This window comes from Amycolatopsis sp. NPDC102389, assembly GCF_044765885.1.
Lineage (GTDB): Bacteria > Actinomycetota > Actinomycetes > Mycobacteriales > Pseudonocardiaceae > Amycolatopsis.
This window is the reverse complement of record NZ_JBIWKX010000014.1, coordinates 112,347-153,241: the sequence shown is the minus strand read 5'-3', so window position 1 is coordinate 153,241 and position 40,895 is coordinate 112,347. Positions and strand designations below refer to the sequence as shown.

The following is a 40,895-nucleotide window of genomic DNA, read 5'->3' as shown; positions in this document are numbered from 1 at the left end:
CACCCTCAACCGAGCAGTACGCTACCAACCACTCAACACCAAACTGTCCGACAAGTCCTGAAACACATCTGTCCGTGAGGTCCTGAAACAGCACAGAGGGTTAGAACCCTCATTGCCACTCACGACCCCCTTGTGAAACCGAGCATACTACCCAAATCGAACACTTGCGACCCGAAGAGTGTCCTTTGTGGACACTCGGGGCAGGGTCGGCTCTCGCCGGCGAGTCCGGAGCCAGCCGCGCAGGCCGCTGCTCACGACCTTCTTTCGGCTACCTGTCGATGAAGGGGGGCGACAAAAATCACGGCACGCACCACTTGCCGTCGCGCTTCTTCAGCGGGAACGGCGTGTCCTTCTGGCCGCCCGCACCTTCGACGTGAACGGTCACGGAGGCGGAGTCGCCGCTGACCGACGGCGGGTCCGGGACGGTCGCGGTGACCTGCCCCGCCGCCGCCCACTTCCGGCCGAGCTCGGCCAGATCGGCCGAGGACTGCTGGACGCAGGTGAGCTTCCCGAACGCCGTCGCGTCGTGATTGGCGATGGCCGCGGCGATCGCCTTGCCGGCGACCTCGACCGCGGCCACGTCCGGATCCACCGGCACCGGACGGGACGAACCCGGCCGCGGCTCGGGCATGACGCTGCTCGACGCGGCCGGGTCGGAGCCGGACGGGGCCACCAGGAGCAGCCCCACCACGGCTCCGGCCACGACCGCGCCGCAAACCACCGCGACGGCGGTCAGCTTGTGGCTCACCGTCACGGACAGGTCACTTCTTGTCGGCCTTGATGTCCTTGAGACACCACAGGTCCGATTCCTTGGCCGCCGTGATGGTGCCTTCCGCCATCTTGGTGCCCTGGGTCGCGCGGTAGCGCCCGGTCGCCCGGTCACCGCTTTCCTTGGCGGGCTCGGTGATCTCGAGCTTGATGGGGTCGAGCGGCTTGCCCTCGTCCTTGGTGTTCTCGCTGCGGCAGATCAGGTCGAGGAACGTCTTCTTGTCACCCGCGCTGTAAGAGCTCGCGGCGCTTTCGAAGACCTCCTGCGGCGTGGCCTTGCCGCCGGGAGCCGGACCGGAACTCCTGGTCGACGACGTGCTCGGCGAGCTGGACCTGGTACGGGTCGAGCTCGGCTTCTGCGACGAAGACGGGGCCTCCGACGGGGCGGCGCTGCTGGAGGGCGGCGCCGCGGTCGGGTTGTCGTCACCGGAGTTCAGCGCGATGACGAGGGCGGTGACACCACCGCCGACCAGCACGACCGCGCCGATCGCGATGCCGACGATCAGGCCGGTCTTCTTTTTCTTGGGTGGCTCTCCGCCGCCGTATCCGCCTTCCTGCGGGTACGCGTTGAAGCCGCCCTGCTGCCCGTACGGATCCGGCTGGCCGAACTGCTGCGTGCCACCGGGGTATCCCTGCTGGGGCTGAGGACCGCTCTGCGGGTAGCCACCCTGCTGCTGGCCGTACGGGTCCTGTTGTCCGTACTGGCCGCCACCGGGGTATCCCTGTTGCGGCTGGGGGCCGCTCTGCGGGTACCCGCCCTGCTGGCCGTACGGATCCTGTCCGTAGCCGCCGGGCTGCTGCGGCGGGTAAGTCATGGCTGGTGCCCCCTAGCTGTTCTGCGAAAATGCTCAACATGACCTGCGGGTCCGCCTCCCCGGCGAACGTCGCCCGATGCTAGCCACCGAGCCGGATCGCCGCTCGATTAGGGCCGAACTGAGACCGGAAACCCGTTTGCACCCGGACGGAGCCGGGTATTCCGTCGCAGGTCAGGCCAGGTGGACGGAATGTGACCAGTAGAGTGCCGGACCCGGCACCGGGATGGCCCCTTGCGCGGCGCGAAGGTACGTGCTGGCGGGTCGTCCGGAACGCGACGCGCCGATCTTGTGATGCGGAAAGGCCTTTTATTGTCGGTGATCGCCGGTACCGTGGAATGAAAAGCACTCCGAGGAGGTGCCCGATGCATCATGACCTTCCCGGAGGTCGGCGCGAGGAGGCCGACCCTTCAGAAACGACCGGAGCTGGAACCACGTCCGACGAGCAGGCACGTCAGATTCGCTTCCTCGAGGAGGAAGTCGCCCTGCTGCGCCGGAAGCTCACCGATTCCCCACGCCAGAACCGAGTGCTGGAGCAGCGGCTCGCCGAGGCGTCGGAACGAGTGAGCCAACTCACGGAACGCAACACGAAACTGGTCGAGACGCTCCGCGAGGCGCGTGGCCAGTTGCTCGCGTTGCGGGAGGAGGTCGACAGGCTGGCCCAGCCTCCGAGCGGTTACGGCGTGTTCGTCACCGCGTACGAGGACAACACGGTGGACGTGTTCACCGCGGGCCGCAAAATGCGGGTTTCGGTCTCACCCGCGGTCGAGGTCTCGTCGTTGCAGCGCGGACAGGCGCTGCGGCTCAACGAGGCGCTGACCGTTGTAGAGGGCGGTGACTTCGAGCGGATCGGCGAGGTCTGCGCGCTGCGCGAGGTGCTGGCCCCGGACGTCGAGGGCGGCAGCCCCCGTGCGCTCGTGGTCGGGCACGCGGACGAGGAGCGGGTCGTCCTGCTCTCCGATCCGCTGGCCGAACAGCCCCTCAAGCCGGGCGATTCCCTGCTGGTGGACTCGAAGGCCGGTTACGCCTACGAGCGCGTGCCGAAGGCGGAGGTCGAGGATCTCGTGCTGGAGGAGGTGCCCGACGTCCGGTACGAGGACATCGGTGGCCTCACCCGGCAGATCGAGCAGATCCGCGACGCCGTCGAGCTTCCCTTCCTGCACGCCGATCTGTACCAGGAGTACCAGCTGCGCCCGCCGAAGGGCGTGCTGCTCTACGGGCCTCCTGGCTGCGGTAAGACCCTCATCGCCAAGGCGGTGGCCAACTCGCTCGCTAAGAAGGTCGCGGAAGCCCGCGGCGACAAGGCGGACGGGAAGTCCTACTTCCTGAACATCAAGGGTCCGGAACTGCTGAACAAGTTCGTCGGGGAGACCGAGCGGCATATCCGCCTGATCTTCCAGCGGGCTCGGGAAAAGGCCTCCGAGGGCACCCCGGTGATCGTGTTCTTCGACGAGATGGACTCGATCTTCCGCACCCGCGGTTCGGGCGTGTCCTCCGACGTGGAGACCACGATCGTCCCGCAGCTGCTTTCGGAGATCGACGGTGTCGAGGGCCTGGAGAACGTCATCGTCATCGGCGCCTCCAACCGCGAGGACATGATCGACCCGGCGATCCTGCGGCCGGGCCGGCTCGACGTCAAGATCAAGATCGAGCGTCCGGACGCCGAAGGCGCGAAGGACATCTTCTCGAAGTACCTGTCCGATGGCCTGCCGATCCACGCGGACGACCTCGCCGAGTTCGGCGGGGACCGCAGGGCGACGTTCGACGCGATGATCCAGCACACCGTCGAGCGGATGTACGAGGAGACGGACGAGAATCGGTTCCTCGAGGTCACCTACGCCAACGGTGACAAGGAAGTCCTGTACTTCCGCGACTTCAACTCGGGCGCGATGATCCAGAACATCGTGGACCGGGCGAAGAAGTCGGCGATCAAGTCGGTGCTGGAGACCCAGCAGCCCGGCTTGCGTGTGCAGCACCTGCTGGACGCGATCGTCGACGAGTTCGCGGAGAACGAGGACCTGCCCAACACCACCAACCCGGACGACTGGGCCCGGATCTCCGGCAAGAAGGGCGAGCGGATCGTGTACATCCGCACGCTCGTCACCGGCAAGAACCAGGATTCGGGGCGGGCGATCGACACCGCCACGAACACCGGTCAGTACCTGTAGGGCAAGCCGAAAGGGCCCTTCGCCGCAGGCAATGCGGCGAAGGGCCCTTTCGCGTCACGCGGGTACGGGCTCCTGGACTTTCTTGCGTACGCTCAGCCGCCCGTGGGCGGCCAGGATCCCCAGGACGACGAGCAGCGCGCCGACGGGCTGGTTCCACGCCAGGGGTTCGTCGAGGACGAGGACGCCGAGCAGGACGCCGACGACAGGTGTGAGGTAGGTCACCGCCGACGCGTTCGACGCGCCCCATGCCGCGATGATCGACGCGTTCCAGGCGTAGGCCAGCCCGGTTCCGAACGCGCCGAGCGCGATCATGCTGAGCACGATCGGCGTGTCGAGACGTACCGGCGTCGTCGCGATGAACGGCGCCAGCGCCAGCATCACGACGGCGCCGCAGCAGACCTGCCCGAGCGCGATGGTCGGCGCGTCGAGATTCCGCCAGGAGATGAACCGTCGCACGTAGACGAACGAGATCCCGTAGCAGGTCGTCGCGCCCAGGCACGCCAGCTGCGCGGTCAGCTCGTGGGAGACGTCGATCCCTTGCCAGACCCCGACGATGGTGAGCACGCCCAGGAATCCGAGGACCAGGCCGGTCGTGCGGGCCTTCGTGAAGCGTTCCGAGGGCAGGGCCGCGGCGGCGATGAGCATGGTGATCAGCGGTGTCGTCGCGTTGAAGATGCTGGCGAGCCCGGAGGAGATGTACTGCTCGGCCCAGGAGAACAACAGGAACGGGATGACGCACAGCAGCACGGAGACGACCGCGAGATGGCCCCAGAGCGCCGGGTCGCGGGGGAGTGGCTTACGACGCCAGGTGGCGATGACGATGAGCGCCACCGCGCCGAGGCAGACGCGGGAGAGCGCCACCTGGGCGGGCGACAGGCCGGTGAGACCGACCTTGATGAACAGAAAACTCGCACCCCATACGATCGCGAGCGCCGCGAACCGGATCGCGATACTGAAACGTCCCAATTGTCCTTCTCCTGAGTCCTCAAGTCAGGGCTCAGTGAATCCCGGAATCTCTTGGCGCTCCAGCGGTTTTCGGACGATGTGTCCGACGACTCCCGCGTGGCGGTCACCCGAACCGTCTGTATAACGGCCTATACTTCCGGGCTGTGAGCGAATCCTCCGGGCGCCCGCGCGCGCCGATCACCGAAGCCGATGTCCTTGCCTGGCTGGAGACGACGGCCGCCGCCGTCCGGTCGGGCGACGTGAGCGCCCCCGAACTGATCGAGCTGCTGGGTGAGTTGCGCCGCGCTTCGGCGGCTTGCGCCGACGCCTCCGATTGGGCACTGCTCGCCGCGAGGGAAGAGGGTGCCAGCCTTCGTCAGATCGCGCCCGTGTTCGGCAAGGGTTACGTTCGGGCTCCGGCCGCCCGCCTCGAAAAGCTTCACCGGCAGGCGCAGAATTCGAGCCAGTGGCTCGCGATCCTCCGCCACAAGAACGAAGGAGCCCGGTGACAGACTCGGAAATCCCCGTCGGCGACCGGATCGCCGTCGGGCTCGCGGCACTCGGCAGGCCCGCGTACATCAACCTCGGCCCGGCCGAAGCGCTGCCGCCCGGACGCGGGTTCGAGGCGATGCGCGCGGCGACCTACGGCGTGCTGGACGACGCGTACAGCGCCGGCGTCCGCTGGATCGACGTCGCCCGTTCGTATGGTTCTTCGGAGGAATTCCTGGCCGGATGGCTCGCCGATCGCGGCCACGCGGACGTGACGGTGTCGAGCAAATGGGGCTATCGCTACGTAGGGGAGTGGAAGCTCGACGCGGAGGTGCACGAGGTCAAGGAGCACACCGCGGCGCGGTTCGCCGAACAGTGGGCGGAAACCGTTGACCTGCTGGGGAAGACGGTCTCGCTGTACCAGGTCCACTCGCTCACTGTGGACAGTCCACTGTTCACCGACGACCGGCTGATCGGCGCGCTCGCCGAACTCGCCGCCGGCGGTGTCCCGGTGGGGTTCTCCACGTCCGGGCCCGCCCAGGCGGACGCGGTCCGGCGGGCGTTCGAGCTGGAGGTGGCCGGAATCCCGGTCTTCAGCGCCGTGCAGTCGACGTGGAACCTGCTCGAGCCCTCGGCCGGCCCGGCGCTCGCGGAAGCGCACGCCGCCGGGAAACGGGTGCTGGTCAAGGAAACGGTCGCGAACGGACGGCTGGTGGTCGAACCGCCGTCACCGCTCGCGCGGATCGCGGCGGAGCACGGGACGGGCCCGGACGCGGTGGCCATCGCGGCGGTGCTGGCGCAAGACTGGCGGCCGGTCGCGGTCATCGGCCCGTCGAGTACGGCGCAGCTGCGGGAGAATCTCGTTGCCGCGAAGACGAAGCTGACCGACGGCGAACTCGCGGAACTCGCGACGCTCGCCGAGGATCCGGTCGCCTACTGGCGGCACAGGTCCTGCCTCGGCTGGCGGTGAAGGGCTGGACTAGTCTCGCGGCAAACGTCAGGCGGGACATCGGGGAGGACTCGAGAGTGCGTCATCGGCAGGTGCTCGCGGTGGCGACGGTCGCGCTGTTCGGTCTGTCGGGATGCGCCGACCGTCCCAACGACCTCGACACCTACTACGACGACCCGACACCGACGCCGGCTGCCGAGCCCGCGCAGCCTTCGGTGAAACCGCAGGCCAACCCGGTTCCGCCGCCGTCGACCCGGGCCCCGGTGCCCGCGGCGGTTTCCGCCGCGTTGCTGACCGACGAGGACGTCGCCGAGGAAGAGGTCGTTCCCGGTGAGAGTAAGGTGTCCGGCTGTCTGACCGGTCTCACCCGTGACACGAGCCGGTCGGCGACGTGGTCGTATCCGAGCGGCTCGACGCTGGAACATCAGGTCACCGAGTACTCCGGCCGAGGCGCTTCGGACGTCGTCACCCAGGCGGACTGCGAAGGCAAGAAACTCACCCTGACGAAGCAAACCGGCATCGAGGTCCAGCGCGCCTGGTGCGAGGGCACGACGTGCACGGTGTTGCTCGCCAAGGGGAAGCTCGTCTCCGCCCTCAGCGTGACCGCCGGTACCGAAGCACGGGCGACGGACGCGGCGAAGCGGTTGTTGCCGATCGTCGCGCAGCGTCTCCGTACGGCCTAAGCGTTCTCCCGCCGGAACCACTCCAGCGCACCGAGACGGCCGTCCGGCACGAAAGCGCTCGAAGGATCGTCGAGCCACGAACGTAATTCGTCGAGCGTCAGCCACCGTCCTTCGACGACTTCGGACGGCTGATGCACGAACGGACCGTCCCACCGTGCCTCGAAGGCGAAGTTGTGGCAGCGGATCGTGCCCTGGTCGTAGACATGGGTGAAAAGCGGCCGTAGTTCCACTCCGTGAACACCCAGTTCTTCGGCCAGTTCCCGGCGCGCGCACTCCTCGGGTGTCTCGCCCGCCGCGACGACGCCGCCCGCCCAGCAGTCCCATGTGGAGGGATACACGTCCTTCGTGGGAGTACGCAGGTGCACGTAGACGGAGCTTCCATCACTCGAACGGACCAACACCACGCCCGCCGCGTGCCAGAGACCTTCGGCGCGGACCCGGGAGCGCTTGGCCGCTCCCACCGCGGTTCCGCCGAGGTCATAGAGCGCAACGAGTTCGTCACTGCCTGACATGGGGGGCATCGTCGCACGCCCTCGACCCCGTAGGGTGGTGGGTATGCGGCGGATCATGGGAACCGAAGTCGAGTACGGCATCGCGGTGCCGGGCGACGCGACGGCGAACCCGGTACTCACCTCGACCCAGGTCGTGCTGGCCTACGCGGCCGCGGCGGACATCCCGCGGGCAAGGCGGGCACGATGGGACTACGAGGTGGAATCGCCCCTGCGCGACGCCCGTGGGTTCGATCTGACCGGCCCGAGTGGCCCGGGGCACGATCCGGACGTCGAGGACCTCGGCGCGGCGAACGTCATCCTGACCAACGGGGCGCGGCTGTACGTCGACCACGCTCACCCGGAGTACTCGGCGCCCGAGGTGACGAACGCGCGCGACGCGGTCATCTGGGACAAGGCGGGCGAACGGGTCATGGAGGAGGCGGCGCGCAAGGCGGCCACCGTCCCCGGACAGCCGCCGTTGCAGCTGTACAAGAACAACGTCGACGGCAAGGGCGCGAGCTACGGCACGCACGAGAACTACCTGATGCAGCGGTCGACGCCGTTCACCGCGGTGATCGCGGGGCTGACGCCGTTCTTCGCGTCCCGTCAGGTGATCACGGGGTCCGGCCGGGTCGGCGTCGGGCAGCAGAGCGAGGAAGCGGGCTTCCAGCTCTCGCAGCGGTCCGACTACATCGAGGTCGAGGTCGGCCTGGAGACGACGCTCAAGCGCGGGATCATCAACACCCGCGACGAGCCGCACGCCGACGCGGACAAGTACCGCCGTCTCCACGTCATCATCGGCGACGCGAACCTGGCCGAGTACTCGACGTACCTCAAGGTCGGCACGACGGCGCTGGTGCTGGACCTGATCGAGTCGGGCATCCGGTTCGACGACCTGAAACTGGACGAGCCGGTGCGGGCGGTGCACCAGATCAGCCACGACCCCACGCTGAAGGCGAAGGTGTCGCTGGCCAACGGGCGCAAGTACACCGGGCTGGACCTCCAGTTCGCCTACCACGAGATCGCGTCGGCGAACCTGGAGCGCACCGGCGCGGACGAGGCCTCCAAGGAGGTCCTGCGGGTCTGGGGCGAGATCCTCGACGCGCTGGCCCGGGACCCCCAGGAATGCGCGGACAGGCTGGACTGGCCGGCGAAGCTGCGGTTGCTCGAGGGCTACCGCGCGCGGGATCAGCTGGCCTGGGGCGCGCCGCGGTTGCGGCTGGTCGACCTGCAGTACTCGGATGTCCGGTTGGACAAGGGCCTGTACAACAGGCTCGTCACCAGGGGCTCGATGAAGCGCCTGGTGACCGAGGAGGAGGTGCTGGAGGCGGTCACCACCCCGCCTTCGGACACCAGGGCCTATTTCCGGGGCCGCACGCTGGAGAAGTACGCCAACTCCATCGCCGCGGCGTCGTGGGATTCGGTCATCTTCGACGTCGGCAGGGAATCGCTGGTGCGGATCCCGACGTTGGAGCCGTTGCGGGGCACGAAGGCCCACGTGGGGAAGTTGCTGGACGACTCCGCGACCGCCGAGGAGCTGGTGGAGGCGCTCACCGGTTCGGACTAGCGGGATTTCCTTTCATCGGGGTTAAGCGATCACGGATCCCACGGAATGTCGGGACCGCTGGGTAGGCTAGGAAACATCGGCCACACCGGGAGGCGAGATGGCTCAGGAAAAGATCGAAAAGCACGGCGGAGGCGACTCGGACGAAGAGTTCGAGGACGGCGGTCCGGCGGGCCAGGAGCGGCGCGAGAAGCTCGGTGAGGACGTCGACACGATCCTCGACGAGATCGACGACGTGCTCGAGGAGAACGCCGAGGACTTCGTCCGCGCGTACGTGCAAAAGGGTGGCGAGTAGCTCGTTTTCCGGCGGCCCCTGGCCGGGGCCGCCTGTGCGGAGCCGGCGGATCACACAGATTGGAACTTTGAGCACGTATGGAACACACCTCGGGTAAGTCGGCGCTGCCCGCCGCGTACTTCTCGTCGGCGACCTCGTCGTTCTCGGACTTCCTTCGGGCGCAGGCGCCCGAGCTGCTCCCGGAGCGGCGGGTCGCGACGGGCGCGGGCGGCCTGGACGCGCCGCACGGTACGACGATCGTCGCGGTCAAGTTCGCGGGCGGGGTGCTGATCGCCGGTGACCGGCGGGCGACGTCGGGGAACCTGATCGCCTCGCGCGACATGGAGAAGGTCCACGTCACCGACGAGTACTCGGCGGTGGGCATCGCGGGCTCGGCCGGGCTGGCGATCGAGATGGTGCGGCTGTACGCGGTCGAACTGGCGCACTACGAGAAGATCGAGGGTGTTTCGCTCTCGCTCGACGGCAAGACGAACAAGCTCGCCGGACTGGTGAAGTCCAACCTCGAGATGGCGATGGCCGGGCTGGCCGTGCTGCCGTTGTTCGTCGGGTACGACCTCGACGCCGAGGACGCGAAGCACGCGGGCCGCATCGTCTCCTACGACGCGACGGGCGGGCGCTACGAGGAGAACGCGGGCTACCACGCCATCGGCTCCGGTTCGCTGTTCGCCAAGGGCTCGCTGAAGAAGCTGTACGACCCGGACGCGGACGCCGAAGCCGCGATCCGGACGGCGGTGGAGGCGTTGTACGACGCGGCGGACGACGACACCGCGACCGGCGGGCCGGATCTGGTGCGCCGGATCTTCCCGACGATCGTGACGGTCACCGCGGAACAGGGTGCGGTGGCGTTGCCGCTCGAGCAGACGACAGCGGTGGCCGAGGCCGTCGTGGCCGCACGAGCCGAGCGCGGGCGCTAGCCGTCCTTCCCCGTCCCTTCCCGATGAGAGCCCGAAAGAGCGGAGCACCACAGTGACGATGCCGTTGTACGCCTCTCCCGAGCAGTTGATGCGGGAGCGTTCCGAGATCGCGCGCAAGGGCATCGCGCGTGGCCGGAGCGTGGTCGTGCTCAAGTACCGCGGTGGCGTGCTGTTCGTGGCCGAGAACCCCTCGGCGACGTTGCACAAGGTGTCGGAGATCTACGACCGGATCGGTTTCGCGGCCGTGGGCCGCTACAGCGAGTTCGAGAACCTCCGCGTCGCCGGCATCCGGCACGCGGACCTGAAGGGCTACCAGTACGACCGGCGGGACGTCAGCGCGCGTGCGCTGGCGAACGCGTACGCCGCGACGCTGGGCAGCATCTTCACCGAGCAGCTGAAGCCGTTCGAGGTGGAGGTCTGCGTCGCCGAGGTCGGCGCGACCGCCGCCGAGGACCAGCTGTACCGGTTGACCTACGACGGTTCGATCTTCGACGAGCCGAAGTTCGTCGTGATGGGCGGTCAGGCCGACACCCTCACGACGAAGCTCAAGGAGAGCTTCGAGTCGGACATGGAGCTGGAAGCGGCGCTCGGCGTCGCGGTGAAGGCGTTGCGCGCCAACACCCCCACGCCCGCGAACGGCGATTCGGACCCGGTGAAGCTCGAGGTCGCCGTCCTGGAGCGGGAGCGGCGCGGCCGCAAATTCCGCCGGGTCGCCGGTGCGGCGCTGGAGGCACTGCTGCCCGCCGAGCCGGAAGAGCCGGAGAAGGACGACGCCGAGGGCGACAAGCCCGACGGTGAGTCCAAGAAGGACTGAGCCTCTCTGTAAGCCGTGAAGGCCTCCTTCCCTACCTTGAGAGTAGGGAAGGAGGCCTTCACGGACTTGTCAGCCGAGATCAGGAGGGACCGGTGCCCCACCACTGGCTGCGGCCGCCGGCGATGAAGCTCCACAGCTGGAGCCGCGTGCCGTTGCTGGCCGAGTTGCCTTCCGCGGTCAGGTAGCGGCCGCTGCTCGGGCTCTGGAAGCGGACGTAACCCTCGGGGTTGACGCTGCCGCCCCACCACTGGTTCTTGGCGCCGGCGATGAAGTCCCAGAGCTGGACGATGGTGCCGTTTTTGTTGATGCTGTTGAGGTCCGCGTCCAGGTAGCGGCCGCTGGCCACGTTCTGGAAGCGGGTGTAGCCCTCGGGGTTGTCGGTGATGTAGAACGCCTGGTGGTCGGCGTCCATGTTGCAGTCCCAGAGCTGCATCTTGGTGCCGTTGCGGTTGATGGTGTTCAGGTCCGCGTCCCAGCACTTGTTCGCGTCGAGGCCCGACGGGATGAGGAACATGTCCGCGTCGGCCACGCCGGCGGCCTGCGTGCGCGCGCCGGTGGAGGTGCGCTTGACCGGGATGAGCTTGATGCCGTGCACGGTGACGGTCTTGAACCCGTCGCCGGTGGGCTTCGGGGCCGCGGTCGCGGCGGGGGCGGCGACCAGAGTCAGGACACCCGCGGCGGCGGCGATGATTCCCGCCAGACGCTTCATTTTCGTCATTTTCTTTCCCCTTTGCGGAAAGCGTTTTCTCCCAGTGAGATGAAGGGGAACGGCAGAAGACGACGGACCGCGACGAAACGCGGACCGTGGGCCCAGCCGGTGAATCCCCCTCATGGAAGGCTCCGCGTAAACCCCCGAGAAGCGGACCTTCTCCGAACATCATTCAGGTCTGAACCACGGCCGTCGAGGAGATTTCCGATAGCGGCAATAAGGCAGTTCAGCGATGTAACGGAATGGCGCGGCTCGCGATCACACGGCGACGACTTCGACCTAGGCGAGGACATCCGTGCGTATCGAGCTGACGTTGCAGGACCTGACGCGCGTCCGGCTCGCGCCCGAAGCCGATCCCTTGGCAGAGCTGGTTTCGAGCCTGCAGATCCTTCAGCGGCGCGACGCGGGCTCCGCGGTGTTCAACCGGTGGCGGCACCGGGTCCGGCTGGGATTGACCGAGTCGGCTTCGGTGCTGCTGTGGTTGTGCCGCCCGTATGCGCCGATCCCGGCGTTCCTCGTTCCGGCCGTGGACGAAAGTGGTTTGGAGGCGGGCCTCGCGGAAGTGGCGCGCACCGACTCGGTGGGATTGAAATCGGCGTTGCGGGATTTCCCGGGGAACCGGCAGCTGCCGTCGTGGGCGGCGGGATTGCCGGACGGGGACACGGCCGGGCTGCCGAAGCTCGTCCAAGCGATGCAGGATTACTTCGAGCTGTCGCTCGCGCCGGGCTGGGAGCCGGCGAGTGCCCAGGTCGACGCGGACCGGGGGATGCGGGCGCAGCTGTTCCTGCGCGACGGGGTGGACGCGATGCTCACGAGCCTGCGGCCGCTGGTGCGCTGGTCGTCGCCGGTGCTGGAGGTCGGCGACGGGATTGTCGGCTCCTTCGGCGCGGACGGCGCCGGGCTGGTCGTCTCACCGACGTACTTCGCGGTCTGCCCGGTGATCGTCCCGGCGGCGGGACGATCACCGGTCCGGTTGCTCTACCCGTCCGTGCGGCAGGCGGCACCGTCGACCGGATACGGCCGCGACGTGCGGAGATCGCCGGACACCGCGCTCGCCGACCTCCTCGGCCCGACCCGGGCGGCGACGCTGGCGGGACTGGCGGTCGGGTGCAGCACGTCGGAACTGGCCGCCAGGCTGGGCGTGACCCCGTCGGCGGCCAGCAAACATGCCGCCGTGTTGCGGCGCGCGGGGCTCATCACCACCGAACGTGACCGCAACGCCGTGCTGCACTCCCTGACGCCGCTGGGCACCGCCCTGTTGGGTAGCTAGAGCCGATAGATCGTGAGCGCGCTGGGCCGTGACCGGAAGCGGAAGTCGTTGCCGAGCGGGCCGACCTCGCCGTCGGTGGCGACCCGGCGGTTGCCGTCGAGCAGCCGGACGTGCAGCTCCGGGACGTCGAGTTCCTGGTAGACGTGGCTGGCGTTGAGGCTGTTCGTGATCGTGGCGAGGATGAACCGCGCCCGCGAATACGGCACGTCGGCGCGCAGGTAGCGCACGTCGAGAAGGCCGGTGTCGAGGGCCGGGCGGCGCGAGGGCGCGAACCCCTTCGGCGAGTAGGTGCCGTTGCCGACGAACAGCAGCCAGATACTGGTGTGCTTGCCGTTGAGGGTCACTTCCAGCGGCTTCGCGCGGCGCAGCGTTCGGGCGAGCGCGATCGCCGCCGACGGCCACTTCGGATGCCGCTTCTGCAGCCTTTCCCGGATCCGGACCATTTCCGGGTAGCCGCCGAGGCTGGCGGTGTTGACGAAATAGCGGTGGTCGTCGCCGCCGTTGATCTCGACCTCGCCGAGGTCGACGCCGACGGCGTTGCCCGCTTCGGTCGCGGCGTCCGCGTCGGGCATCGAACGCATGCCGACGTCGCGGGCGAAATGGTTGAGGGTGCCCGCCGGGATGAGCGCGAGCGGCAGGTCGTGGTCGGCCGCGACGGCGGCCACCGCGGCGACGGTCCCGTCGCCACCGGCGACACCGAGCGCGCGCACGGTGTTGTCGCGGGCGGCGATCTCGTCGCAGAGCTGATCGCGCAGGTCCCGTTTCGCGTCCGGGTACAGGATGGTGGCCTTGGGCCAGGCGAAACGGGCTTCCTCGGTCGGGTCCTGGCCGTCGATCCCGGAATGCGGGTTGACCAGGACGAGCATGTCCTCGCCGTCGCGCATCTCCGGCGCTTCCGCGGTGTGCGCGGTACGGCCGGGGACGTCGTCGTTCAGCGGCCACCAGTGCCGCGTCAGCAGCCCGGCGCCGACGCCGATGCCGATCCCCACGCCGACGTCACTGGGCCAGTGGACGCCCGTGTGGACCCGGGAATAGGCGACGGCGGCGGCCAACGGCACGAGGGCGGCGCCCGTCTTGGGTGATTCCATCGCGACGGCCGTGACGAAGGCGGCCGCCGAAGCCGAGTGTCCGGATGGGAACGACGAGGAGGTCGGCCGCCGGACGAGGCGCCGGTGCATCGGCACCTCCTCGGCCGCGGGGCGGCGGCGGGGGAACAGCGGCTTGCCGATCAGGTTCGCCGCCGCGCTCGCGCCGGCGATGGCGGCCACGCCGCGGAGCGCGCCCCGGCGAGCCGGGCCCTTCTTCGCCGCGAGAGCGATCGCGACACACCACCAAAGCTTGGACTTGTCCGCACTTTTGGAGAGCGAGGTGATCACGTCGTCGGCCCTGGTCCTCGGCAGGGCCGCACTCCGTGCCATCAGCCGTCGATCGGTCCGTCCGACCTTGCGGAAAGGGCGTTTGAGCTGCTTTAACACGGGTTCCCCACTTCCGGGCCGGAACGTCATGCGCGTGATACCCGATCGGGACTTCCCGCACACCTTTCACCGAATGCAACGTACCGACCGCGTGTCGCCGCCCGAACGGCGCACCGTCAGTGGGTCCTCACCGCCTACTCTGGTGGGATGCAGCGGCGGATCTTTGGCATCGAGACCGAGTACGGGGTCACGTGCACCTTTCACGGGCAACGCAGGCTCTCCCCTGACGAAGTGGCGCGTTACCTGTTCCGGCGTGTCGTGTCCTGGGGACGTTCGTCGAACGTCTTCCTGTCGAACGGCTCGCGGCTCTACCTCGACGTGGGCTCCCACCCTGAGTACGCGACGGCCGAATGCGACGACCTCGTGCAGCTCGTCACGCACGACAAGGCCGGTGAGCGCATCCTCGAGGACCTCCTGGTCGACGCCGAGCGGCGGCTGGCGGACGAGGGCATCGGCGGCGACATCTTCCTGTTCAAGAACAACACCGACTCGGCGGGCAACTCCTACGGCTGCCACGAGAACTACCTGGTGACCCGTGCGGGGGAGTTCTCCCGGATCGCCGACGTGCTCCTGCCGTTCCTGGTGACCCGGCAGCTGATCTGTGGCGCGGGCAAGGTGCTGCAGACGCCGCGCGGCGCGGTGTACTGCCTGTCCCAGCGGGCGGAACACATCTGGGAAGGCGTCTCCAGCGCCACCACGCGTTCGCGGCCGATCATCAACACCCGCGACGAGCCGCACGCCGACGCGGAGCGCTACCGGCGCCTCCACGTGATCGTCGGCGATTCGAACATGGCCGAGCCGACCACGATGCTCAAGGCAGGCTCGGCGAACCTGGTGCTGGAGATGATCGAGGCGGGCGTGCAGTTCCGCGACTTCACGCTCGACAACCCGATAAGGGCCATCCGCGAGATCAGCCACGACCTCACCGGCCGCCGCCAGGTGCGGCTCGCCGGTGGCCGCGAGGCGTCCGCGTTGGACATCCAGCGCGAGTACCACGCCCGCGCCGTCCAGCACGTCAAGGAGACGGGTTCGTCGCCGCAGTCCGAGCGCGTCGTCGAGCTGTGGGGCCGGGCGCTGGAAGCGGTCGAGCAGCAGGACTTCAGCAAGATCGACACCGAGATCGACTGGGCGATCAAGCACCGGCTGGTCGAGCGCTACCGCAACAAGCACGACCTCGACCTGTCGAGCCCGCGGATCGCTCAGCTCGACCTGGCGTACCACGACATCCGGCGCGGCCGCGGCATCTTCGACCTGCTGCAGCGGAAGGGGCTCGTGCGGCGGGTCACCGACGACGGCGAGATCGAGCTGGCCAAGGACACCCCGCCGCAGACGACGCGGGCGAAGCTGCGCGGTGACTTCATCGCCGCCGCGCAGGCCGCCGGGCGTGACTTCACGGTGGACTGGGTGCACCTCAAGCTGAACGACCAGGCGCAGCGGACCGTGCTGTGCAAGGACCCGTTCCGCTCGGTGGACGAACGCGTCGAAAGGCTCATCTCCTCGCTCTGATCGACACCCGGCTCAGAACCGGCCGACACGCGGTTGTCACTCCAGGTACCGTGTACGTCGCTGTGGGTTCTGAGCCGGGGAGGGCGAGGATGGACGACGAGCGGTGGGCATTCGAGGAAGAGCTGGAAGAGGACGACGATCCACCGAAGTCGTCCTTCACCGCGCCGGTCCCCGAGGAAGACCGGATCAGCGGGCAAGACCAGAACGGTGTCGTCACCGTGGTCGTCTCACCTGACGCGGATGTTCTCGCCGTGGCCCTCACACCTGAGTGGAAACGGTCAGTCGACCCGCGCGGGCTTCCCGGCGCCGTGACAGCGGCTGGGAACGCCGCCACCATCGCGGCCTTGGGCAGGCAGGTGGATGAGGTTGTCCGGAACCCGCCCGCCATGCCGACGTTCGGCGCGACACCTGCGTCCGTCGCGGACGAGTCGCCTCTCGGCACACAAGACATGCTTCGCCTCGTGGAAGCCGCGACCGCCGAGTTGGAACGGTTCACTCAGCGGGCCGCCGAGGTCGTCGACCGCCCGATCACCGCGGAGAGTGGCGGTGGCCATGTCCGCGGCTCGGTGACCAACGGGCAGATCGTCGACGTGGAAATCGACCAGTCCTGGGTGACGCAGGTGCGGACGGGTGAGATCGAGAGCGAAGTCCTCGACGTGCTCCGTCAGCTTCGGAGGGCCTGCGTGCCTCCAGGTCTCTCCGACGGCCCGCAAGGCCCCGCGATCGCCGAGATCATGGGGCTGCTCTTCGACCCGCACCGGATGGCCCGTCGCGTCGGTCTCGAACCATCCGTCAGTGAGGAGCAACCGTAATGGCGGACGCTTACGACATCGCGCTGGCGCTGGACGCGCTTCGTTCGGACGCGGACTTGTGGGACGCCGCCGCGGACGATCTGGCCTCGCCGCGTACCGCGATCGATTCTCTCGGGCTGACACCGTACGACGTCATGTCCTACGCGGCCGCGAAAGGGCTCGACAAGCAATACAACCAGGCCAGAGCCCTCATCCAAGACATGATCGACCAGGCCGGCGACAACTTCCGCGCACTGTCCACCTCCTTGCGAGCGGCGGCCGATCGGTATGCCCACGACGAGGACCGGCACGTGCTCGACATCGATCGCGCCGGTCGCGGCTAGCCAGACTTCCGAGGGGAATCCACCATGACGGCTGCTGGAGCCAATCCGGTCATCGATCAGTCGATGGAAAAACTTCGTGAAATCGAAGGCAAGATCCGTGAGTTGTTCGACAAAGTGAACGATGTGATGAGCTGGGTGCCCGACATCCTTTCGGACTTGATCGAACCTGTCCGCCGGGGTATGAACGCGCTCAACGCGAAGCTGACCGAGTTCTGGGATGCGGTCAAGAAGTTCGCTACCAACCGGGGCGATCCTGCGAAGCTGAGGCAAGTGGCCGCCGAGTGGTCGGATCGAATCGGCAACAGTATCGGCGAGATCGCCGGTTCGGTATCCCTGGACAAGCTCAAGACGAACATCGAATGGAGTGGCAAAGCGGCTGAGACGTACAAGGCCACCGTGCCCGCTCAAGTCGCAGGATTGAACTCGCTCAAGGAGCTCGGGCTCCAGATCCGGAACTCGCTTGTCAACCTCGCCAACGGTCTCGACAGCTTCTGGACCCAGATATATGGGACCCTCGCAGGCTTGAGCATCGCTGTCGCCGCGGCGGCCGTCAGTGCCATCAGCATTGTCGGTCTCCCAGCCGCGATCGTGATTCTGATCGGCGTGATCGGCGCCGGCATCGCGTCCATCTTCACGACCATCAGCGCGGTGGATTCGCTCACCAACAGCATCGCGGTGGAACAGACCGCGATTCAGGACAAGGTGAACTCGCTGGGTTCTGCGTGGCCCAGGACCAACACGGAATCGATGTCGCACTCGGCGGACTGGAAGCGGCAGCCGTGACGTACCCGACCGTGTGGCCGGAGGAGCCTTACCGGCGGCTACCGCCCGGCATGATCGGAAATATCCGGGAAATCGCCACCAGTCTCGGGGCCGGAACGGGCGTCGTCGGCCTGGTCATGGTGATCGTCATACAGATCTCGGGGCGGATTCTTCCGACTGCGAGTGATGGCGCCAATGTCGTCACCATGGGGATGGCCACTTTCGCGGCCGGTGCGTCGCTGTTGTCGGGACTCGCCATGGTGATTTCGCGGACGCTCGTGAGAACAGGCTGTGTAGAGACGAAAGGTGCCATCATCCTGCGAGGAGTCGAGGCGGGGTTGTGCGCAGGGGCGGTTTTCGCGATGGCAGCCTTCTTGTTCTTCTACGTTCCGGGGGTCGCCGGTTCCGGGCGGTACGACCCGCAGGACCGCATCGAGGTAACGCCAGGCATCGTGATGTACACACTCTTGCCGGTTCTCGCCGGGATCCTGACGACCGTCAACCTCGTCGTCGCCCACCGGTTGTTCTTCCCGACCGTCGAGAAGGTGCGGAAGTACCTGGCGCGAGAGTCCGGCTGACTCGGGTCTCGCCACGTCGCCATCGGCCAGGCTAGGGTGACCCGCGCGATTCTTCGACCGAGGGAGAGGTGCGCCGATGCGCCGTGCGTTGCTGGTCCTGCTGGGAGCGGTCGTCCCGTTGGCGTTCACCGGCGTCGCGCACGCCGCACCGGACTGTCCCGATCCGACGTGGGTGGAGACCCCGACGGGTACGGACGCTCAGCTGCGCGGCCTCTCCGCGGTGGATTCCCGGACGGCGTGGGTCAGCGGCAGCAAGGGCACCGTCCTGCGCACCACCGACCGCGGCCGCACCTGGAAGCCCGTCGCCCCGGCCGGCACCGAGGCGCTCGACTTCCGCGACATCGAGGCCTTCGACGCCGATCACGCGGTGGCCCTGTCGATCGGGCCTGGTGACGCGTCCCGGATCTACCGCACGGACGACGGCGGCAAGAGCTGGCGACTGTCCTTCCAGAACAGCGATCCGGCCGCCTTTTACGACTGTGTCGCGTTCTTCGACCACCGGCGCGGCCTCGCGATGAGCGATCCGGTGGACGGCAAATTCCGGTTGCAGTCCACTTCGGACGGCGGTCGCACGTGGCAGCCCGTGCCCGCCGAGGGCATGGTCCCCGCGCTCGACGGTGAGTTCGGGTTCGCCGCCAGCGGCCAGTGCCTCACGACGTCGGGTCCGCGTGACGCCTGGATCGCCACCGGCGGCGGTGCGCGCGCACGAGTCCTGCACTCGGGCGACGGCGGGACTACCTGGGAGGCGGCGGACACTCCGCTGCCCAGTGGCGCGTCCGCCGGCGTCTTCTCGGTGACCTTCCGGGACCCGAGGCACGGCGTGGCCATCGGAGGCGATTACGCGGCGCCGAACGCGCCCGGTCCGGCGGTCGCGCTCAGCGCGGACAAGGGCCGCACCTGGCGCACGCCATCGGAGGCGCCGGTCGGCTACCGTTCGGGCCTGGCGTGGCTGGGGAACACCGTGCTCGCCGTCGGCCCCGGCGGGAGTGACCTGAGCCCGGACGGTGGACGGCACTGGAAGTCGTTCGACACCGGATCGCTGGACTCAGTCGACTGCGCTCGCGGGGCTTGCTGGGCGAGCGGGGCGAAGGGCCGGGCCGCGCGGCTCGGCACGGCCTAAGCTCGAAGGACTATGACCGCACAAGCCGAACCAGTCCCGGAGACCACCGAGCAGCTGGTCGAGGTGTTGAAGGCGCTCGCCAACCCGATCCGGCTCCAGGTGCTCGGGTGGCTGCGCGAACCGGACCGGCACTTCCCGCCGGAAAAGGCGATCGCCGACCAGAACGAGGTCGGCGTCTGCGTCAGCCATCTCCAGGAGAAGCTGGGCCTCGCGCAATCCACCGTGTCGGCGTACATGGCGTTGCTGCAGCGCGCCGGGCTCGTGCGGTCCACGCGGGTGGGGAAGTGGACGCACTACCGCCGCGACGACCAGCGGATCGCGCGGCTCGTCGACCTGCTGGGACGCTCCATCTGAACTCGCCGGGAATAACATATCGAGAATCTGCGATACTTCGATATGTTGGACTCGACCTGAGGAGAGACAGATGGAACTGGGGCGTTTCGGGATCTGGACGTTCGACTTCGAGGAACAGCCCGCGAGCATGCTGCGGGATTCGGTGCGGGAACTGGAAGAACTCGGCTGGCCCGCGATCTGGATCCCGGAACGGGACGGGCGCGAAGCGCTCACCCATGCCGGATTCCTGCTCGCGTCCACCGAGCGTATGGCCGTGGTCAACGGGATCGCGCGCATCGGCTCCCGCGGCGCGCGCTGGACACGTGGCGCGGCGCTTTTGCTGGCCGACGCGTATCCGGGCAGGCATGTCCTGGGGCTCGGCTTCGGTGGCGCGCGGCCCGGCGTCAAGCCGCTGGACGCGATGAGCGAGTACCTCGACGAACTCGACGCCGTCACCAGCGCGAACCCGCTGCCTGCCCTGCCGATCCAGCGGCTGCTCGCGGCGTACGGGCCGAAGATGCTCGGCCTGGCCCGCGACCGGTCCGCGGGGGCGCACACCTACCACGTGACGGTGCCGCACACCGCCCAGGCGAGGGAAGTGCTGGGGGAGAAGGCCTTCCTCGGCGTCGAGCACGCCGTGCTGTTCGAAACCGATCCGGGCAAGGCGCGGGAGATCGCCCGTGAACACCTGCACGGCTACCTGACGTCGGAGTACAACGTCGCCAAGTTCCTCCGGCTCGGCTACACCGAAGCCGACATCGACGGCGGCCGCGGCAGCGACCGGCTCGTCGACGATCTCGTGTTCTGGGGCGACCTCGACACCATCGTCGCGAAACTGCACGGTCATCTCGACGCCGGTGCGGACCATGTCGGCATCCAGGTCATCGGCGTCGAACCCGGCGAGCTGGCCATGCCGCACTGGCGGCGGCTGGCCGAGGCGCTGCTGCCGCGCTAGGTGGTCGGTGGTGAGGTGAAGGCTCCCTTCGTCGCGTCTGACGCGGTGAAAGGAGCCTTCGCCTCCGGTCGCCGTGGCCATGCCTCCGAAACAGGCGGCGTGTAGGTGTCCCACTCCGGGACCGGTTCGCCGAGGAGCGCGGCGCCCAGCCGGTCGAGGTAAAAATGCCAGCCCTTGAGAATGTCCGAGGTGTCCCAATCGGTCTTGGGCAGCAGGTGCACGAAGTCGAGCACCGTCCCGTCGCCCTGCGAAGTCAAGGTCAGTTCGACCCGCCACGCGGGCTGATCGGTCACGCCGAGATCCACCACCAGCCGCTTCGGCGGATCGCACTCACGGATGACGGCGGGCCCCGGTTCGGAGCCCTCCTCCGCGGTCATCGTCAGCATGATCGTGTTGCCGACCCCCGCCTCGCCCGTCCACGGGCCGATCCAGCGCGCCGTGCGCTCGGATTCGGTGAGCGCCGACCAGACGTCTTCGATCGGGTCCGGGTACTCGCGCCGGAGTTCGAGCCGGGTCACGTCGTTGTCCATGACGGCGAAGATAACCGCAGACTTAATTAAGCGTCAACTTATGAGCACTAGTCGTCCGCGGAGACCGCCCGCCGCCAGACGTTCGTGGGCTTTCACCGCCTCGGCCAAGGGCAAGGTGTCCGCGACCCGCAGTGCGAGCGTGCCGTCGTCGACCAGGGCTGCCAGTCCGGCGAGGGCGGCGCCGTCGGCGCGGATCCAGACGTGCTCGACTTTGATGCCGCGCAAGGGGATCGGGGCCGCTCCGGCCGCGAACACCACGAACCGGCCGTGGTTCGTCACGGCGTCCAAGGCTTCGAGCCCGAGCAGTGCGGTGTCGAGCGCGGCGTCGACACCGCCGGGGATCACCGTGCGCACGCGATCGGCCAGGAAATCGCCGCGCGGCACGAAAACGTCCGCACCGAACCCTCGGACGAGTGCCTCATCGGCGGAGCCGGCGACCGCCACTACTCGGAAGCCCCTCACCTTGGCCAAGGCGACCGCGTAGCCGCCGACAGCACCCGCCGCTCCAGTCACCAGCACCGTCGCACCCGGGGGGAGGTCGAGAAGATCGAGCGCCTGGACCGCGGTGAGACCGTTCAGCGGCAGGGTCGCGGCCTCCGCGTGAGACGCCGTCCGCGGGGCGGCGGCGAGCGCGTCCACGTCGAGGACGACAGACTCGGCGTACGTGCCGAGCGCTGCCGACGGCCGGTCCCGCAGGCCGATCACGCTGTCACCCTCGGCAAAGCCGGTGACGCCGTCGCCGACGGCGTCGACCGTCCCCGCCACGTCCCACCCGATCCCGAGCACCTCGCGAGGCGGGACGATCCCCGCCTCGGTCAGGAAACCCGACCGGGTCGCGGCGTCGACCGGGTTGACCCCGGCCGCGGCCACCTTCACCCGCACCTGACCGCGTCCCGGTACCGGCACCGGGATCTCGGCGAACTCCAGGACTTCCGGGCCGCCGAACCGGCGGACCACCACTGCACGCATCGTTCTCCTCCAGGGATCGTTCTCCACGAACGTATGGGGAGCTACTCTCCATCGGGAAGTACGCACCTCGAGGTGCCCAACCCACGCGGAGGTACGCGCACCGTGGTCACGCGCACGGCACAGGAACGCCGGAACGAGGAGAAACGGGCCTACGACGCCTACCTCGCGGCCTGCCCCGCCCGGAAACTGCTCGACGAGGTCTCGGGGAAATGGGTCAGTCTCGTCCTCGTGGCGCTCGGCGACGGGCCCCAGCGCTACAGCGACCTCTCCCGCCGGATCGCCGGTGTCAGCCAGAAGATGCTCACGCAGACCTTGCGAACCCTGGAGCGGGACGGCCTCCTGACGCGCACGGTCACCGCGTGCGTGCCGGTGCGCGTGGACTACGAGCTGACCGAGCTCGGCCGGAGCCTCCGCCAGCTGCTGGCCGGGATCAAGGACTGGGCCGAGACCCGGTTCGACGAGGTCGAGACCGCCAGGGATCGTTACGACGCGCGATCGGCGGCTCTCACCATCGGGTCGGACGGCGCGGGCTAGGGTAGCCGGGTGTCCACCGCACGCGCCGAACGTCTGGTCAACCTGGTTCTGGCCCTCCTGTCCACCCGGCAGTACCTCACCGCCGAGCGGATCCGGGGCATCGTGCCCGGGTACGCCGACGCGGCCAGCGACGAGGCGTACTTCCGCATGTTCGAGCGCGACAAGACCGAACTCCGCGAACTCGGCATCCCGCTGGAGACCGGGCGCAACTCGGCGTTCGACGCGATCGACGGCTACCGCATCGCCCGGCGTGACTACGAACTCGGCGAAATCGACCTCGCGCCCGACGAAGCGACCGCGGTCGGGCTCGCCGTCCGGCTCTGGGACTCCCCGGAGCTGACCGGTGAGGCCCAAGGGGCACTGGTGAAACTTCGCGCCGCCGGGGTGGAGGTCGACGACCACGCCCCGACCGTCGTGGAACCCCGTGTGCGGGCCGAACCGGCGTTCGGCCCGCTGCTGGCCGCCGTCCAAGCCGGCCAGGCGGTGCGCTTCGAGTACCGCCGCAGTGGTTCGGCCGAGCGCAAGATCCGCACCCTCGAACCGTGGGGCGTGGTGTCGTGGAAGGGCCGTTGGTACGTCGTCGGGCACGACAGGGACCGTGGCGCGTCGCGCTGCTTCCGCCTCTCGCGCGTGACCGGGAAGGTCGACGCCTTCGGGGAAACCGGCGTCGTCGAACGCCCGGAAGGGGTCAACCTGCTGCGCATGGTCTCCGCCAGCAGCGGTGAGGACCCGTCCGCCCCGACCACCGCCAGTGTCTGGGTCGCCGACGGCCGGGCCGCCGGGGTCCGCCGCCGCGGCCGGGTGGTCGGCCGCAGCGACGCCGGGGGAGAAGAAGGCGACCTCGTGGAGATCGAGCTGTACTACCCGGAATCCGCCGCCGACTGGCTCACCGCGCACGGCCCGGACGTCCTCGTCCTCGAACCCGAGGTCCTCGCGAAGTCGGTCTTCAGCCGCCTCGAAGCCATCGCGCACGCCGGTGGTGCCCGATGAGCGCCACCGGACGGATGCCGCGCCTGCTCGCGCTCGTGCCGTATCTGCTCGCGCGGCCCGGAATCAAGATCGACGACGCCGCCCACGACTTCGACGTCACACCCAAGCAGCTGCGCAAAGACCTCGAGCTGCTGTGGATGTGCGGGCTGCCCGGCTACGGTCCCGGCGATCTGATCGACCTCTCCTTCGAGGGCGACACGATCGTCGTCACGCACGACGCCGGCATGAACCGTCCGCTGCGGCTCACCGGCGGCGAGGCGACGGCCATGCTCGTCGCGCTGCGTGCCTTGGCCGAGACCCCCGGAGTGGTCGACGCCGACGCGGTCCGCCGCGCCATCGCGAAGATCGAGGCCGCCGCCGGGCAGGCGCAACCGTCGGGGATCGTCGTCGGCGGGGGAGTGCGCGAAGGCAAGAAGACCGCCGGGACTCGTGAAGCCGTCCGTGCCGCTCTCACCGCGAAGCGCGCGTTGCGGATCCGGTACTACACCGCGTCGAAGGACGAGATCACCGAACGCACCGTCGACCCCATGCGGCTGCTGATCGTCCAGGCGGTCGGCTACCTCGAAGCGTGGTGCCGCCGCGCCGAGGGCGTCCGGTTGTTCCGGCTCGACCGCATCGACGAGCTCACCGTGCTCGACGAACCCGCCGTCCCGCCGGCGCACGCGCAGCCCACTGACATTTCCGATGGTGTTTTCCGGCCGCGTCCCGATCAGCAGGAAGCCGTCCTCGTCCTCGATCCCGACACACGCTGGGTAGCCGAGTACTACCCCTGCGAGGAGCTCGACGAGCTCGACGGCGGGCGGCTGCGCATCCGGATGCGCTACGCCGACGAGTCCTGGATGGTCCGGCTGATCCTCGGTCTCGGCGGGGACGCGCAGGTCGAAAGCCCGGCCGCGCTCGGTGAGGCGGTTCGTCGCCGAGCGGCCGACGCGCTGGCCCGGGCTCGTCACCTAACGTCAACCTACGAGCAGTAGGGTGACGCCGTGTCGTACCTGCCGAGCATCGCGCTCGCCGTCGCCGGGCTGATCGTTCTCTTTGTTCTGCTAATCAAATTACGCAGAGTCTTGCGCGTACTCACCCATACGATGAGCATGGTGGCTACGAACACCCGAAAACGGACAGGGCTGCTCCGCGCCCGGTCGGCCGCGCTTCGCGTGGCGATCGCGCAACGACGTGGGCTCGAAGACCGGTAACATCACACACAGAGACTCGAGAAGGAGGCCGCAAACGATGAACGCGCTGCAGCCGTGGCACATCATCATCCTGGTGCTCGTCGTTGTTCTGCTGTTCGGCGCCAAGAGGCTTCCGGACGCCGCGCGGTCCATCGGCAAGTCCATGAAGATCTTCAAGGCCGAGACCAAGGACATGGCCGGGGACAAGGACAAGGCCGCCGAGACCGAAGAGGTCGAGACCAAGCAGCTGCCGCAGGCCGCCACGCCCGCGCCCGCCGCGAACGCGCAGGACAAGCAGGTCGCCGACCTCCAGCGTCAGCTCGACGAGCTCAAGAAGCAGCAGGCCGCCGCGCCCGCTCCGGCCGAGCAGGCGCAGAAGAACGCCAGCTGAGCGGTCTTTCAGTAAGCCAGCTTCCAGCCAGCACAGCGGAGCCTGTTCGCGGATGAGCGCGCCGAGGTCACGGCGCGCTCATGGTGGACCCTGACGAGAACGGACTGTCCAGTGGCGGATTCCGCCTCCGGTGAGGAGCGCCGCGGCACGAAGCGGCGCAAGCGCAGCCGTCGGAGCAACCCCGACGGCACGATGACGCTCATCGAGCACATCTACGAGTTCCGGCGCCGTCTGGGCTTCGCGCTGCTCGCCATCCTGGCGGGCGGGATCATCGGTTTCATCTGGTTCCAGACCAAGGTGGGCCCGATCCCGTCGCTCGGCGAGATCATGACCGGCCCGTACTGCGGCATCCCCTACCAGCGCAGGCTCGGCGGGCAACCCCACGGCCCCTGCCAGCTTCTCCAGACGGTCCCGTTCGAAGCCTTCATGATCCAGCTGAAGGTCGGCCTCGCCGCGGGCGCGGTGCTGCTGGCACCGCTGTGGCTTTACCAGATCTGGGCGTTCATCGCGCCCGGCCTCTACTCGAAGGAGCGCAAGTACGCGCTCACCTTCGTCTTCTTCGCGTCGATCCTCTTCGCCTTCGGCGCCGTGCTGGCGTACCTGCTCATCCCGCACGCTCTCGAGCTGCTGATGAACTTCGGTGGCGACCAGTTCATCACCGCCCTCACCGGTGACAAGTACATCTCGTTCATCCTGTCGCTGCTGCTGATCTTCGGTGTGAGCTTCGAGCTCCCGTTGTTCGTGGTGATGCTGAACCGCGTAGGCGTCCTCAAGTACCAGACGCTGAAGAAGTGGCGCCGCGGCCTGATCATGGTCGTGTTCGTCTTCGCCGCCTTCGCGACGCCCGGTTCGGACCCGTTCTCGATGATCGCCCTGGCCGGCGCGCTGGTGGTGCTCCTGGAGCTCTCGATCCAGATCGCGCGCTTCCACGACCGGAAGCTCGACAAGGAGCGCGGCACCGAGGGCTGGGATCAGCTCGCCGACGACGAGGCCGCACCGTTCGACTACACGCCGAGCACGATCGACGAGGAGCCGTCGGCCGCCACGAACGGCAAGCGCACCAGCACCGACGACGTCACCTGATCCGGGGATGCACGCGGCGCTGGCCGTCCACCCGGCCTCAGGGAACGGGGCCGCGGGACGGCTGATGGAGTCGGTCGCGGCGCGGCTGAGGCCCGTCGTGGACCGGCTCGACGTCCTCGTCGCCCACACGGTCGAGGAATCCCGCGCGTTGATGACCGACTCGCGCGCGGCGGGGCTCGACGTCCTCGTCGTCCTCGGTGGTGACGGCGCGGCACACCAAGGCGTCCAGTTCTGCGCGGAATCAGGCGTCGCGCTCGGGCTGGTCCCCGCGGGCACCGGCAACGACTTCGCCAGGGCGCTCGGGATCCGCGAACGCCCGCATGCCGCCGCCGATCTCGTCGCCAGGCGGATCGCGGCGGGGAACCGGCGGAGGATCGATCTCGGCTGGGCCGGTGGCGAATGGTTCGCCACGGTGCTGTGCTCGGGCTTCGACGCTCTGGTCACCGAACGCGCCAACCGGCTGACCTGGCCGCGCGGCCCACGCCGCTACGACGTCGCGATCCTGGCCGAACTCGCCGCGTTCCGGCCCCGGCCGGTCGTACTGCGCACCGACGTCGAGACGATCGAACTCGACGCCACCATGATCGCCGTGGGCAACACCCCGTACTACGGCGGCGGCATGCCGATCTGTCCCGGAGCCGACCCGGAGGACGGCCTGTTCGACGTCACGGTCGTCGGAAAGGCGACCCGGCGCGATCTGATCCGCATGTTGCCCGGTGTCCGCTCCGGGCAGCACGTCACGCACCCGGCGGTGCGGATCCTCAAAGCGAGCCGTATCCACCTGGCGGGCAGTGATCTGCCCGTCTACGCCGACGGCGAGCCGCTGGGCGGACTGCCGATCGACATCACGTGCGTCCCCAGGGCGCTCACCGTCGTCGGGTGAGCCCGGCGTAGTCGCCCGCGCGCCACACTTGTCCCCGGAACGTCGCGGCGGACATCAGGTCACCGCGCGGGAAGAACACCCCGCCGCAGCGATGGCAGAACCAAGCCTGACGCCAGTAGATCAGCGCGTCCGGGATGCCCCGCCGGATCCGCGCGTTGCGCCGCAGCCGGAGCACGAACAGGACGGCGAACAAGGCGACCAGCGCGAAGGCGCCGAAGGGGAAGATCCAGGCGCCGATGGCCGCACCGACGCGGCCGCCGGCGGTCGGAGCGGGATTCTCGGCGAGCACGTCGGTGGCGAACGAGACGAACACGAACGCGGGGATCAGCAGAACCAGCGCGAGCGTCAGGAAGCAGCCGCCGCCGCGGAGCACCGGATACGGGTTGAGCGACGCGGCGGTCGCGGTCACCGAGACACCGGTGTGCGTCGTCGCGGTGTAGACCACGCCGTCACCGGCCGGGACGGCCGTCATGCCGCCTTGCACCCGGTAGGTCGTCTGCCCGCTCTGGAACACCGCCGGCACACTCTGCACCTGGTCGACCTGCGCGCATTGCGGGCAAGCGATCTCCATGGCGTCCCCTCTCGATCTCGGATCCGGCCCTTGGATGACAGAGGTGTGTCGTCCGTTCCCCAGATCGTCACACCGAGTGCGAACTGTCGGTGGGGTATGGAACCCTGACGAAGTGGTCAACAGCCCTTCTCAGACCCCGGCCGAGGCTTACGCCGCCTCCCAGCGCCGCGCTCGGTACCCCCAGCTGACCCGCTTCGCGGCGGAATCGTCGTTCGAGTTCGACGACTTCCAGGTCCGCGGCTGCGAGGCGCTCGAAGACGGTCACGGCGTGCTCGTCTGCGCGCCCACCGGCGCCGGGAAGACGGTGGTCGGCGAGTTCGCGGTGCACCTCGCGCTCGCCGAGGGCCGCAAATGCTTCTACACGACACCCATCAAGGCGTTGTCGAACCAGAAGTACGCCGACCTCGTCGGCCGCCACGGTGCCGACGCGGTCGGCCTGCTGACCGGCGACACGTCGATCAACGGCAACGCGCAGGTCGTGGTCATGACCACCGAGGTCCTGCGGAACATGCTCTACGCCGGGTCCTCGACCATCGGCGAGCTCGCGTACGTGGTGATGGACGAGGTCCACTACCTCGCCGACCGGTTCCGCGGTGCCGTCTGGGAAGAGGTCATCCTCCACCTGCCCGAGCACGTCCGGGTCGTCGGCCTGTCGGCCACGGTGAGCAACGCCGAGGAGTTCGGCGAATGGCTCGTCGAGGTCCGCGGCGACACCTCCGTCGTCGTCGACGAGCACCGTCCCGTGCCGCTGTGGCAGCACATGCTGGTCGGCAACCGGCTGCTGGATCTGTTCGCGGGCCAGGAGGAACACGCGCCCGGCGCCGAGCTGCGGATCAACCCCAGCCTGCTTCGCCGCACCGAGGAGATCGGCGGACGGTTCGCCCCGGCCGGGCTGCGCGGCCCACGCGGGCGGCGGGGGGCGCCGTCGCGGATGCCGCGGTACCGGCCGCCGTCCCGCACCGACACGGTCGAGCGGCTGGACAACGCCGGCCTGCTCCCCGCCATCGTGTTCATCTTCTCCCGCGCGGGGTGTGACGCCGCCGTCGGTCAGTGCGTCCGGTCCGGCCTGCGGCTCAACGGCCCCGAAGAGGTCGAGAAGGTCCGTCGCATCGTCTCCGAGCGCACCAAGGACCTCCCCGAAGGCGACCTCGGCGTCCTCGGCTTCTGGGAATGGCGTGAAGCGCTCGAACGCGGTATCGCCGGGCACCACGCCGGGTTGCTCCCGGCGTTCAAGGAGACCGTCGAGGAGCTGTTCGTCCAGGGCCTGGTGAAGGTCGTCTTCGCCACCGAGACGCTCGCGCTCGGCATCAACATGCCCGCGCGCACCGTGGTGCTGGAACGGCTGGTGAAGTACAACGGTGAGGCCCACGTCGACCTGACGCCGGGGGAGTACACGCAGCTCACCGGGCGGGCCGGGCGGCGCGGCATCGACGTCGAAGGCCACGCCGTCGTCGCCTGGCAGCCGGGGATCGACCCGAAACAGGTCGGTGGCCTGGCCTCGACCAGGACGTATCCGCTGCGGTCGTCTTTCCGGCCCGGTTACAACATGGCGGTGAACCTGGTCGCCCAGGTCGGTGCCGAGGCGGCCCGTGATCTGCTGGAACAGTCGTTCGCGCAGTTCCAGGCCGACCGGTCGGTGGTCGGGACGGCGCGGCGGATCGAGCGGAACAAGGAGGCCCTGCGGGGCTACACCTCCGCCATCACCGGCGATTTCGACGAGATGCTGGAGTACGTCGAGCTGCGGGCGAAGATCTCCGCACGGGAGAAGGCGCTTTCGCGGCAGAACACCTCCGCCCGCCGGGCGGGCACCGCCGAATCGCTGGAGAAGCTCCGCAAGGGCGATGTCATCGCCGTGCCCGCGGGGCGTCGCGCGGGGCTGGCGGTCGTCGTCGATCCGGGGCTCGACCCGATCCGCGAGCCGCGGCCCGTCGTGGTCACCGAGGACCGCTGGTCCGGCCCGCTCTCGGTCTCGGACTTCCCGTCGCCGGTCGAGGCGCTGGGGAACATCAAGCTGCCGAAGCACATCGAGCTGCGCTCGCCCAAGACCCGGCGGGACATCGCCTCGAGTCTGCGCAACGCGGGAATCTCCTTGCCCGGCAGGCAAAAGCGCCGCGCCGGGGCCAATGAGGACGGTGAGCTGGCCGCGCTGCGGCGGGCGCTGCGCGCGCATCCGTGCCACGGCCTGGCCGAACGCGAGGCGAACCTGCGCTGGGTCGAGCGGTACCAGCGGCTCACGGCCGAGACCGAGCAACTGGAACGCAAGGTCGCCGCGACCACGCATTCCCTCGCGCGCGCCTTCGACCGAATCCTGCGGCTGCTCGGCGAACGCGGCTACCTCGGCCCTGCGACGAAGGGTGACGGCGAGGACCGGGTCACCGAACACGGCAAGCGGCTCACCCGCCTGTACAGCGAATCCGATCTGCTCGCGGCCGAATGCATCCGGCACGACGTCTGGAAGGGCCTGGCGCCCGCCGAGCTCGCGGCCGTCGTCTCGACGCTGGTCTTCGAGGCACGCCGGGACACCGCGGGAGAGCCTCGCCTGCCCGCCGGCAAGGTGGTCGACGCCTGGCAGGCGACCACGCGGCTGTGGATGGAGCTCACCGAAGACGAGCGTCGCCACAAGCTGGATCGCACCCGCGAGCCCGACGCCGGTTTCGCCTGGCCGGTCTACCGGTGGGCGCGCGGCGAATCGCTGGAGAAGGTCCTCACCGCCGCCGAAGCGAACGGGCAGGAGCTTTCGGCCGGTGACTTCGTGCGGTGGTCGCGGCAGGTCATCGACCTGCTGGACCAGATCCGCGACGTCCTCGGGAAGGCGGATCCGGTCGGGGCGGCGGCTTCGGACGCGGTGAAGGCCTTGCGCCGCGGAGTCGTGGCGGCCGGCGGAGCGTGACCGGCGCGGTCTGGCGCGGTCGTGTCGTCCGCCGGATCACGCGTGTCGTCCGTCCAGACACGTGAGATCGCCGGTGCCGGCACTCGTGGCGTTGGGCCGACCGGCGGAGCGGACGGGCCTCCGGTGTGAGCACGCTCGCGGACAGTTGGCCCGACACCACCCGGGAACAGTGGGCAGGGGCGCCGACCTGTGGTTGGATCGCCCACGACGGCCATGCAGGTCGGCCGGTGACGATGCGGAACAGGCGGAGGCGAAACGATGAGCACGCCGTATGGCGGCAACGACCCGCAGCAGCAGCCCCAGTGGGGGCAGCAGCCGGGCTACGGCCAACAGCCGGGCGGCGCTCAACCGCCGAGCGGCCCGCAGCAGCAGCCGCAATGGGGCCAGCAGCCGCAGTACGACCCGTCGCAGACCCAGCAGCAACAGCCACAGCAGCCCCAGCAGCCTCAGTGGGGGCAGCAGCCCGCGCCCTACGACCCGTCGCAGCAGCAGCCCGGGTATCCGCAGCAGCAGGATCCCTCGCAGACGCAGCAACAGCAGCCGCAGTGGGGCCAGCAGCCGCAATACGGCCAGCAGCCGGGGTATCCGCAGAGCGGGCCCCAGCAGCAGCCGGGCTACCCGCAGAGCGGCCCGCAGCAGCAGCCTCAGTACGGGCAGCAGCAGCCCGGCCAGTACGACTACGGCCAGAGCCAGTTCCCGGGCACCCAGGGCGAGGCGCAGGACAAGCCGAAGTCCAAGAAGGGCCTGTTCATCGGGATCGGCGCGCTCGTGGTGATCATCGCCGCGGTCGGCATCCTCGGGTTCGTCACGCCGGGCTGGTTCAACACCCAGGTCTTCAACAACACCCAGATGCAGACCGACGTGCAGAAGCTGCTCACCGAGACGTACGGGATCAAGGAGATCAGCGCGGTCACCTGTCCCGCGGGCCAGGAGGTCAAGGACGGCGCGAAGTTCTCTTGCACCGCCACGATCGAGGGCAAGCCGCAGGATGTGCCGATCACCGTGAAGGGTGACACCGGCAACTACGAGGTCTCGCCGCCCGCCACCACCAAATAAACGGCGGGCGCCGGGCGTGGTCGATCCTGCATGATCGTCGCATGAGCGACTTTTCAGTGCGGCCGCTGCGGTCCGACGAGGAACGGGCCGCGGTCGATGTGTTCAGGCGGGCCTTGCATGTCAAGGAGATGACCGACGAGGAATGGTCGGCCTCCGCCGTATCGGTGCAGCCGGGCCGCGGGTTCGGCGCGTTCGATCCGGAGCTGATCGGTACCGTCCGGTCCTTCGATTCGGAAGTGACCCTGCCGGGTGGCGGCACCACACCGCTCGCCGCAGTCAGCCTCGTCGGTGTCCGTGCCGACCGCACCCGCCGTGGCGTGCTGACGGCGTTGATGCGCGCTCAGTTCGAGGATTTCGCCGCGCGCGGCGTCCCCGCGGCGATGCTGCACGCGTCCGAGGGCGCCATCTACGGCAGGTTCGGGTACGGCGCGGCCGTGCGGGCCAAGTCGATCGAGATCGACCGGCGCCGTGCCCGGTTCCGTCCCGAAGCGCCGGCCGGTGGGCAGATCTCCGTGCTCGATCTGGAGAACACCATCGAGCAATGGCCTGCGCTCTTCGACGCGCTCCCGCGGACTCGGCCCGGAATGATCGCGCGTAGCCCGAATCTGTGGCCGGGCTACGTCCGTGAGGTGCGCCGGGCGACCACTCCGATCGCGACCGCCGTGCACCAAGGCCCGGACGGCGTGGACGGCTTCGCCACCTACACCGTCGAGAGGGCTCATTTCGGTGCCCCGGCGTTGCTGAAGATCCAGTCCTTCCACTACGCGAGTCCCGACGCGTTCGCCGGGTTGTGGCGCTACCTGCTGTCCGTGGACCTGGTCGACCGTGTCACCGCCGAGAAACGGCCGCTCGACGAACCGGTCGAGCTGCTGTTCGCCGACCCGCGTCACGTGGAGGTGCAGAAGGTCCAGGACGAGGGCTGGTTCCGGCTGGTCGACGTCGAGACGATGCTCGCCGCCCGCACGTATCGGGGCGAGCCGGTGGTCATCGAAGTCACCGATCCCTTCCTGGAACACAACTCCGGCCGCTACCGCCTGTCCGAGGACGGCGCCGCCCGCACCACCGAGCCGGCGGATATCGAACTGGATGCCGACACCCTGTCGATGGTGTATCTCGGCGGTTGGTGCCCCTCGGATCTCGCGTTCGCCGGACGCGTCCGCGCCACCGGTGAGACCGCCTTGGACCGAGCGGACCAGCTGTTCGGCACGCGGGTGAACCCTTGGTGCGGTACCTTCTTCTGACGTTGGATGATCACACCGGTGGGGGTGGAGAAGCTTGAGCAGGCGAGCCGTCGCGACGGTCGGTCTGTGTGGTGCCGCTTTCGCGATGCTGGCGGCGTGTTCGGACACCCCGGCGCCCGCGCCGGCGACGAAGACCGTCACGGTTCCCCCGACGACGAGTGCTTCGTCGAGCGCTTCCGCGTCGTCCGGCGGTTCGTCCTCCACCGCTCCGGGCAGGGTCTTCGACCCGAGGACGATGCAGGCGGACGTGCGGAAGATCCTCACCGAGACCTATCAGGTGAGCCAGGTCGGCGACGTGCTCTGCCCGGCGAACCAGAAAGTCGAGGACGGCAGCACGTTCACCTGCACCGTCCAGGTCGGCGGGGAGGGCAAGACCGTCACGATCACCGTCACCGGTGAAGACGGCCGCTACGAAGTCGGCGCGCCCAGCTGAAAAACCGGTTGGGCCGTCCCGGGCCGGACGGCAGGATCCACGGTATGAGCGAATTCCATCTGCGTACCGTGGCCGAAGGCGAGCAGCGAGCCTGCCTCGATCTCCTGTCGGAGTCGTTGCACGGCAAGCCCGCCACGGACGAGACCTGGGCGAAGATGGCTCCGTCCTGGACAGCCGCCGGCAAGTTCGCCGCGTTCGACGACCACGGCGCCCCGGTGGGGATCGCCAGTTCCTTCGACGTCGAGCTGACCGTCCCGGGTGGACAGAAGCTGGTCACCGCGGCGGTCGACGGTGTCGGCGTCCGCGCCGACTGGACCCGCCGCGGGATTCTCACCGCGATGATGGCCGTACAGCTGGAAGACTTCGCGGCGCGGCGTGTCCCGGTCGCCGCGCTGCACGCCTCGGAAGCCGTCATCTACGGCCGCTTCGGGTACGGTCCGGCGAGTTACGACAAGGGTGTGTCCATCGAACGCCCGCGCGCCCGGGTTCGTGACGGCGTGGGGCGGGACGGCGAAGTCAAGTTCGTCACCCGCGCCGAAGCCGTGGAGCGGGTTCCCGCGCTGTACCACCGCTTCGCGGGGACACGACCGGGATTCGTTTCCCGGCCGCCGTCCTGGTGGCCCGGCTTCTTCGAGCGCGTGGTCACGGGAGACGACGGGTACCGGGTCGCGGTCCACAGTGGACCGGACGGTGACGACGGTTTCGTCGTGTACCAGAGCATCGACGTGCGCGACAGGCTGGCGCCGGAGCGTGGAGCGATCTTGGACATCCGTGAACTCCATGCCGCCACGCCACAGGCTTGGGCGGCGCTGTGGCGTTTCCTGCTGTCGGTCGACCTGGTCTCGGCCGTCACGGGACGCGGCCGCCCGCTGGACGAGCCGATCGCCGAACTGCTCACCGACCCCCGTGCGGTGAACACCACCGAGGTGATCGACGATCTGTGGCTGCGGCTCGTCGACGTCCTCGCGGCGTTGCGGGCGCGCACCTACGGCACCGCCGAATCCGTTGTGCTCGATGTGCTCGACAAGCAGCTTCCGGACAACAACGGCCGTTACGTCGTCGGGCCGGACGTCGTGGAACGCACGACCGCCGAGGCCGATCTGCGGCTGGACGTGGCCACCCTGTCGTCGCTGTACCTCGGACACGGTCTGTTCGGCGATCTGGCTCTGGCCGGACGTGTCGAGGTGCTGGACGAGGCGGCGGTCGCCCGTGCCGACTCCCTGTTCCACACCGCGCGCTCGCCTTGGTGCGGGACGTTCTTCTAGACCACTCGTGAGTGTTGCCGAGGCCGCGGGTGGCGATCGCCGAAGTCCGTGAAGGCCTCCTTCCCTACCTTCAGGGTAGGGAAGGAGGCCTTCACGGACCTCCGACCGCCTGGGCCCCGACCTTCGGCAGTAACCGTCCGTACCACTCACGAGGCGCGAGGCTAGGCCGGATTGCGCCGCGGTTTGATCCGCACCTGCGGCAGCGTGGGTGCGGGCAGCCACGCCGTGGTGCCCTGATAGCCCTCCACCCGGCCGAACCGGTCCGCCTGTGCCTGCCACGCTTCGCGGTACTCGGCGATCTCGTCGTGGCTGCGACCGACGAAGTTCCACCACATGACGAGTTCCTCGGTGAACGGTGTCCCGCCGAGCAGGAGTACCCGAGCCGGGCCGGTGCCGGAGTTCGTCAGCTCCAGCCGCGCCGCGCCCGGTGCGAGGTAGGCGAGTTCGCCGGTGCTCAGTGCGGCGCCGGCGACGGTGACGGAGCCGATGTCCTGCAGGACACCGTGTTCGAAGGCCGGGTCGACGTCGAGGGGCAAAGTCGCGCCGGGTTCGACAATGAGTTCGGCGCCCAGCAGGGGAGTGAACGCCGGGACCGGTGAGGTGGTCCCGGCGAGGCTGCCCAGGAACACCCGCGCCGTGGCGCCGGGCAGGTCGAGCAGCGGCGGCGCGTAGTGCCGGAAATCCCGTGCGGTGTCACGGTGTTCGTCCGGCAGCGCGATCCAGAGCTGGACACCGTGCAGCGTCGAAGTGTCCGGTGTGGACACTGTGGCGACCTCGGAATGCGCGATACCGTGCCCGGCGGTCATCAGGTTGAGCTCACCCGGCCGCACCATGGCGCGGGTGCCGATGCTGTCGCGATGCTCGATCTCGCCGCTGAACAGCCAGCTCGCGGTCTGCAAACCGGTGTGCGGATGCGGTGCGACGTCCATCCCGCCGGACGCCGAAACGTCCTGCGGGCCGTAGTGGTCGGCGAAACACCACGCGCCGATCAGCGACCGTTGCCGCTGCGGGAGGGTCCGGCGGACCCGGATCGCCCGCGGGCCGCCGAGCGGGACGTCGCGCGGGGTCAGCACGGTGACGCCTTCGCCCGGCCGCTCCCGGCACAGCAGCTCGGCCGGGTCAGCCTCGGTGTTGCTCATGACTTCGGGAGCGCGGCCAGCAGACGCTCCACCGAACGGCCGAGATTCCAGCGCTCCGCGAGTTCCGCGACCTTGTCCGGGTCGGCGGGTTCGGACGGGACAGTGTCCGGCCGGGACTGCTTGACCGGCGCGTCGGCCGCGACCCGGACGACGGTCGGGGCCACCGCGAGGTACTCCGCGGCATCGGTCAGCCGGAGCCGGGTCTTGAGCGGCACCCGTGAGTCGCCTGCGTTGGACGCTTCGATCAGCTCCTGCAGCGAGCCGAACTGGGTGATCAGCTTCGCCGCGGTCTTCTCGCCGATCCCCGCGACGCCGGGCAGCCCATCCGACGGATCTCCGCGCAACGCGGCCATGTCGGCGTACCCGGGACCGGCGTTCCCGGCCGGGATCCCGTACTTCTCGGCGATTTCGGCCGGGCCGAGGACTTCGGCCTTGTTCCAGCCCTTGCCGACGTAGATGACCACGGTGGGCGTCGGTTCATGGCGTACCAGCTGGAACAGGTCGCGGTCACCGGTGATGACCTCGACCGGGGAGTCCTGCTCGCGGATCGCGAGCGCGCCGATGACGTCGTCGGCCTCGTATCCGGCGGCCTCGGCCGTCGCGATCCCGAAGGCCTCCAGCAGTTCCAGGATGATCGGCACCTGCGGGGTCAGGGTGTCCGGCACTTCTTCGACATCGCTGCCTTCCGGGACCTCTTCGGCCACCCGGTGCGCCTTGTAACTGGGCAGCAGATCGGTGCGGAACTTCGGCCGCCAGTCCGCGTCCAGGCAGGCGACGAGCCGGGAAGGCCGCCGGTCGACGAGGATCCGCGCGATCGTGTCGGTGAACCCGCGCACGGCGTTGACCGGTGTCCCGTCCGGGGCGGTCATCGAATCGGGCAGCGCGTAGAACGAGCGGAAGTAGAGGCTCGCGGAATCGAGGAGAGCGAGTGGTCCGGTCACGCGGACAGCCTGCCATGTTCCGCCTCGGATGTCCGTGAAGGACCCGACCCCCAGCCGGGTCCTCCACGAACGGCCGGTCAGGCCGCGTAGGGCCGCGCCTGGCGTGCGTCGCGGAGGGCGTTGGCCCACCAGTTCAGCTGGTTCAGCAGCGTGGTGGCCGCGACCGAGGCGCCTTCGAAGTCGTCGTGCTCGCCGTCCGGGCCGAAATGGTTCCAGGCGTAAGGGAAGCTCACGGTCTCGCGGATCGTCGCGGCGTGGAGTTCGGCGAAGACCGGGCGCAGATGCTCCACCGCGCGCAGGCCGCCCGAGATGCCGCCGTAGGAGACGAAGGCGACCGGTTTGCCGTGCCACTCGGGCCCGGTGGCGTCGAGCGCGGTCTTGAGCGGGCCGGGGTAGCTGTGGTTGTACTCGGGGACGATCACGACGACGGCGTCCGCGGCGGCCACGCCGGGGGAGAGGTCGCCGGGGGCTTCGGCCAGGTCGATGACGGAAAGGGTGACGTCGTCGCGCTGTTTGGCGTGGTCCAGGAACCAGTTCGCGACGACGGGAGCGAAGCGTCCCTCGCGGACGCTGCTGATCACGACGGCGAGCTGGTAAGGCGAGTTCGTTGTCATGGGCAAGACCGTAAAACCTGTACTTAACTTGAAGTCAAACTCCAGAATCGCCGAATATCAGGCTCCAATCACAGAGAACTCTTTGCAAAGAGTTCTCTGCGGTTATAGGGTCGGTGGCATGGGGAAGAGCGAGAGATATCTCGCGCGGGTCGACGGCCGGATCCTCCGGGCGCTGTCGCATCCGCTGCGGGTCAAGATCCTGGAGTTGTTGCGAGAGGACGGTCCGGCGACGGCGTCCGGGCTGGCGAAGCGGGCGGGGGAGAGTTCCGGGACCACGAGCTGGCATCTGCGTCAGCTGGCCGAATCCGGGCTGATCGTGGAGGACACCGAACGCGGCAGCAGGCGCGACAGGTGGTGGAAGGCCGTGCACGAGGGAGACCGGATGCGCGCCAGCGACTTCATCGACGACCCGGATCTCGCCGGTCCCTTCAATGCCTACGCCCACACGATGGTCGAGCGGCGCTACGCCGCCGAAGCGCAGTTCGTCGCCGAAGTGCGGGACTGGGCCGACGAGTGGATCGACAAGGTCGCCTTCGACGACTCGCAGCTCTCGCTGACACCGGACGAGGCCGCCGCGCTGAGCGACGAAATCCTCGACGTGATCGGCCGTTACCGCCGTCCGGAGAAGGACGGCGACACCCAGGTCCGCGTGCACTGGGCGGCTTTCCCCCGGAAGTCCCGGCCGGAAACGCCATGAGCCGGATGCCACTGGGGGCCCTGGTCGTGGCTTCGGGGATCTCCTCGGCCGGGGTGACGATGACACTGCTCGCGATTCCCTGGTACGTCTTGCAAAGCACCGGCAGCGGCACCAAAACCGGCCTCGTCACCGCGGCGGAGGTGCTGGGCCTGATGGTCGCCGCGTTGCTCGGCGGCCCGATCGTGGACCGGGTCGGCACGCGTCGGGCCAGCGTCGGCGCGGATCTGCTGACCACTGTCACGGTGCTGCTGATCCCGCTCGCCGTGAGCACTACAGGGCTCGGCCTGCCGGGACTGATCGTGCTGTCGTTCGTGATGGGCGTGTCCCGTGGTCCCGCGGACACGGCGAAGCAGGTGCTGCTCGCGGGAGTCGCCGACGTGGGCGGGATCCGCACGAGTCGCGCCGCGAGTGCGGTCGAAGGGGCGATGAGGACCGGCCGGATGGTCGGCGGGCCCGCCGCCGGCGGGCTGATCGCGCTGATCGGGCCCATCCCGGTGCTGTTCGTCGACACCGGCGCGCTACTGCTGTCCGCCGCGCTGGTGTTCGCGTTCATTCCGGCCGCGGCAGGCCCGCCGAGTCCGCCCTCTGGCGGATATCTCAAGGAACTGCGTGACGGATTCGGGTACGTCGAACGCGATGGCCTCCTGCGTGCGATCGTCGGCATGCTGATGCTCACCAGCAGTCTCGACTTCGGCCTCATCGGAGTCCTGTACCCGGCCTACGGCGACCGAGTGCTGCACAGCGCGGCGCTGGTCGGCGCGATGATCACCGCCGTCGCGGTCGGTGGGCTCCTCGGCTCCGCGCTGTACGGCTGGGCAGGGCACCGTTTCCCGCGTCGCCCGGCGATTCTGGCCGCCGTGGCGCTCGTGGGCGCTCCACGCTTCGCCCTTCTCGCGTTGGAACCCACGCCCGTCGTCCTGCTCGCCGGGCTGGTGGTGACCGGGATCGGCGCCGGTGCGATGAACCCGATCCTGCTTCCGGTGGTCTACGAACGGGTTCCGGAGGCCGTGCGGGGTCGCGTGCTCAGCCTCCTGGTGGGCGGAGTGCTCGCCGTGGCGCCGCTCGGCTCGATGGCGGCCGGGCTGTTGCTGGACGGGATCGGCCTCGTCGGCGCGCTCGCCGTGTTCGGTGGTCTGTACCTGATCGCCGGCACCTTCCCGGCGATCTTCCGGGTCTGGCGCGGCCTCGACGATCCTGCCCCGATCGGGGGTGACCGGCCGGTGAGCCAAGGCGCGCGGACCGACTAGGCTCGCCATCATGTCGCGCCGTTCCCTTCACAACCCCGCCCCCGACGCCGCCAGCCTCCGCGCCCGCCTCGACCGGGCCCGCGCCGCGGCGGCCGCCGCCGACACCGACGCCCTGCTGATCGCACCCGGCTCGGACCTGCGCTACCTCATCGGCCAGGCCGGGGGCTCCTTCGAGCGGTTGACCACGCTGGTGATCCCGGCCGACGGCGTCCCGGCGCTGGTCCTGCCGAAGCTGGAGGCGCCCGGCTACGCCGACGTCCCCGCCGACGAGCTCGGCATCGAGGTCGTCACCTGGGTCGACGGCGACGACGCCTACGAACTGGTCGCCGACCGGCTGGGCAAGCCAGGCCGCGTGGCGGTCAGCGACTTCACCCCGGCGCTGCACGTGCTCGCCTTCCGCGGTGCGCTCGGCGACGCCGAGCAGACGCTGGCCGGGCCGATCGTGCGCGAACTGCGGATGCGCAAGGACGCGACCGAGATCCAGGCGCTGCGCGACGCGGGAGCGGCGATCGACCGCGTCCACGCCCGCGTGCACGAATGGCTGCGCCCCGGCCGCACCGAGGCCGAGGTCGGCGCGGACATCACCGCCGCCATCGTCGAGGAGGGCCACACCCACGCCGATTTCGTGATCGTGGGCTCGGGCCCCAACGGCGCCAGCCCGCACCACGACGTCTCCGAGCGGGTGATCGAGCGCGGCGACGTCGTCGTGGTCGACATCGGCGGCCCGATCGCCGAGGGCTACAACTCCGACTCCACCCGCGTGTACGCGGTGGGCGAGCCGCGTGACGCCGACGTCGCCGAGACGTACGCCGTCCTGCAGCGTGCGCAGAAGGCCGCTGTCGACGCCGTCCGCCCCGGCGTCACCGCCGAGTCGATCGACGCCGCCGCGCGCGACATCATCGCCGAGGCCGGGTACGGCGAGTACTTCATCCACCGCACCGGTCACGGCATCGGCCTCGACGTGCACGAGGAGCCCTACATCATCAAGGGCAACGCGCTGCCGCTCGAGCCGGGCATGGCCTTCAGCGTCGAGCCCGGCATCTACCAGCCCGGCCGCTGGGGTGCCCGCATCGAGGACATCGTCGTGGTCACCGAGGACGGCGTCGAATCGGTCAACCAGCGCCCGCACGACTTGATCGTGCTCGACGCATGACGGGTGGTCTGGAGCCGCTGGACCAGGCCATCGTCCAGGAGCTGGCCGCGGACGGACGGCGCAGTTTCACCGATCTGGCCGAGCGGGTCGGGCTTTCGGTGTCGGCGGTGCACCAGCGGGTGCGCCGCCTGGAGCAGCGCGGGGTCATCCTCGGGTACACCGCGCGGCTCGACGGCGAGCAGATCGGCCTCCCGCTCACGGCGCTGATCTCGCTGACGCCGAACGATCCGGCCGCGCCGGACGACTACCCGCAGCGTCTCGAGCACATCAAGGAGATCGAGTCCTGCTACTCGGTCGCCGGGGACGAGTCGTACATCCTCCTGGTCCGGGTCGCTTCGCCGCTCGGACTGGAGGATCTGCT

Annotated in this window: 45 protein-coding genes (1 of these 45 only partly in view); 33 read left to right on the top strand and 12 right to left on the bottom strand. The window is 69.0% G+C overall.

From position 1 onward, the window contains the following. Nucleotides 1-298: 298 nt before the first annotated feature. Together ACIRGA_RS15685 and ACIRGA_RS15680 are read right to left on the bottom strand one after the other, a co-directional pair. The gene (locus ACIRGA_RS15685; protein ID WP_400941429.1) at nt 299-754 is read right to left on the bottom strand and encodes a hypothetical protein; all 456 of its coding nucleotides are present in this window, start codon (nt 752-754) and stop codon (nt 299-301) included. Nucleotides 755-761: 7 nt separating this feature from the next. Continuing rightward, nucleotides 762-1,583, bottom strand: a complete 822-nt coding sequence (locus ACIRGA_RS15680; RefSeq protein ID WP_400941427.1) for a hypothetical protein — start codon at nt 1,581-1,583, stop codon at nt 762-764. 362 nt (nt 1,584-1,945) lie between these two features. Between ACIRGA_RS15680 and arc the strand changes: the two genes are divergently transcribed. Next, the gene (gene arc, locus ACIRGA_RS15675; protein ID WP_378441598.1) at nt 1,946-3,748 is read left to right on the top strand and encodes a proteasome ATPase; all 1,803 of its coding nucleotides are present in this window, start codon (nt 1,946-1,948) and stop codon (nt 3,746-3,748) included. Between the two features lie 54 nt (nt 3,749-3,802). On the opposite strand, the gene ACIRGA_RS15670 is transcribed toward arc, so the two are convergent. Further along, complete coding sequence (locus ACIRGA_RS15670; RefSeq protein WP_400941425.1) at nt 3,803-4,714, bottom strand: DMT family transporter; 912 nt, start codon at nt 4,712-4,714, stop codon at nt 3,803-3,805. Nucleotides 4,715-4,857: 143 nt separating this feature from the next. On the opposite strand from ACIRGA_RS15670, the gene ACIRGA_RS15665 reads away from it, so the two are divergent. The 3 genes from ACIRGA_RS15665 to ACIRGA_RS15655 are packed head-to-tail and all read left to right on the top strand — an operon-like array spanning nt 4,858 to nt 6,814. Further along, nucleotides 4,858-5,202: a hypothetical protein gene (locus ACIRGA_RS15665; protein ID WP_400941423.1), complete on the top strand. Its 345-nt coding sequence runs from the start codon at nt 4,858-4,860 to the stop codon at nt 5,200-5,202. Further along, entirely contained in the window at nt 5,199-6,152 is a 954-nt protein-coding gene (locus tag ACIRGA_RS15660; RefSeq protein ID WP_400941421.1) for an aldo/keto reductase, read from the top strand. Before ACIRGA_RS15665 ends, ACIRGA_RS15660 begins: the two co-directional genes overlap by 4 nt. Nucleotides 6,153-6,208: 56 nt before the next feature. Beyond that, nucleotides 6,209-6,814, top strand: a complete 606-nt coding sequence (locus tag ACIRGA_RS15655) for a hypothetical protein (protein WP_400941419.1) — start codon at nt 6,209-6,211, stop codon at nt 6,812-6,814. On the opposite strand, the gene ACIRGA_RS15650 is transcribed toward ACIRGA_RS15655, so the two are convergent. Further along, a complete protein-coding gene (locus ACIRGA_RS15650; protein ID WP_400941417.1) occupies nt 6,811-7,326 on the bottom strand; it encodes an NUDIX hydrolase in 516 nt (171 codons plus the stop codon). The genes ACIRGA_RS15655 and ACIRGA_RS15650 overlap by 4 nt on opposite strands. 43 nt (nt 7,327-7,369) lie before the next feature. Here ACIRGA_RS15650 and dop point away from each other — a divergent pair, with 43 nt between their 5' ends. The 4 genes from dop to prcA all read left to right on the top strand — a co-directional run bounded on the left by dop (nt 7,370) and on the right by prcA (nt 10,892). Next, nucleotides 7,370-8,872 (top strand): depupylase/deamidase Dop, encoded by a 1,503-nt coding sequence (gene dop, locus ACIRGA_RS15645; RefSeq protein WP_400941415.1) that lies wholly within the window; start codon nt 7,370-7,372, stop codon nt 8,870-8,872. A 97-nt stretch (nt 8,873-8,969) separates the two neighbouring features. Continuing rightward, nucleotides 8,970-9,164: a ubiquitin-like protein Pup gene (locus ACIRGA_RS15640; protein WP_037319666.1), complete on the top strand. Its 195-nt coding sequence runs from the start codon at nt 8,970-8,972 to the stop codon at nt 9,162-9,164. Between the two features lie 77 nt (nt 9,165-9,241). Next, nucleotides 9,242-10,078, top strand: coding sequence for a proteasome subunit beta (gene prcB, locus ACIRGA_RS15635; protein WP_400941412.1), 837 nt, complete (start codon nt 9,242-9,244; stop codon nt 10,076-10,078). A 52-nt stretch (nt 10,079-10,130) separates the two neighbouring features. Beyond that, a complete protein-coding gene (gene prcA / locus ACIRGA_RS15630; protein WP_400941411.1) occupies nt 10,131-10,892 on the top strand; it encodes a proteasome subunit alpha in 762 nt (253 codons plus the stop codon). A 79-nt stretch (nt 10,893-10,971) separates the two neighbouring features. Here the strand turns inward: prcA and ACIRGA_RS15625 are convergent, their stop codons facing one another. Beyond that, nucleotides 10,972-11,610: an RICIN domain-containing protein gene (locus tag ACIRGA_RS15625; protein WP_400941409.1), complete on the bottom strand. Its 639-nt coding sequence runs from the start codon at nt 11,608-11,610 to the stop codon at nt 10,972-10,974. Nucleotides 11,611-11,896: 286 nt separating this feature from the next. Between ACIRGA_RS15625 and ACIRGA_RS15620 the strand changes: the two genes are divergently transcribed. After that, nucleotides 11,897-12,871 (top strand): ArsR/SmtB family transcription factor, encoded by a 975-nt coding sequence (locus ACIRGA_RS15620; RefSeq protein WP_400941407.1) that lies wholly within the window; start codon nt 11,897-11,899, stop codon nt 12,869-12,871. Here the strand turns inward: ACIRGA_RS15620 and ACIRGA_RS15615 are convergent. After that, complete coding sequence (locus tag ACIRGA_RS15615; protein WP_400941405.1) at nt 12,868-14,346, bottom strand: bifunctional phosphatase PAP2/diacylglycerol kinase family protein; 1,479 nt, start codon at nt 14,344-14,346, stop codon at nt 12,868-12,870. The genes ACIRGA_RS15620 and ACIRGA_RS15615 overlap by 4 nt on opposite strands. 147 nt (nt 14,347-14,493) lie before the next feature. On the opposite strand from ACIRGA_RS15615, the gene pafA reads away from it, so the two are divergent. From pafA to ACIRGA_RS15575, 8 genes are all read left to right on the top strand, one after another. Next, nucleotides 14,494-15,852, top strand: coding sequence for a Pup--protein ligase (gene pafA / locus ACIRGA_RS15610; protein WP_037337524.1), 1,359 nt, complete (start codon nt 14,494-14,496; stop codon nt 15,850-15,852). An 89-nt stretch (nt 15,853-15,941) separates the two neighbouring features. After that, nucleotides 15,942-16,664, top strand: a complete 723-nt coding sequence (locus ACIRGA_RS15605; RefSeq protein ID WP_400941401.1) for a hypothetical protein — start codon at nt 15,942-15,944, stop codon at nt 16,662-16,664. After that, nucleotides 16,664-16,987, top strand: coding sequence for a hypothetical protein (locus tag ACIRGA_RS15600; RefSeq protein WP_400941399.1), 324 nt, complete (start codon nt 16,664-16,666; stop codon nt 16,985-16,987). Before ACIRGA_RS15605 ends, ACIRGA_RS15600 begins: the two co-directional genes overlap by 1 nt. Nucleotides 16,988-17,011: 24 nt before the next feature. Further along, entirely contained in the window at nt 17,012-17,770 is a 759-nt protein-coding gene (locus ACIRGA_RS15595; RefSeq protein WP_400941396.1) for a hypothetical protein, read from the top strand. Further along, nucleotides 17,710-18,327, top strand: a complete 618-nt coding sequence (locus ACIRGA_RS15590; protein ID WP_400941395.1) for a hypothetical protein — start codon at nt 17,710-17,712, stop codon at nt 18,325-18,327. Before ACIRGA_RS15595 ends, ACIRGA_RS15590 begins: the two co-directional genes overlap by 61 nt. Nucleotides 18,328-18,403: 76 nt before the next feature. Continuing rightward, a complete protein-coding gene (locus tag ACIRGA_RS15585) occupies nt 18,404-19,447 on the top strand; it encodes an oxidoreductase (protein WP_400941393.1) in 1,044 nt (347 codons plus the stop codon). A 12-nt stretch (nt 19,448-19,459) separates the two neighbouring features. Beyond that, entirely contained in the window at nt 19,460-19,801 is a 342-nt protein-coding gene (locus ACIRGA_RS15580; protein WP_400941391.1) for an ArsR/SmtB family transcription factor, read from the top strand. A gap of 70 nt (nt 19,802-19,871) precedes the next feature. Beyond that, complete coding sequence (locus tag ACIRGA_RS15575) at nt 19,872-20,735, top strand: TIGR03620 family F420-dependent LLM class oxidoreductase (protein WP_400941389.1); 864 nt, start codon at nt 19,872-19,874, stop codon at nt 20,733-20,735. Here the strand turns inward: ACIRGA_RS15575 and ACIRGA_RS15570 are convergent. Both ACIRGA_RS15570 and ACIRGA_RS15565 read right to left on the bottom strand, forming a co-directional pair. Next, complete coding sequence (locus ACIRGA_RS15570) at nt 20,732-21,265, bottom strand: SRPBCC family protein (RefSeq protein ID WP_400941387.1); 534 nt, start codon at nt 21,263-21,265, stop codon at nt 20,732-20,734. The genes ACIRGA_RS15575 and ACIRGA_RS15570 overlap by 4 nt on opposite strands. Nucleotides 21,266-21,298: 33 nt before the next feature. Then, a complete protein-coding gene (locus ACIRGA_RS15565) occupies nt 21,299-22,234 on the bottom strand; it encodes an NADP-dependent oxidoreductase (protein WP_400941385.1) in 936 nt (311 codons plus the stop codon). 102 nt (nt 22,235-22,336) lie between these two features. Between ACIRGA_RS15565 and ACIRGA_RS15560 the strand changes: the two genes are divergently transcribed. From ACIRGA_RS15560 to ACIRGA_RS15530, 7 genes are all read left to right on the top strand, one after another. Continuing rightward, entirely contained in the window at nt 22,337-22,768 is a 432-nt protein-coding gene (locus tag ACIRGA_RS15560) for a winged helix-turn-helix transcriptional regulator (RefSeq protein ID WP_378370406.1), read from the top strand. A 9-nt stretch (nt 22,769-22,777) separates the two neighbouring features. Beyond that, nucleotides 22,778-23,758 (top strand): helix-turn-helix transcriptional regulator, encoded by a 981-nt coding sequence (locus ACIRGA_RS15555; RefSeq protein ID WP_400941383.1) that lies wholly within the window; start codon nt 22,778-22,780, stop codon nt 23,756-23,758. Further along, on the top strand, nt 23,755-24,732 hold the full coding sequence (locus ACIRGA_RS15550; protein WP_400941381.1) for a helix-turn-helix transcriptional regulator: 978 nt from the start codon (nt 23,755-23,757) through the stop codon (nt 24,730-24,732). The genes ACIRGA_RS15555 and ACIRGA_RS15550 overlap by 4 nt, the downstream gene beginning before the upstream one ends. Nucleotides 24,733-24,741: 9 nt before the next feature. Then, nucleotides 24,742-24,951, top strand: a complete 210-nt coding sequence (locus ACIRGA_RS15545) for a bacteriophage holin (protein ID WP_219152056.1) — start codon at nt 24,742-24,744, stop codon at nt 24,949-24,951. A 37-nt stretch (nt 24,952-24,988) separates the two neighbouring features. Next, a complete protein-coding gene (gene tatA / locus ACIRGA_RS15540; RefSeq protein WP_400941378.1) occupies nt 24,989-25,321 on the top strand; it encodes a Sec-independent protein translocase subunit TatA in 333 nt (110 codons plus the stop codon). Between the two features lie 111 nt (nt 25,322-25,432). Continuing rightward, entirely contained in the window at nt 25,433-26,404 is a 972-nt protein-coding gene (tatC, locus tag ACIRGA_RS15535; protein WP_400941376.1) for a twin-arginine translocase subunit TatC, read from the top strand. Between the two features lie 7 nt (nt 26,405-26,411). Next, a complete protein-coding gene (locus tag ACIRGA_RS15530) occupies nt 26,412-27,287 on the top strand; it encodes a diacylglycerol/lipid kinase family protein (protein ID WP_400941374.1) in 876 nt (291 codons plus the stop codon). On the opposite strand, the gene ACIRGA_RS15525 is transcribed toward ACIRGA_RS15530, so the two are convergent. Then, nucleotides 27,271-27,858, bottom strand: a complete 588-nt coding sequence (locus ACIRGA_RS15525; protein ID WP_400941371.1) for a hypothetical protein — start codon at nt 27,856-27,858, stop codon at nt 27,271-27,273. The genes ACIRGA_RS15530 and ACIRGA_RS15525 overlap by 17 nt on opposite strands. Before the next feature lie 112 nt (nt 27,859-27,970). Here ACIRGA_RS15525 and ACIRGA_RS15520 point away from each other — a divergent pair, with 112 nt between their 5' ends. The 5 genes from ACIRGA_RS15520 to ACIRGA_RS15500 all read left to right on the top strand — a co-directional run bounded on the left by ACIRGA_RS15520 (nt 27,971) and on the right by ACIRGA_RS15500 (nt 34,743). Continuing rightward, complete coding sequence (locus ACIRGA_RS15520) at nt 27,971-30,748, top strand: DEAD/DEAH box helicase (RefSeq protein WP_400941368.1); 2,778 nt, start codon at nt 27,971-27,973, stop codon at nt 30,746-30,748. Between the two features lie 258 nt (nt 30,749-31,006). Then, nucleotides 31,007-31,804, top strand: coding sequence for a DUF4333 domain-containing protein (locus ACIRGA_RS15515; protein WP_400941366.1), 798 nt, complete (start codon nt 31,007-31,009; stop codon nt 31,802-31,804). A 41-nt stretch (nt 31,805-31,845) separates the two neighbouring features. Then, nucleotides 31,846-33,045 (top strand): GNAT family N-acetyltransferase, encoded by a 1,200-nt coding sequence (locus tag ACIRGA_RS15510; RefSeq protein ID WP_400941364.1) that lies wholly within the window; start codon nt 31,846-31,848, stop codon nt 33,043-33,045. A gap of 34 nt (nt 33,046-33,079) precedes the next feature. Beyond that, entirely contained in the window at nt 33,080-33,478 is a 399-nt protein-coding gene (locus ACIRGA_RS15505) for a DUF4333 domain-containing protein (protein ID WP_400941362.1), read from the top strand. A gap of 44 nt (nt 33,479-33,522) precedes the next feature. Beyond that, nucleotides 33,523-34,743, top strand: coding sequence for a GNAT family N-acetyltransferase (locus tag ACIRGA_RS15500; protein ID WP_400941359.1), 1,221 nt, complete (start codon nt 33,523-33,525; stop codon nt 34,741-34,743). Between the two features lie 161 nt (nt 34,744-34,904). Here ACIRGA_RS15500 and ACIRGA_RS15495 read toward each other — a convergent pair whose 3' ends face one another. The 3 genes from ACIRGA_RS15495 to ACIRGA_RS15485 form a co-directional block, all read right to left on the bottom strand. Beyond that, nucleotides 34,905-35,882: a pirin family protein gene (locus ACIRGA_RS15495; protein ID WP_400941356.1), complete on the bottom strand. Its 978-nt coding sequence runs from the start codon at nt 35,880-35,882 to the stop codon at nt 34,905-34,907. After that, nucleotides 35,879-36,823, bottom strand: a complete 945-nt coding sequence (locus tag ACIRGA_RS15490) for a 5'-3' exonuclease H3TH domain-containing protein (RefSeq protein WP_400941353.1) — start codon at nt 36,821-36,823, stop codon at nt 35,879-35,881. Before ACIRGA_RS15490 ends, ACIRGA_RS15495 begins: the two co-directional genes overlap by 4 nt. 77 nt (nt 36,824-36,900) lie before the next feature. Then, on the bottom strand, nt 36,901-37,437 hold the full coding sequence (locus ACIRGA_RS15485) for an NADPH-dependent FMN reductase (protein WP_400941351.1): 537 nt from the start codon (nt 37,435-37,437) through the stop codon (nt 36,901-36,903). 118 nt (nt 37,438-37,555) lie between these two features. Here ACIRGA_RS15485 and ACIRGA_RS15480 point away from each other — a divergent pair, with 118 nt between their 5' ends. The 4 genes in view from ACIRGA_RS15480 to ACIRGA_RS15465 are tightly spaced (at most 10 nt apart) and all read left to right on the top strand, a layout consistent with a single transcriptional unit that may run on beyond the window. Continuing rightward, nucleotides 37,556-38,134 (top strand): ArsR/SmtB family transcription factor, encoded by a 579-nt coding sequence (locus tag ACIRGA_RS15480; protein ID WP_400941348.1) that lies wholly within the window; start codon nt 37,556-37,558, stop codon nt 38,132-38,134. After that, nucleotides 38,131-39,381, top strand: a complete 1,251-nt coding sequence (locus ACIRGA_RS15475) for an MFS transporter (RefSeq protein ID WP_400941343.1) — start codon at nt 38,131-38,133, stop codon at nt 39,379-39,381. Before ACIRGA_RS15480 ends, ACIRGA_RS15475 begins: the two co-directional genes overlap by 4 nt. 10 nt (nt 39,382-39,391) lie before the next feature. Beyond that, entirely contained in the window at nt 39,392-40,534 is a 1,143-nt protein-coding gene (locus ACIRGA_RS15470) for a M24 family metallopeptidase (protein WP_400941341.1), read from the top strand. Continuing rightward, nucleotides 40,531-40,895, top strand: partial view of an Lrp/AsnC family transcriptional regulator gene (locus ACIRGA_RS15465; protein ID WP_125787729.1) — the 5' portion only. It continues 88 nt past the right edge of the window; the window shows 365 of its 453 coding nt (coding positions 1-365); the start codon lies at nt 40,531-40,533; its stop codon lies off the right edge, out of view. The genes ACIRGA_RS15470 and ACIRGA_RS15465 overlap by 4 nt, the downstream gene beginning before the upstream one ends.

Bases quoted from the DNA above. Each gene is read 5' to 3' on its own strand.
- ACIRGA_RS15595 (WP_400941396.1), top strand. From the start codon at position 17,012: ATGACGGCTGCTGGAGCCAATCCGGTCATCGATCAGTCGATGGAAAAA.
- ACIRGA_RS15515 (WP_400941366.1), top strand. From the start codon at position 31,007: ATGAGCACGCCGTATGGCGGCAACGACCCGCAGCAGCAGCCCCAGTGG.
- ACIRGA_RS15510 (WP_400941364.1), top strand. From the start codon at position 31,846: ATGAGCGACTTTTCAGTGCGGCCGCTGCGGTCCGACGAGGAACGGGCC.
- ACIRGA_RS15500 (WP_400941359.1), top strand. From the start codon at position 33,523: ATGAGCGAATTCCATCTGCGTACCGTGGCCGAAGGCGAGCAGCGAGCC.
- ACIRGA_RS15625 (WP_400941409.1), bottom strand. From the start codon at position 11,610: ATGACGAAAATGAAGCGTCTGGCGGGAATCATCGCCGCCGCCGCGGGT.
- ACIRGA_RS15585 (WP_400941393.1), top strand. From the start codon at position 18,404: ATGCGCCGTGCGTTGCTGGTCCTGCTGGGAGCGGTCGTCCCGTTGGCG.
- ACIRGA_RS15470 (WP_400941341.1), top strand. From the start codon at position 39,392: ATGTCGCGCCGTTCCCTTCACAACCCCGCCCCCGACGCCGCCAGCCTC.
- tatA (WP_400941378.1), top strand. From the start codon at position 24,989: ATGAACGCGCTGCAGCCGTGGCACATCATCATCCTGGTGCTCGTCGTT.
- prcB (WP_400941412.1), top strand. From the start codon at position 9,242: ATGGAACACACCTCGGGTAAGTCGGCGCTGCCCGCCGCGTACTTCTCG.
- ACIRGA_RS15550 (WP_400941381.1), top strand. From the start codon at position 23,755: ATGAGCGCCACCGGACGGATGCCGCGCCTGCTCGCGCTCGTGCCGTAT.
- dop (WP_400941415.1), top strand. From the start codon at position 7,370: ATGCGGCGGATCATGGGAACCGAAGTCGAGTACGGCATCGCGGTGCCG.
- ACIRGA_RS15530 (WP_400941374.1), top strand. From the start codon at position 26,412: ATGCACGCGGCGCTGGCCGTCCACCCGGCCTCAGGGAACGGGGCCGCG.
- ACIRGA_RS15605 (WP_400941401.1), top strand. From the start codon at position 15,942: ATGGACGACGAGCGGTGGGCATTCGAGGAAGAGCTGGAAGAGGACGAC.
- arc (WP_378441598.1), top strand. From the start codon at position 1,946: ATGCATCATGACCTTCCCGGAGGTCGGCGCGAGGAGGCCGACCCTTCA.
- ACIRGA_RS15600 (WP_400941399.1), top strand. From the start codon at position 16,664: ATGGCGGACGCTTACGACATCGCGCTGGCGCTGGACGCGCTTCGTTCG.
- ACIRGA_RS15475 (WP_400941343.1), top strand. From the start codon at position 38,131: ATGAGCCGGATGCCACTGGGGGCCCTGGTCGTGGCTTCGGGGATCTCC.
- ACIRGA_RS15525 (WP_400941371.1), bottom strand. From the start codon at position 27,858: ATGGAGATCGCTTGCCCGCAATGCGCGCAGGTCGACCAGGTGCAGAGT.
- ACIRGA_RS15640 (WP_037319666.1), top strand. From the start codon at position 8,970: ATGGCTCAGGAAAAGATCGAAAAGCACGGCGGAGGCGACTCGGACGAA.
- ACIRGA_RS15575 (WP_400941389.1), top strand. From the start codon at position 19,872: ATGGAACTGGGGCGTTTCGGGATCTGGACGTTCGACTTCGAGGAACAG.
- pafA (WP_037337524.1), top strand. From the start codon at position 14,494: ATGCAGCGGCGGATCTTTGGCATCGAGACCGAGTACGGGGTCACGTGC.
- ACIRGA_RS15650 (WP_400941417.1), bottom strand. From the start codon at position 7,326: ATGTCAGGCAGTGACGAACTCGTTGCGCTCTATGACCTCGGCGGAACC.
- ACIRGA_RS15485 (WP_400941351.1), bottom strand. From the start codon at position 37,437: ATGACAACGAACTCGCCTTACCAGCTCGCCGTCGTGATCAGCAGCGTC.
- ACIRGA_RS15565 (WP_400941385.1), bottom strand. From the start codon at position 22,234: ATGCGTGCAGTGGTGGTCCGCCGGTTCGGCGGCCCGGAAGTCCTGGAG.
- ACIRGA_RS15480 (WP_400941348.1), top strand. From the start codon at position 37,556: ATGGGGAAGAGCGAGAGATATCTCGCGCGGGTCGACGGCCGGATCCTC.
- ACIRGA_RS15570 (WP_400941387.1), bottom strand. From the start codon at position 21,265: ATGGACAACGACGTGACCCGGCTCGAACTCCGGCGCGAGTACCCGGAC.
- ACIRGA_RS15495 (WP_400941356.1), bottom strand. From the start codon at position 35,882: ATGAGCAACACCGAGGCTGACCCGGCCGAGCTGCTGTGCCGGGAGCGG.
- ACIRGA_RS15580 (WP_400941391.1), top strand. From the start codon at position 19,460: ATGACCGCACAAGCCGAACCAGTCCCGGAGACCACCGAGCAGCTGGTC.
- ACIRGA_RS15680 (WP_400941427.1), bottom strand. From the start codon at position 1,583: ATGACTTACCCGCCGCAGCAGCCCGGCGGCTACGGACAGGATCCGTAC.